The 55754-nt window shown below is 64.9% G+C and carries 54 protein-coding genes and 1 pseudogene (2 of these 55 only partly in view); 29 read left to right on the top strand and 26 right to left on the bottom strand.

What is annotated here, in order from left to right; translation table 11 throughout:
* Positions 1-53, bottom strand: partial view of an NADP-dependent malic enzyme gene (locus FJW10_RS11650; RefSeq protein ID WP_140900195.1) — the 5' portion only. The gene continues 2227 nt to the left of window position 1, outside the view; only the first 53 of its 2280 coding nucleotides appear in the window; it begins with the start codon at positions 51-53; the stop codon falls past the left edge of the window.
* Between the two features lie 101 nt (positions 54-154).
* Positions 155-1336 carry a glycosyltransferase gene (locus tag FJW10_RS11645; RefSeq protein ID WP_140900194.1) on the bottom strand — a complete coding sequence of 394 codons (1182 nt, stop codon included), beginning with the start codon at positions 1334-1336 and terminating at the stop codon, positions 155-157.
* A gap of 149 nt (positions 1337-1485) precedes the next feature.
* On the opposite strand from FJW10_RS11645, the gene mutS reads away from it, so the two are divergent.
* The 3 genes from mutS to FJW10_RS11630 all read left to right on the top strand — a co-directional run bounded on the left by mutS (position 1486) and on the right by FJW10_RS11630 (position 5470).
* Entirely contained in the window at positions 1486-4224 is a 2739-nt protein-coding gene (gene mutS / locus FJW10_RS11640) for a DNA mismatch repair protein MutS (RefSeq protein ID WP_140900193.1), read from the top strand.
* A gap of 90 nt (positions 4225-4314) precedes the next feature.
* Entirely contained in the window at positions 4315-4779 is a 465-nt protein-coding gene (locus FJW10_RS11635) for a nuclear transport factor 2 family protein (protein WP_140900192.1), read from the top strand.
* Between the two features lie 121 nt (positions 4780-4900).
* The gene (locus FJW10_RS11630; RefSeq protein ID WP_140900191.1) at positions 4901-5470 is read left to right on the top strand and encodes a TetR/AcrR family transcriptional regulator; all 570 of its coding nucleotides are present in this window, start codon (positions 4901-4903) and stop codon (positions 5468-5470) included.
* Positions 5471-5475: 5 nt separating this feature from the next.
* Here the strand turns inward: FJW10_RS11630 and FJW10_RS11625 are convergent, their stop codons facing one another.
* The 4 genes from FJW10_RS11625 to FJW10_RS11610 all read right to left on the bottom strand — a co-directional run bounded on the left by FJW10_RS11625 (position 5476) and on the right by FJW10_RS11610 (position 10219).
* On the bottom strand, positions 5476-6219 hold the full coding sequence (locus FJW10_RS11625) for an MBL fold metallo-hydrolase (RefSeq protein WP_246674216.1): 744 nt from the start codon (positions 6217-6219) through the stop codon (positions 5476-5478).
* Between the two features lie 104 nt (positions 6220-6323).
* Positions 6324-7184: an aldo/keto reductase gene (locus FJW10_RS11620; RefSeq protein ID WP_140900189.1), complete on the bottom strand. Its 861-nt coding sequence runs from the start codon at positions 7182-7184 to the stop codon at positions 6324-6326.
* A 105-nt stretch (positions 7185-7289) separates the two neighbouring features.
* Positions 7290-7679 (bottom strand): DUF305 domain-containing protein, encoded by a 390-nt coding sequence (locus tag FJW10_RS11615; RefSeq protein WP_140900188.1) that lies wholly within the window; start codon positions 7677-7679, stop codon positions 7290-7292.
* A 41-nt stretch (positions 7680-7720) separates the two neighbouring features.
* Positions 7721-10219, bottom strand: a complete 2499-nt coding sequence (locus FJW10_RS11610) for a heavy metal translocating P-type ATPase (RefSeq protein ID WP_140900187.1) — start codon at positions 10217-10219, stop codon at positions 7721-7723.
* Between the two features lie 186 nt (positions 10220-10405).
* Between FJW10_RS11610 and FJW10_RS11605 the strand changes: the two genes are divergently transcribed.
* Positions 10406-13207 carry a [protein-PII] uridylyltransferase gene (locus FJW10_RS11605; protein WP_140900186.1) on the top strand — a complete coding sequence of 934 codons (2802 nt, stop codon included), beginning with the start codon at positions 10406-10408 and terminating at the stop codon, positions 13205-13207.
* Between the two features lie 40 nt (positions 13208-13247).
* The gene (gene murJ, locus FJW10_RS11600) at positions 13248-14855 is read left to right on the top strand and encodes a murein biosynthesis integral membrane protein MurJ (RefSeq protein WP_140900185.1); all 1608 of its coding nucleotides are present in this window, start codon (positions 13248-13250) and stop codon (positions 14853-14855) included.
* On the opposite strand, the gene FJW10_RS11595 is transcribed toward murJ, so the two are convergent.
* Both FJW10_RS11595 and FJW10_RS11590 read right to left on the bottom strand, forming a co-directional pair.
* On the bottom strand, positions 14830-15234 hold the full coding sequence (locus FJW10_RS11595) for a type II toxin-antitoxin system VapC family toxin (protein ID WP_140853930.1): 405 nt from the start codon (positions 15232-15234) through the stop codon (positions 14830-14832). The genes murJ and FJW10_RS11595 overlap by 26 nt on opposite strands.
* Positions 15234-15479, bottom strand: a complete 246-nt coding sequence (locus FJW10_RS11590; protein WP_095766111.1) for a type II toxin-antitoxin system VapB family antitoxin — start codon at positions 15477-15479, stop codon at positions 15234-15236. Before FJW10_RS11590 ends, FJW10_RS11595 begins: the two co-directional genes overlap by 1 nt.
* Before the next feature lie 234 nt (positions 15480-15713).
* On the opposite strand from FJW10_RS11590, the gene trpS reads away from it, so the two are divergent.
* The 3 genes from trpS (at position 15714) to FJW10_RS11575 (ending at position 18128) form a co-directional block, all read left to right on the top strand.
* Positions 15714-16781, top strand: coding sequence for a tryptophan--tRNA ligase (gene trpS / locus FJW10_RS11585; protein WP_140832289.1), 1068 nt, complete (start codon positions 15714-15716; stop codon positions 16779-16781).
* 102 nt (positions 16782-16883) lie between these two features.
* Entirely contained in the window at positions 16884-17375 is a 492-nt protein-coding gene (locus FJW10_RS11580) for a universal stress protein (RefSeq protein WP_140647347.1), read from the top strand.
* A gap of 183 nt (positions 17376-17558) precedes the next feature.
* Positions 17559-18128 (top strand): NifU family protein, encoded by a 570-nt coding sequence (locus FJW10_RS11575; RefSeq protein ID WP_140647349.1) that lies wholly within the window; start codon positions 17559-17561, stop codon positions 18126-18128.
* Positions 18129-18286: 158 nt separating this feature from the next.
* Here the strand turns inward: FJW10_RS11575 and FJW10_RS11570 are convergent, their stop codons facing one another.
* Positions 18287-18904 (bottom strand): L,D-transpeptidase, encoded by a 618-nt coding sequence (locus FJW10_RS11570; protein ID WP_140682918.1) that lies wholly within the window; start codon positions 18902-18904, stop codon positions 18287-18289.
* Positions 18905-19130: 226 nt separating this feature from the next.
* Between FJW10_RS11570 and cueR the strand changes: the two genes are divergently transcribed.
* Complete coding sequence (cueR, locus tag FJW10_RS11565; protein ID WP_140647351.1) at positions 19131-19520, top strand: Cu(I)-responsive transcriptional regulator; 390 nt, start codon at positions 19131-19133, stop codon at positions 19518-19520.
* A 14-nt stretch (positions 19521-19534) separates the two neighbouring features.
* Here the strand turns inward: cueR and FJW10_RS11560 are convergent, their stop codons facing one another.
* Positions 19535-20005, bottom strand: a complete 471-nt coding sequence (locus tag FJW10_RS11560) for a nucleoside deaminase (protein ID WP_140900184.1) — start codon at positions 20003-20005, stop codon at positions 19535-19537.
* Between the two features lie 150 nt (positions 20006-20155).
* Here FJW10_RS11560 and FJW10_RS11555 point away from each other — a divergent pair, with 150 nt between their 5' ends.
* Both FJW10_RS11555 and FJW10_RS11550 read left to right on the top strand, forming a co-directional pair.
* Positions 20156-20371 (top strand): hypothetical protein, encoded by a 216-nt coding sequence (locus FJW10_RS11555; protein WP_140900183.1) that lies wholly within the window; start codon positions 20156-20158, stop codon positions 20369-20371.
* 64 nt (positions 20372-20435) lie between these two features.
* A complete protein-coding gene (locus FJW10_RS11550; RefSeq protein WP_181177496.1) occupies positions 20436-20936 on the top strand; it encodes an MmcB family DNA repair protein in 501 nt (166 codons plus the stop codon).
* Positions 20937-20988: 52 nt separating this feature from the next.
* Here the strand turns inward: FJW10_RS11550 and nhaA are convergent, their stop codons facing one another.
* The 5 genes from nhaA to FJW10_RS11525 form a co-directional block, all read right to left on the bottom strand.
* Positions 20989-22179 (bottom strand): Na+/H+ antiporter NhaA, encoded by a 1191-nt coding sequence (gene nhaA, locus FJW10_RS11545; protein ID WP_140900181.1) that lies wholly within the window; start codon positions 22177-22179, stop codon positions 20989-20991.
* Between the two features lie 282 nt (positions 22180-22461).
* Positions 22462-23025 carry an ActR/PrrA/RegA family redox response regulator transcription factor gene (locus tag FJW10_RS11540; RefSeq protein WP_140832274.1) on the bottom strand — a complete coding sequence of 188 codons (564 nt, stop codon included), beginning with the start codon at positions 23023-23025 and terminating at the stop codon, positions 22462-22464.
* Between the two features lie 293 nt (positions 23026-23318).
* Positions 23319-24644, bottom strand: a complete 1326-nt coding sequence (locus tag FJW10_RS11535; RefSeq protein ID WP_140900180.1) for an ActS/PrrB/RegB family redox-sensitive histidine kinase — start codon at positions 24642-24644, stop codon at positions 23319-23321.
* A gap of 253 nt (positions 24645-24897) precedes the next feature.
* A complete protein-coding gene (gene hrpB, locus FJW10_RS11530) occupies positions 24898-27360 on the bottom strand; it encodes an ATP-dependent helicase HrpB (protein WP_140900179.1) in 2463 nt (820 codons plus the stop codon).
* 56 nt (positions 27361-27416) lie between these two features.
* A complete protein-coding gene (locus tag FJW10_RS11525) occupies positions 27417-28307 on the bottom strand; it encodes a DMT family transporter (protein WP_140832268.1) in 891 nt (296 codons plus the stop codon).
* A gap of 21 nt (positions 28308-28328) precedes the next feature.
* On the opposite strand from FJW10_RS11525, the gene FJW10_RS11520 reads away from it, so the two are divergent.
* On the top strand, positions 28329-29009 hold the full coding sequence (locus tag FJW10_RS11520) for a PIG-L deacetylase family protein (protein WP_140900178.1): 681 nt from the start codon (positions 28329-28331) through the stop codon (positions 29007-29009).
* A gap of 16 nt (positions 29010-29025) precedes the next feature.
* Here FJW10_RS11520 and FJW10_RS11515 read toward each other — a convergent pair whose 3' ends face one another.
* The 3 genes from FJW10_RS11515 to FJW10_RS11505 all read right to left on the bottom strand — a co-directional run bounded on the left by FJW10_RS11515 (position 29026) and on the right by FJW10_RS11505 (position 30863).
* On the bottom strand, positions 29026-29838 hold the full coding sequence (locus tag FJW10_RS11515; RefSeq protein ID WP_140900177.1) for an IclR family transcriptional regulator: 813 nt from the start codon (positions 29836-29838) through the stop codon (positions 29026-29028).
* A gap of 106 nt (positions 29839-29944) precedes the next feature.
* Positions 29945-30283, bottom strand: a complete 339-nt coding sequence (locus FJW10_RS11510; protein WP_140900176.1) for a hypothetical protein — start codon at positions 30281-30283, stop codon at positions 29945-29947.
* An 82-nt stretch (positions 30284-30365) separates the two neighbouring features.
* The gene (locus FJW10_RS11505; RefSeq protein WP_181177495.1) at positions 30366-30863 is read right to left on the bottom strand and encodes a RidA family protein; all 498 of its coding nucleotides are present in this window, start codon (positions 30861-30863) and stop codon (positions 30366-30368) included.
* Positions 30864-31223: 360 nt separating this feature from the next.
* Between FJW10_RS11505 and FJW10_RS11500 the strand changes: the two genes are divergently transcribed.
* The 14 genes from FJW10_RS11500 (at position 31224) to FJW10_RS11435 (ending at position 44605) form a co-directional block, all read left to right on the top strand.
* Positions 31224-32555, top strand: coding sequence for an ABC transporter substrate-binding protein (locus tag FJW10_RS11500; RefSeq protein WP_140900175.1), 1332 nt, complete (start codon positions 31224-31226; stop codon positions 32553-32555).
* 108 nt (positions 32556-32663) lie between these two features.
* Entirely contained in the window at positions 32664-33611 is a 948-nt protein-coding gene (locus FJW10_RS11495) for a sugar ABC transporter permease (RefSeq protein WP_140832487.1), read from the top strand.
* Entirely contained in the window at positions 33608-34558 is a 951-nt protein-coding gene (locus FJW10_RS11490; RefSeq protein ID WP_041001244.1) for a carbohydrate ABC transporter permease, read from the top strand. The genes FJW10_RS11495 and FJW10_RS11490 overlap by 4 nt, the downstream gene beginning before the upstream one ends.
* A gap of 190 nt (positions 34559-34748) precedes the next feature.
* Entirely contained in the window at positions 34749-34952 is a 204-nt protein-coding gene (locus FJW10_RS11485; RefSeq protein ID WP_140900174.1) for a hypothetical protein, read from the top strand.
* Between the two features lie 2 nt (positions 34953-34954).
* Positions 34955-36061, top strand: coding sequence for an ABC transporter ATP-binding protein (locus FJW10_RS11480; RefSeq protein ID WP_140900173.1), 1107 nt, complete (start codon positions 34955-34957; stop codon positions 36059-36061).
* A complete protein-coding gene (locus tag FJW10_RS11475) occupies positions 36054-37067 on the top strand; it encodes an ABC transporter ATP-binding protein (RefSeq protein WP_140900172.1) in 1014 nt (337 codons plus the stop codon). Before FJW10_RS11480 ends, FJW10_RS11475 begins: the two co-directional genes overlap by 8 nt.
* A gap of 78 nt (positions 37068-37145) precedes the next feature.
* A complete protein-coding gene (locus tag FJW10_RS11470; RefSeq protein WP_140900171.1) occupies positions 37146-38789 on the top strand; it encodes a dihydroxyacetone kinase subunit DhaK in 1644 nt (547 codons plus the stop codon).
* Positions 38790-38856: 67 nt separating this feature from the next.
* Positions 38857-39456, top strand: a complete 600-nt coding sequence (dhaL, locus tag FJW10_RS11465) for a dihydroxyacetone kinase subunit DhaL (protein WP_140900239.1) — start codon at positions 38857-38859, stop codon at positions 39454-39456.
* On the top strand, positions 39456-39845 hold the full coding sequence (gene dhaM, locus FJW10_RS11460) for a dihydroxyacetone kinase phosphoryl donor subunit DhaM (RefSeq protein ID WP_140900170.1): 390 nt from the start codon (positions 39456-39458) through the stop codon (positions 39843-39845). The genes dhaL and dhaM overlap by 1 nt, the downstream gene beginning before the upstream one ends.
* A 19-nt stretch (positions 39846-39864) precedes the next feature.
* Positions 39865-40167, top strand: a complete 303-nt coding sequence (locus FJW10_RS11455) for an HPr family phosphocarrier protein (RefSeq protein WP_140832246.1) — start codon at positions 39865-39867, stop codon at positions 40165-40167.
* Positions 40168-40208: 41 nt separating this feature from the next.
* Positions 40209-41783, top strand: a complete 1575-nt coding sequence (ptsP, locus tag FJW10_RS11450) for a phosphoenolpyruvate--protein phosphotransferase (RefSeq protein ID WP_140900169.1) — start codon at positions 40209-40211, stop codon at positions 41781-41783.
* Positions 41784-41790: 7 nt separating this feature from the next.
* Complete coding sequence (locus tag FJW10_RS11445; protein WP_140900168.1) at positions 41791-42222, top strand: hypothetical protein; 432 nt, start codon at positions 41791-41793, stop codon at positions 42220-42222.
* A gap of 79 nt (positions 42223-42301) precedes the next feature.
* Positions 42302-43288 carry a dihydroxyacetone kinase subunit DhaK gene (gene dhaK, locus FJW10_RS11440; protein WP_140900167.1) on the top strand — a complete coding sequence of 329 codons (987 nt, stop codon included), beginning with the start codon at positions 42302-42304 and terminating at the stop codon, positions 43286-43288.
* A 267-nt stretch (positions 43289-43555) separates the two neighbouring features.
* Positions 43556-44605 (top strand): nucleotidyltransferase family protein, encoded by a 1050-nt coding sequence (locus tag FJW10_RS11435; protein ID WP_140900166.1) that lies wholly within the window; start codon positions 43556-43558, stop codon positions 44603-44605.
* Here the strand turns inward: FJW10_RS11435 and FJW10_RS11430 are convergent.
* From FJW10_RS11430 to FJW10_RS30760, 4 genes are all read right to left on the bottom strand, one after another.
* Positions 44602-45582: a serine kinase gene (locus FJW10_RS11430; protein WP_140900165.1), complete on the bottom strand. Its 981-nt coding sequence runs from the start codon at positions 45580-45582 to the stop codon at positions 44602-44604. The genes FJW10_RS11435 and FJW10_RS11430 overlap by 4 nt on opposite strands.
* Positions 45579-46010, bottom strand: a complete 432-nt coding sequence (locus tag FJW10_RS11425) for a lasso peptide biosynthesis B2 protein (RefSeq protein ID WP_140900164.1) — start codon at positions 46008-46010, stop codon at positions 45579-45581. Before FJW10_RS11425 ends, FJW10_RS11430 begins: the two co-directional genes overlap by 4 nt.
* Positions 46010-46297 carry a PqqD family protein gene (locus FJW10_RS11420; protein ID WP_140900163.1) on the bottom strand — a complete coding sequence of 96 codons (288 nt, stop codon included), beginning with the start codon at positions 46295-46297 and terminating at the stop codon, positions 46010-46012. The genes FJW10_RS11425 and FJW10_RS11420 overlap by 1 nt, the downstream gene beginning before the upstream one ends.
* Before the next feature lie 286 nt (positions 46298-46583).
* Positions 46584-46868, bottom strand: coding sequence for a DUF2259 domain-containing protein (locus FJW10_RS30760; protein WP_281405121.1), 285 nt, complete (start codon positions 46866-46868; stop codon positions 46584-46586).
* 285 nt (positions 46869-47153) lie between these two features.
* On the opposite strand from FJW10_RS30760, the gene FJW10_RS11410 reads away from it, so the two are divergent.
* The 3 genes from FJW10_RS11410 to FJW10_RS11400 all read left to right on the top strand — a co-directional run bounded on the left by FJW10_RS11410 (position 47154) and on the right by FJW10_RS11400 (position 51127).
* Complete coding sequence (locus FJW10_RS11410) at positions 47154-49061, top strand: propionyl-CoA synthetase (protein WP_140900161.1); 1908 nt, start codon at positions 47154-47156, stop codon at positions 49059-49061.
* A 122-nt stretch (positions 49062-49183) separates the two neighbouring features.
* The gene (locus tag FJW10_RS11405; RefSeq protein ID WP_140900160.1) at positions 49184-50263 is read left to right on the top strand and encodes an acyltransferase; all 1080 of its coding nucleotides are present in this window, start codon (positions 49184-49186) and stop codon (positions 50261-50263) included.
* A 150-nt stretch (positions 50264-50413) separates the two neighbouring features.
* A complete protein-coding gene (locus FJW10_RS11400; RefSeq protein ID WP_246674215.1) occupies positions 50414-51127 on the top strand; it encodes a metallophosphoesterase in 714 nt (237 codons plus the stop codon).
* Between the two features lie 12 nt (positions 51128-51139).
* Here FJW10_RS11400 and FJW10_RS11395 read toward each other — a convergent pair whose 3' ends face one another.
* The 4 genes and pseudogenes from FJW10_RS11395 to FJW10_RS11380 all read right to left on the bottom strand — a co-directional run.
* Positions 51140-53521, bottom strand: coding sequence for a polysaccharide biosynthesis tyrosine autokinase (locus FJW10_RS11395; protein ID WP_140832228.1), 2382 nt, complete (start codon positions 53519-53521; stop codon positions 51140-51142).
* Between the two features lie 167 nt (positions 53522-53688).
* Positions 53689-54585 (bottom strand): UTP--glucose-1-phosphate uridylyltransferase GalU, encoded by an 897-nt coding sequence (gene galU / locus FJW10_RS11390; RefSeq protein WP_140900158.1) that lies wholly within the window; start codon positions 54583-54585, stop codon positions 53689-53691.
* A gap of 42 nt (positions 54586-54627) precedes the next feature.
* Positions 54628-55600: pseudogene (locus tag FJW10_RS11385) on the bottom strand (glycosyltransferase family 2 protein).
* Positions 55590-55754, bottom strand: the final stretch of a protein-coding gene (locus tag FJW10_RS11380; RefSeq protein ID WP_140900157.1) for a glycosyltransferase. 774 nt of this gene lie beyond the right edge of the window; 165 of the gene's 939 nt are visible here — the last part of the coding sequence; its start codon lies beyond the right edge, outside the window — the gene reads right to left on this strand; its stop codon occupies positions 55590-55592. The pseudogene FJW10_RS11385 and the gene FJW10_RS11380 overlap by 11 nt, the downstream one beginning before the upstream one ends.

Raw genomic sequence — 55754 nt, 5'->3', positions numbered from 1 at the left:
AGCGCCTCCTCGGGACTGACGGAGGGGCCGCTGCTTTCGGTTTTCCTGGCCATGATGCTTTCGATTTCCTCGCCTTCGCGCACCCTTGAGGCAGGTGCGTGTTTATGTGTCTTGGGATTAAGGCTACACGGCAGCGCTGTAAACGGCCAAGCGGTCAGGCGCGGTCCGGTTCGCCGACGAGCGCGGCAATTTCCCGCACGGTGGCCCAGCGCATCAAGCCCTCGGTGCCTGAGAACGGCCACCTCTCCAGCGGGGGAGCGCTGCTGCCCTTGCGCCGCAGAAGCGCCGACAGGAACGCGGTGAGTTCCTGCCGCTGGGCGCGGACCTTTTCAAGCGTCCTGCCGCGGATTTCCTCGCGCGGTATGGCGCGATCCCGAAGCCCATCGACGGCGCGGCGAATGGCCGTCGGCTCCGGCTCGACGATCAGGCAATAGTCCGGATCGAAATAGACGTCGCGCCCGCCGAGGCTCGGCGTGCTGACGATCGGCAACCCGGCCATCAGATATTCCATGCTGGAATACATCGCCCCTTCCACGGCCGACAGGCACAGCCCGACGGCGGCCTGGTTGTAGACCCGGTTGACCTCGGCGGAGGTCAGCCGGCCGGGCAGACCGTCCACGATCGGGTTGGCGATGCGATGGCGCGGCGATTGCGCCTGGAGGCGGCGAATGAAGGCGCGGGCGGCGGGCGGCGTCAATTCGCCGATCGAATAGGTGACGTGGACCAGCCGATCGACCTCGAAGGCAAGATAGTGGCGTTTCATCGGCGAGATGCGGCCATTGTAGACGGCATCGAACTCGACCGCCACGTCCGGCAACGGCCGGAAGACATCTTCCGAAATCATCAGATTGTGATTGGAGAACATGGCTTTGCCGCCGACCGCGACGATGAGACGACGCTCTTCCTCGTTGTTGCAGAGGAAGATCACCTCATGAAGAGGAAAGCGCGCCGCATACCAGGCAAGGTCACGGCCCATCTGGGCGACGACGGCAGGTCTTTCCATCGTCCACATCGGCATCAGCAGGAAGGTGGCGCGACGCGCGGCAAGGCGCCGGCCGACGGCTGCCAGCGGATGCAGCGGACGAGGTCCGCCGACCGGGATATAGAGCACCAGCGGATCGCGGCTGAATATGTGCGCCGACATCTCGATGCCGCCGTCGAGATCGGACAAGGGACCGCGCGCCGGCAGAATATAGGGAAAGCGCTTGCGCGCCGAAACCCTGAGCTTGTTCGCGGTTCGATGGGCGCGCCGCGTCGCCAGCAGCCAGAGGCGCTCGGCGGTCGAGCCGACCGGGCCGACCATCTCGTCGAAAGTCTCCTGCTTGTCCTGATCCACGAGTCCCCGCCGCCCTTTCCCCAAGGGAACCATAGAGTGCCAGGCCGGCCCGGCGCAACCAGGCGCGTCACAGCAGGCGCCGCCAGTCTTCCCCTGCTTTTCGCGTCGCCGGCATTAAACCGGGCTGCCACTTCTGCTAGCGTTGCCGCATGAACATGCACATGCCCGCAGATACCGACGCCCAGGAGACGACGACGCCTGCGCCCGCCACGAGCGGCGTCACGCCGATGATGGAGCAATTCATCGAGATCAAGGCGGCGAACCCGGATTCGCTGCTGTTCTACCGCATGGGCGATTTCTACGAGCTGTTCTTCGACGACGCGGAGAAGGCGAGCCAGGCCCTGGGCATCGTTTTGACCAAGCGCGGCAAGCACCAGGGCCACGACATCCCGATGTGCGGCGTGCCGGTGCATGCGGCGGACGACTATCTGCAGAAGCTGATCGCGCAAGGTTTTCGCGTTGCCGTCTGCGAGCAGATCGAGGACCCCGCCGAAGCCAGGAAACGCGGCTCCAAATCGGTGGTGCGCCGCGACGTGGTGCGGCTGGTCACGCCAGGCACCATCACCGAGGACAAGCTGCTGGCACCCTCGGAATCGAGCTTCCTGATGGCGCTCGGCCGCGTCAAGGGGGGCAGCGCGGCCAGTCAGGCGAGTTTCGCGCTGGCCTGGATCGACATTTCGACCGGCGCCTTCCGCGTCGCCGAGACGAGCGCCGAGCGACTGCTTGCCGACATCTTCCGCGTCGACCCGCGCGAGCTGATCGTCGCCGAGCCGGTGTTCCATGATCCGGAACTCAGGCCGGTGTTCGACGTCATCGGCCGCGTCGCCAACCCGCAGCCGCCTTCGCTGTTCGATTCGGCTTCGGCCACAAGCCGCATCGCACGCTTCTTCGAGGTCGCGACCCCAGACAGTTTCGGCACGTTCTCGCGCGCCGAGCTGTCGGCGATCTCAGGCGCCATCGCCTATGTCGAAAAAACGCAGAAGGCCGAACGGCCGCCGCTGTCGCGACCGGAGCGCGAGGAGCAGGGCTCGACGCTGTTCATCGATCCGGCGACGCGCGCCAACCTGGAATTGCTGCGCACGTTGTCGGGCAGCCGCGACGGCTCGCTGTTCAAGGCGATCGACCGCACTGTGACCAGCGGCGGCGCGCGATTGCTGGCCGACCGGCTGATGGCGCCGCTGACCGATCCGGCGACGATCGCGGCGCGACTGGATTCGATCTCCTTCTTCCGCTCCGAGACGCGGCTTTGCCAGGGCCTGCGGGCGGGCCTGAAAGGCGTCGCCGACATGCCGCGAGCGCTGTCCCGCCTGGCGCTCAACCGCGGCGGCCCCCGCGATCTCGGCGCGCTGCGCGCCGGCTTCGAGGCGGCCGGCGCGATCGCCGAATTGTTCGCGGCGGCCGCCCTGCCCGCCGAGCTCGCCGCCGCGCTTGCCTCGATCCACGCCTTGCCCGAGGCGCTCGCTCGTCACCTCAGCGAAGCGCTCGACGAAGAGCTGCCGCTGATCAAGCGCGACGGCGGCTTCGTGCGGTCGGGCTACAATGCCGAGCTCGACGAGATGCGGGCATTGCGCGACGAATCGCGAAAAGTGATCGCCGGGCTGGAGCGCTCGCTGATCGAGGAGACCGGCATCCGCTCGCTGAAGATCCGGCACAACAATGTGCTCGGCTACTACATCGAGATCACCGCCAACCATCACGCGATCATGACCGGCAGCGACGCCGCCAAGGCGCGTTTCATCCATCGCCAGACCATGGCCAACGCCATGCGCTTCACCACAACCGAACTGGCGGAGCTGGAATCGAAGATCGCCAATGCCGCCGACAAGGCGCTGAGCATCGAGCTCGCCACCTTCGACCGGCTGACAGCGGAAGTGGTGGGTGAGGCCGAACGGATCCGTGCCCGCGCCGACGCGCTTGCGGCTCTGGATGTTTCATCGGCGCTGGCATTGCTTTCCGAAAGCGAGGGCTGGTGCCGGCCGCTGGTGGATTCGAGCCTCGCCTTCGACATTGCCGGCGGGCGCCACCCGGTGGTCGAACAGGCGCTGAGGCGCTCGGGGGACGGGCCGTTCGTCGCCAACGATTGCGACCTGTCGCCCGACGGCGGCGCCAAGGCCGGGGCGATCTGGCTGCTTACCGGCCCCAATATGGGCGGCAAATCGACGTTCCTCAGGCAAAATGCACTGATCGCCATCCTCGCCCAGACCGGCTCCTTCGTGCCGGCGCAAAGCGCCCATATCGGCGTGGTCGACCGGCTGTTCTCGCGCGTCGGCGCGTCGGACGATCTGGCGCGGGGACGTTCGACCTTCATGGTCGAGATGGTCGAGACGGCGGCGATCCTCAACCAGGCGGGCGAGCGGGCACTGGTTATCCTTGACGAGATCGGCCGCGGCACCGCGACTTTCGACGGACTGTCGATCGCCTGGGCGGCGGTGGAATATCTGCATGAGAAGAACCGCTGCCGGGCGATCTTCGCCACGCATTTTCACGAGATGACCGCGCTGGCCGGCAAATTGCCCCGACTTCACAACGTCACCATGCGGGTCAAGGAATGGGAAGGCGATGTCGTCTTCCTGCACGAGGTCGGCAAGGGGGCGGCCGACCGTTCCTACGGCGTCCAGGTGGCGCGGCTCGCCGGCCTGCCGGAAGCGGTCGTCGCCCGCGCCAAGGAAGTGCTGCACCAACTCGAAGAGGGCGAAGTCTCGGGCAAGACCAACCGTCTCGTCGACGACCTGCCGCTGTTTTCGGTGGCGGTGAAGCGCGAAGCGCCGAAGCCGGTGAAGAGCGATGCGCTGGGCGACGCGCTCGGCGCGATCAATCCCGACGAGATGACGCCGCGCGAGGCGCTGGAGGCGCTTTACCGGCTGAAGGGGCTGGCGACAAAGCGATAGCATCTGTCCTGCCCGTCACTCTGTTTATTGACTCATTGTACCGATCGGTACAATGTCGGTTATCGAGGATCGAAACCGACAGGAGATCTCATGAGCCGTCCGCCATTGCCGCCCTTCACGGCCGAGACAGCGGCGCAAAAGGCGCGCCTCGCCGAAGATGCCTGGAACAGCCGCGATCCTGAGCGGGTTTCGCTCGCCTATACCGAGGACAGCATCTGGCGGAACCGGGCCGAATTCGTCTCGGGCCGCGGCGAAATCGTCGGCTTCCTCAAGCGCAAATGGGCGCGAGAGCTGGACTATCGCCTCATCAAGGAGGTGTGGACCTGGAACGAGAACCGCATCGCGGTGCGCTTCGCCTATGAATGGCGCGACGACAGCGGCCATTGGTTCCGCTCCTACGGCAACGAGAACTGGGAATTCGACGAGGCAGGGCTGATGCGCCGGCGTGTGGCGAGCATCAACGATCTGCCGATCGCCGAAAGCGAGCGGAAGTATCATTGGCCGCTCGGCCGCCGGCCGGACGACCATCCCGGCCTTTCGGAACTCGGGCTCTAGAGCATGATGCCGAAAAGCGTGAAGCGGTTTTCGGGCGACATCATGCTTTATCTCTTTGATGTGGAGCCGGATGATTTCAGGTCGAATCGACCTGAAATCATCCGGCCCTAGGGGGGCGTGGATGCGGCGCATCGCGCCAGACCGCGATCGGCTGCTGGGGGTCGTTGCGGAAGTTTATCGCGAGCATGGTTATGAAGGCGCCAGCCTGTCCGCGATCGGCGAGGCGACGGGGCTCGGCAAAGGAAGCCTCTACCACTTCTTCCCCGGCGGCAAGGAGGAGATGGCGAGGGCTGTCATTGCCCATATCGACGGCTGGTTCGAGGACAACGTCTTCGCGCCGTTGCGCGACAGCACCGATCCGCTGGCAGGGATCGAACAGATGCTCGCAGAAACGGACAGCTATTTCCGCTCGGGACGCCGCGTTTGCCTGATCGGCGCCCTCGCGCTGGATGACTCGCGCGATCTCTTCGCTGGCCAGATCAGAAGCTATTTCGGCCGCTGGGTCACACATCTTGCCGGTGCGCTGGCGCGGTCGGGGCACCGGCCGGGCGAGGCCAGCGAGTTGGCCGAGGAAGCCGTCGCCGCCATTCAGGGCGCACTCACGCTGGCCCGCGCCGCCAATGACCTCGACGTATTTTCAAGGGCATTGCGGCGACTGCGGACGCGGCTCGGGGTACCGGCCAAGACCTAGCGTTCCTACAAAGGTTCGAAGCGGAAGGCTGTTCCGGATCGGGAAACCCGGCCGACGCCCGGTGAATCGAGATGCGCTCCCGCCACGCACCAGGCGTTGTCGGCGGCAAGGGCTAAAATGCGCAGCCGGGTTGCCCGCGCCTGTTCCTGGTCGGCGTCGAATTCCCATGCGACCTCCGGCCGATCGAACTGAAGCGACGGCACATGCACGAGGTCGCCCCAGGCCAACACTGTTTCGCCGCTGCTGGTGACGCGAAAGCAGGTATGACCGATTTCGTGGCCCGGCGCGGCGATCGCCTCGATATTCGCGCTCAGGTGTCGTCCCGGGTCCAGAGGCAGCGCTTGATCATGAAAGCGGCTCAATCTCGCTTCCGACCGGAACATGTCGAGTTCAGGCCGGGGGACAAGCAAGCGGGAGAGCAGCGGAAAACCGTCCCCACCCCCCGGAAGGATGAGCCCCTGGATATGGTCGAGATGGGTGTGGGTGAGGGCAACCGTGCGTATCCGATCGACGGCGATCTTCGCTTCGCTCGGCGCCTGCGGCAGCAAGCCCATCGTCGGGTGCCAGGCGTTCGAGGATCCCGTATCGATCAGCGTGACTTCGTGGCCGTCGTCGACGGCAAAGGCGTTGACCGACAATCTGAGCGCGCCGTCGAAGAGCGGTACCTGCGACGGGAGATCGTCGCCGAAAGGCTTGTCTCCCGGCTGGCGCAGTCGCCGGACCGGCATGTCGACATAACCGTCGCGCAACGAGGTAACGGTCAAGTCGCCGATTTTATAGGTCGTGTGATGAGGTCCGGCTGAAATTCGTTCCAACGCTTGCTCTCTTTCAACCGCGCATTCCGAAGTGGCGGCTAGATCATTTCCAGCCCACGCTTACGCGTCGGCGGCGGGAAGGCGCGATCGAGATCGGCGAAATCCTGCGGCGTCAGTTCGATGCTCAGCGCGGCGGCGTTCTGGCGCACGTGCTCCTGGCGGCCGGCCTTCGGGATGGCGATGACGCCGTCCTGCATCATCACCCAGGCAAGCGCGATCTGTGCGGCGGTGGCGTTGTGGCGGGCAGCGACGACTTCCAGCCGGGTATTGTGAGCCAGCGCGCCCTGCTCGACCGGCGAATAGGCCATCAGCGGTATGCCGCGCTCCGCGCACCAGGGGGCAAGATCGAATTCGGGGCCGCGCCGCGACAGGTTGTAGAGAACCTGGTTGGTCTGGACGTCGCCGCCATGGTCCAAGCCGACCAGTTCCTCCATCTCGTCGGTGTCGAAGTTGGAGACGCCCCAATGCCGGATCTTGCCGGCCGCCTTCAAAGCCTCGAAGGCCTCGACGGTTTCGGACAGCGGCACGCTGCCCGGCCAATGCAACAGATAGAGATCGATGCGGTCGGTGGCGAGCCGCTTCAGGCTGTTCTCGCAGGCGCGCTTCACGCCGGCGCGCGAGGCATTGGAGGGCAGCACCTTGGAGACCAGGAAGGTCGCGTCGCGGCGCCCGGCGATGGCCTCCGCCACCACTTCCTCGGCGCCGCCGCTGGCATACATCTCCGCCGTGTCGATGAGCGTGATGCCGAGGTCAAGCCCCAGCTTCAGCGCCGCCACCTCATCGGCGCGGCGCCGTCGATCCTCGCCCATCTTCCAGGTGCCTTGGCCGAGGACCGGAACGGCTTCGCCGGACGGCAGCTTCAGGGTTCTGATCAACGAGCGGTTGATTGACGGGGGCATGGCTTTCTCCGCGTGAAGGCGGATCGCAGCACAGCCGTGGCCGGAAATCCAGACCGAAGGCTCGTGGCCGCCCGGATTTCTGGTCCGCCCGGATTTCCGCAGCGGCTACTTCGCCGGATGCTTGGCGAGCCAGTCCTGCATCTGCTTGATCTCGGCCTCCTGCGCCGTGACGACGCCTTCGGCGAGCTTGCGGATTTCCGGGTCCTTGCCATTGGCGATCACCACCTTGGCCATGTCGATGGCGCCTTGATGATGCGGGATCATGCCGCGGACGAAATCGACATCGGCATTGCCGGTGTACTTGATCATCATGTCCTTGTGCATCTTCTTCATCGCCGCCTCGTAGCCGATGGTGGCCGGGCTCTGGGCACCCATCGCCATCTTGGACATGTCATGCTTCATCTCTTCCGACGAAGCCGGCACGCTTTCGAGGAAGACGGCAAGCAGCATTCCGGCGGCCATCAGCAGCAGCACGATTTTCTTGGCCAAGGTCATTCAGGTCTCCTTCTGTTGGATAGCGTATCTGGGGGTATTGCTCAGAGTTTCAATGTTCTCAGCCGCAAGGCATTGGCGATGACCGACACCGACGACAGGCTCATCGCCGCCGCCGCGAGCATCGGCGACAGCAGCGTGCCGGTGAGCGGATAAAGGACGCCGGCCGCGATCGGCACGCCAAGCACGTTGTAGAGGAAGGCGAAAAACAGGTTCTGGCGGATGTTGCCGATCGTCGCCTGAGCCAGCGTGCGGGCTCTGACGATACCATTGAGGTCGCCCTTGACCAGCGTGATGCCGGCGCTTTCGACCGCGACATCGGCGCCGGTGCCCATGGCGATACCGACATCGGCGCTGGCCAGCGCCGGCGCGTCGTTGACGCCGTCGCCGGCCATGGCTACGGCGGCACCCTTGGCACGCAATTCCTCGACCAGCGCGCCCTTCTCGTCCGGCAGCAGCCCGGCGCGGACCTCGTCGATGCCGAGCCTGCCGGCGATCGCTTTTGCCGTGCGCTCGTTGTCGCCAGTGGCCATGATGATGCGCAGGCCCTTGTGGTGCAGGGCCTTGATCGCCTCTGCTGTCGTTGCCTTTACGGGATCGGCGACAGCGACGATGCCGGCGAACCTACCGTCGACGGCGACGAACATCGCCGTCTTGCCTTCGGCCTGCATCGCCTCGGCATTGGCCGCCGACGTTTCGACGCCGAGATCCGCCATCATCGCCGCATTGCCGAGCGCGACCTTCCTGCCCGAAACCGTGCCCGAAACGCCCTTGCCGGTGATGGCTTCGAAATCGACCGCGTCGGCCAGCTTCAGACCGCGCACGGCGGCGCCCTCGACGATCGCCTCGGCCAGCGGATGCTCGGAGCCCTTTTCGAGCGCGGCGGCGAGGCCCAGCAGCTCGTTCTCATCGATGCCGTCGGCCGCGACGACATCGGTAAGCCGCGGCTTGCCCTCGGTCAGCGTGCCGGTCTTGTCGACGATCAGCGTATCGACCGAGGCAAACCGCTCCAACGCCGCCGCTTCCTTGATCAGCACGCCGGCATGCGCGCCGCGCCCGGTCGCGGTCATGATCGACATCGGTGTCGCAAGGCCGAGCGCGCAGGGACAGGCGATGATCAGCACCGACACCGCCGAGACGATGGCGAAGATCAAGCTCGGTTCGGGACCGAGGATCGCCCAAGCGATGAAGGCAAGGACCGCCACCAGCACGACGGCCGGGACGAAATAGAAGGACACGCGGTCGGCGAGACCCTGGATCGGCGCGCGCGAGCGCTGCGCCTTGGCGACCAGCTCGACAATGCGCGACAGCGTGGTCTCGGCGCCGACCTTCTCGGCGCGCATGACCAGCGAGCCGTTCTTGTTCAGCGTGCCGCCGGTGAGCGTGTCGCCTTCCGTCTTCTCGACCGGCAGCGGTTCGCCCGTGATCATCGATTCATCGATCGCCGACCGACCCTCGAGAACGATGCCGTCGACCGGGACGGCATCGCCGGGGCGGATGCGCAAGCGGTCGCCCGACTTGACGCTGTCGAGCGGCACGTCCTTCTCGGAGCCGTCGGCGCCGATCAGCCGCGCTGTCTTCGGCGCGAGGTCGAGCAGCGCGCGAATGGCCGAGCCGGTGCGCTCGCGGGCCCTGAGTTCCAGCACCTGCCCCAAAAACACCAGCGCGACGATCACGGCGGCGGCCTCGAAATAGACCGGCACGGCGCCGTCATGGCCGCGGAACTGATGCGGGAAGACATCCGGGAACAGCGTAGCGACCAGGCTGAAGAGATAGGCCGCGCCGACTCCCAGCGAAATCAGTGTCCACATATTGGGGCTGCGGTTCAGGATCGATTCCCAACCGCGATGGAAGAACGGAAACGCCGCCCACAGCACCACCGGGCTCGCCAGCGCCAGCTCGACCCAGGTCTTGGCGCGGCCGTCGACGAGGTTTTCGAAGCCCAGCATCGGCGCCATGGCGATGGTCAGGAGGGGCACGGAGAGCGCCGCGCTGACCCAGAACCGGCGGGTGAAGTCGACGAGCTCGGGATTCGGGCCTTCCTCGCCGGTCGGCACGCCCATCGGTTCCAGCGCCATGCCGCAGATCGGGCAGGAGCCGGGCTTGTCGCGGACGATCTCGGGATGCATCGGGCAGGTGTACTGCGTGCCCTTCGGCATCGGCTGGGGCTCGGGCCGGCCGGCGAGGTATTTTGCCGGCTCGGCTTCGAACTTGCCCTTGCAGCTGGCGGAGCAGAAATAGAAGCCCTGCCCTTCGTGGCGAACGAAGTGCTTCGCGCTCGCGCGGTCGACATTCATGCCGCAGACCGGGTCGGTGGCGGAAAGATATGCTTCCGGCTCGGCCTGGAATTTCGTGCGGCAGCGTTCGCCGCAGAAATGAAACGTCCGGCCGCCATGCTCGGCCGTCGGCTTGCCGGCCGCCGGGTCGACCGTCATGCCGCAGACAGGATCGCGAACCACCGCTTCGGCGCCGGGCGCGGCATCCTTCGCGGAGCAGCAGCCGCCGCCATGCGCATGATGGTGGTGATGGTCGGAATGGGTCATGGCCAGGCCTCTGAATCTCGAACTTGAGGCGGAGGTAGTGCTTCCAGTAACTGGAAGGTCAAGGGCCGGTTTGGATTTTTGCGGCTTTGGTCTTGCAGCCGCGTATCCTGGCTATTGCTCACCGCTGAAAACGCGGCGGCCGGCCCCATACACAGCGCCGCGAAAACAGGCTATAGACGCCGCCGAATGGCAAAGATCTCCCTCAAACTCGACGAAATCATCGATGGCGACGCCTTGCGCCGCGACTTGACCGCGCTGACGGCGGCGAGCGCCGGCGACGGTTCAGGACCGGCTGTTCGCACGGCCGTCCTCCAGCTGCTCAAGGCCAGGATGGCGGAAGGGCGAAAGATCGCCGAAGCCATGCTCAAGCAGGATGGCGGCGGCAATGCCTGCGCCGAGCGGCTCTCGCATCTGATGGATGAACTGATCCGAGCGCTCTATGATTTCGCCGCTACCCATGTCTACCGGGTCAAGAACCGGTCTGCGGCCGAGCGCATGGCGGTCGTTGCCGTCGGCGGCTACGGCCGCGGCACGCTGGCGCCGGGCTCCGACATAGACCTGCTTTTCCTGCTGCCCTACAAGCAGACCCCATGGGGCGAGCAGATCGTCGAATACATGCTCTACATGCTGTGGGACATGGGGCTGAAGGTCGGCCACGCCACCCGCAACATCGACGAGTGCCTCAGGCTCTCGCGCAGCGACATCACCATCCGCACCTCGATCCTCGAGGCGCGCTTTCTGTGGGGCGAACAGAAGCTTTATGAAGAGCTGCTCACCCGCTTCGACCACGAAGTGGTGCGCACCACCGGGCCGGAGTATGTGCAGGCCAAGCTTGCCGAGCGCGACGAGCGCCACGCCAAGGCCGGCGAAAGCCGCTACCTTGTCGAACCAAATGTCAAGGACGGCAAGGGCGGCCTGCGCGACCTGCAGACGCTGTTCTGGATCGGCAAATATTTCTATCGCGTGCGCACCGGCGAGGAGTTGGTCGAGAAGGGCGTCTTCACCGAGGCCGAATATCGCGAATTCCAGAAGGCCGAGGATTTCCTGTGGGCGGTGCGCTGCCACATGCATTTCCTCACCGGCAAGGCGGAGGAGCGGCTGCATTTCGACATCCAGCGCGAGATCGCCGAGCGTCTGGGCTATACGACGCATCCCGGCCTGTCGGCGGTCGAGCGCTTCATGAAACACTATTTCCTCGTCGCCAAGGATGTCGGTGACCTCACCCGCATCTTCTGCGCGGCGCTCGAGGAAGAGCAGGCCAAGCACGTGCCGGGCTTCAACCGCATCTTCCTCACCTTCTCGCGGCGCAAGCGCAAGCTTGCCGGCACCTCCGACTTCATCGTCGACAACCACCGCATCAACATCGCCGACGACAGCGTGTTCGAGCGCGATCCGGTCAACCTGCTCAGGCTGTTCTGGTTCGCAGACAAGCACGGACTGGAGTTCCACCCCGACGCGCTGAAGCTGCTCACCCGCTCGCTCGGGCTCGTCAACAAGTCGCTCCGGCGCGACGAGGAAGCCAACCGGCTGTTCCTCGACATACTGACGTCGGACCGCAATGCCGAGCTCAATCTCAGGCGCATGAACGAGGCCGGGCTGCTCGGCAGGCTGATCCCGGACTTCGGCAGGATCGTCGCCATGATGCAGTTCTCGATGTACCACCACTATACGGTGGACGAGCATCTGATCCGCTGCATCGGCGTGCTGGCCGAGATCGAGCGCGGCGACGGCGCGAAGGTGCATCCGCTGTCGCATACGCTGATGCCGGGACTGAAGAAGAGCCGCGAGGCGCTCTATGTCGCCGTGCTTTTGCACGACATCGCCAAGGGCCGGCCGGAGGACCATTCGGAAGCCGGGGCCAGGATCGCGCGGCGCATCTGTCCGCATATGGGATTGTCGGCGGCCGACACCGAGACCGTCGCCTGGCTGGTCGAGAACCATCTCGTGATGTCGATGACGGCGCAGACGCGCGACCTCAACGACCGCAAGACGATCGAGGATTTCGCCTCCATCGTGCAGTCGGTCGAGCGGCTGAAGCTGCTCTTGATCCTCACCGTCTGCGACATCAGGGGCGTCGGGCCGGGCGTGTGGAATGGCTGGAAAGGCCAGCTGCTGCGCACACTCTATTTCGAGACGGAGCTGCTTTTGACCGGCGGCTTTTCCGAGGTGTCGCGCGCCGAGCGCACGACGGCGGCGCGCGAGCGGCTGGCCGAGGCGCTGGCGGCATGGCCGGCGAAGGAGCGCAAACGCTACGTCGCCCTGCACTATGAGAACTATCTGCTCACCGTCGATCTGCCCGACCAGTTGCGACACGCCGAGTTCGTCCGCGAGGCGGATGCGGCAGGCAAGAAGCTCGCCACCATGGTCAAGACGCATGAGTTCGAAGCGGTGACCGAGATCACCGTGCTGGCCCCGGACCATCCGCGCCTGCTTTCGATCATCGCCGGGGCATGTGCCGCGGCCGGCGGCAACATCGTCGACGCGCAGATCTTCACCACCTCGGACGGGCGGGCGCTGGACTCGATCCTGATCTCGAGGGAATTCGACCTCGACGAGGACGAGCGCCGGCGCGCCGAGCGGGTCGGCCGGCTGATCGAGGACGTGCTGTCCGGCAAGAGCTGGCTGCCCGACATGATCGAGAAGCGCACCAAGCCGAAGCGCGGCGCCAAGGCTTTCAGGATTCCGCCCCGCGCCGAGATCCGAAACACGCTGTCGAACCGCTTTTCGGTGGTCGAGGTCGAGGGGCTGGACCGGCCGGGCCTGCTGTCCGAGATCACCGGGACGCTGTCGGACCTGTCGCTCGACATCGCCTCGGCGCATATCACCACCTTCGGCGAGAAGGTCATCGACACGTTTTACGTCACCGACCTGACCGGACTGAAGATCGACAGCCCGACGCGCACCGCCACCATCCACAAGCGGCTGATCGATACGCTCGAAGGCAATTCGTCCGAACGCAACGGCAAGGCCAAGGCAGCGGCCGAGTGACCATCCATTTGACGCAATTTTTCTGGCAGTCGTCCCCAGCATGAGCCTAGTCAAGAAATTCGCCACCGTCGCTTCCGGCACGCTGATGAGCCGCGCGCTGGGTTTCGGCCGTGAGATGCTGATGGCGGCGGCACTCGGCACCGGGCCGGTCGCCGACGCCTTCAACGCCGCCTTCCAGTTCCCCAACACCTTCCGCCGGCTGTTTGCCGAGGGCGCCTTCAACGCCGCTTTCGTGCCGCTGTTCGCCAAGGAGATCGAGCAGCATGGCACCGAAGGCGCCAAGCGCTTTTCGGAGGAAGTGTTCGGTGTGCTGTTTTCGGCGCTTTTGGCACTGACAATCGCGATGGAACTGGCGATGCCGCTGATCGTGCGCTATCTGGTGGCGCCGGGCTTTGCCGACATTCCAGGCAAGTTCGAGACGACCGTCCGGCTTGCGACGATCATGTTCCCGTACCTGATCTGCATGTCGCTCGGCGCCATGATGGCCGGCATGCTGAACTCGCTGCGCCGCTATTTCGCGGCGGCGATCGCGCCCGCCTTCCTCAACATCATCCTGATCGGCGTGCTCGCCTATGCCTGGTATCACGGGCTGGACGCGCATGATGTCGGTTTCGGCTTGTCCTGGGGCGTGCTGGCGGCAGGCATCGTGCAGCTTGCCATCGTCTGGATAGCGGTGCGCAATGCCGGCATCTCGATCGGCTTCCGCTGGCCGAAGATGACGCCCAACGTCAAGAGGTTGCTGATCCTGGCGCTGCCGGCGGCGATCACCGGCGGCATCACCCAGATCAACCAGCTGATCGGCACGGCGATCGCCTCGGCGCAGAACAGCGCGGTGTCGTCGCTCGCCTATGCCGATCGCATCTACCAGCTCCCGCTCGGCGTCGTCGGCGTGGCCGTCGCCATCGTGCTGTTGCCGGAACTGTCGCGGGCGCTGAAATCGGGCAATCTGATCGAGGCCGCCAATCTGCAGAACCGCTCGGTCGAGTTCACCTTGTTCATGACCTTGCCGGCGGCAGCCGCGCTCTGGGTGATGTCGGAACCGATCGTGCGGCTGGTCTATGAGCGCGGCGCCTTCGCCGCCAACCACTCGACGCCGATCGTCGCCTCGATCCTGGCGATCTTCGGCCTCGGCCTGCCCGCCTTCGTTTTGATCAAGGCGTTCACGCCCGGCTATTTCGCACGCGAGGACACCCGGACACCGATGATTTTTGCCGCCATCTCGGTCGGCGTGAACGTCGCCACTGCATTGACCCTGTTCCCGTCGATGGGCGCACCGGGCATCGCGGTGGCCTCGGCCGTTGCCGGCTGGGTCAACGCGCTGATGCTGCTTGGCATGCTGATCAAACGCGGCCATTGGGGCCGCGACGTGCCGCTCTTGAGACGCATTCCCCGGCTGGTGCTCTCCGCCGTAATCATGGCCGTGGCGCTTTACTTCGCGGAGCGCCACTTTGCCACACAGATTGGGCCTGGCTCGCCGCTCGTGGTGAAGGCGACGACGGTGCTTGGCCTGGTCGCCGGGGGCGCCGCGCTCTACTTCATCGCCGCCTTCGGCACCGGCGGCGCCGATTTCGGCATGGTCCGGCGCAATGTGAAACGTCGTTCACCCAAGGCGCCACCACCCGTCAGGGAACGGTCTCCAGATCCGTGAGCCGGAATTCATTGGCCGTGGAAAGCATCGGAACAGCGTAGTATCGCGCGCAAGCGTAGTGGAAGCAGTCCGCCATGTTTAGGCGGACAGCATTGTTGCGAAACCGCGAAGCGGCCTCGATGGATAGAGATGTTGCCTCGGCCGCAGGCGGAAGCTCGCGCAAGGCAATGGCCCGCTCTTCTAGAAAGCGAGCTACAATCTCCGCGCTTCTTGCGACCGGAATCGCCAGCTTTTCTGGTCGCGCGAGCGCCATCGCGGCCTCCCAAACGGCTATCGCCGACGTGAACGGTGCCGATGCCTCCATGACGGCCTGCGCGCATCGCTCGGCTTCCGTCTCGTTGCTCAGGATCGCGACGATGGCTGCTGCGTCGACAAACATCAGTCGTCGCCGGAAAGTTCATCATAAACGGACTGCGGCAACGGTTTGCGCGCTTGTTCGCTAAGCTTGATTCCAAACTCGGCTCGCAGTCGCGCCGCCGTTTCCAGTGGCGTCTCGCGATTGCGCCGCCGCTCCAGGGCCTCGCGCATGGCAATCACGATTGCCTCGGTGATGCCTACCCCTTCAGCTTTGGCGAAAGCGCGCGTCAGCCTGTCGGCTTCCTTGTTGTTGATGTTGATAGTCATCGCTACATTCCTTTATGTAGTTAGAAAGATGTAGCTTATGCGTGGCAAAGTCAACGTACCGATGAGCCATGCCAGCTCGGTCCGCGCCTCTTGATCGCGCGCCCGGCTTCGTCCATAAGCGCGCCGTCGCAAGACTTTCGCCGCGCGCGGTTTCCAGCCGTGTGATTGGCTCCAAAACGTCTGCAACTTTTTGGAATCATGTTTATACGGCCCTCCACAAGCCATGAGGAATTCATGTCCGCCTTCAAGCCACTCGTCTTTTCGGGCGTCCAGCCGACCGGTAACCTGCATCTCGGCAACTATCTCGGCGCCATCAAGAAATTCGTCGCTCTCCAGGAACAGTCCGACTGCATCTACTGCGTCGTCGACCTGCATTCGCTGACGGCGCAGCTGGTGCATCAGGACCTCGGCGACCAGACGCGCTCGATCACCGCGGCGTTCCTGGCCTCCGGCATCGACCCGAAGAAGCACATCGTCTTCAACCAGTCGCGGGTCATGCAGCACGCCGAGCTTGCCTGGATCTTCAACTGCGTGGCGCGCATCGGCTGGATGTACCGGATGACGCAGTTCAAGGACAAGGCCGGGAAGGACCGCGAGAACGCCTCGCTCGGCCTGCTCGCCTATCCGAGCCTGATGGCGGCCGACATCCTGCTCTACCGCGCCACCCATGTGCCGGTGGGCGAGGACCAGAAGCAGCATCTGGAGCTCACCCGCGACATCGCGCAGAAATTCAACAACGACTTTTCCGAGAAGATCGCGGCACTCGGCATCGGCGTCGAGATGAGGATAGGCGAAGAGACGGTGAACGGTTACTTCCCGATCACCGAGCCGGTGATCGGTGGTCCGGCGGCACGCATCATGAGCCTGCGCGACGGCTCGAAGAAGATGTCGAAGTCGGATCCGTCGGATCTCTCGCGCATCAATTTGACCGACGACGCCGACACCATCTCGAAGAAGATCCGCAAGGCCAAGACCGACCCGGAGGCCTTGCCGAGCGAGATCGACGGGCTGGAAAGCCGGCCCGAGGCCGAAAACCTCGTCGGCATCTATGCCGGTCTCGCCGAGATCTCGAAGGAAGACGTGCTGAGGGAATATGGCGGTCAGCAATTCTCCGTGTTCAAGCCGGCTCTGGCCGACCTTGCCGTGGAGAAGCTGGCGCCGATCGCTTCCGAGATGCGCCGCATCGAGGGCGACCGCGCCTATGTCGACGCCGTGCTCAAGGACGGCGGCGACCGGGCGCGGGCGATCGCCGAGGGCACGATGAAGACGGTGCGTGACATTATCGGCCTGTTGCAGGACTGACCGACGATTGGTCCCATAGGACCATTGCCGCGCCGACCGACGGCTTGCCGCCGGTCGGCCGCGGTGGCAGATTGCGGCCGAAACCATACCGAGCAGATAGACATGGTCTCCAAACGCCTCAGCCGCGAAGCCGGCCATCGCAGGAAATTCCTGACGATCATCGACGACACGCCGGAATGCGAGCGCGCAGTCGCCTATGCCTCGAAGCGGGCGCAAAGCACCAGCGGCGTGCTGGTGCTGCTCTATGTCATCGTGCCGGACGATTTTCAGCATTGGCTGGGGGTCGAGAAGATCATGCGCGAGGAAGCGAATGCGACGGCGCGCGCGGCGCTCGACGGCTATGCGAACAAGGTGCGCCAGAAGCTCGGCATCGAACCGGAGTTGGTCGTGCGCGAGGGCAAGCCCACGGAAGAAATCCACAAGCTGATCGAGGAAGACCAGGACATCGCCATACTGGTGCTGGCAGCCGGCGCCGGCAAGGAAGGCCCTGGACCACTGGTCAGCGCGGTTGCCGGCCGGGGAGCGGCCTTCCCCATTCCAGTCACGGTGGTGCCGCAGAATCTGTCCGACGAGGAGATCGACAGCTTAGCTTAAGCCACCTCAATCCCCGGCCTCCGCCGACCTGATCACTGCCACCACTTCAAAAGCCGTGACGGGCCCGAAAAAGCATTCCGCCAGCCAGCTGTTCGGGCGACGCGTTTCGCTTGAATGTCCAGCCGATAGAGCCTATTTAGAATTATTCCAAACTATCGGCCCGGGAAGGGCCTGGAGATACCCATGTTCATCCAGACCGAATCGACGCCGAACCCGGCGACGCTGAAATTCCTGCCGGGCAAGGAAGTGGTGGGCGAAGGCACAGCCGATTTCCGCAACGCCGAAGCCGCGGCGGAGGCCTCGCCGCTGGCCGGCCGTCTGTTCGAGATCCCGGGCGTCACCGGCGTCTTCTTCGGCTATGATTTCATCACCGTGACCAAGGACGGTCCGGACTGGCAGCATCTGAAGCCGGCGATCCTCGGCGCCATCATGGAGCATTTCATGTCCGGTGCGCCGGTCATGGCCACGACCGCTCCGGCGAGCCAAGCCGGCGAGACCGGCGAGTTCTACGACAAGGCCGACGAAGAGCTGGTGCTGACCATCAAGGAACTGCTCGACACGCGCGTGCGGCCGGCCGTTGCCCAGGACGGCGGCGACATCACCTTCCGCGGCTTCGAGAATGGCACCGTGTTCCTGCACATGAAGGGCGCCTGCGCCGGCTGCCCGTCGTCGACGGCGACGCTGAAGCACGGCATCCAGAACCTGCTTCGCCACTTCGTGCCGGAAGTCCAGCAGGTCGAGCAGGTCGCCTGAGAATCCACTTCGCCCGCCGCGTAGTGCGGCGAGGCGAATTCCGATCCAAGACACAAAAACAAAAAACCGGGCCCCAACAGCCCGGTTTTCTGTTCTTGGACGTCTTGTTGTTGCCTAGACGGTCCGCTTGCGAAAGCTTTTGGCCTCGGCCTTCGTGATCACATCACGATGACCTTGGCGCCGACCGACGTGCGGTCGTAGAGGTCGATAATGTCCTGATTCATCAGCCGGATGCAGCCCGACGACATCGCCTTGCCGATCGAGAACCATTCCGGGCTGCCATGCAGGCGGTAGCCCATGTCGCCGCCCTTGTTGAAGAGATACATGGCGCGCGCGCCGAGCGGGTTCTTCAGGCCCGGCTCCATGCCGCCGGCGAATTTGGCGAGCTCGGGCTGGCGCTTGATCATCTGCGAGGGCGGCGTCCAGGTCGGCCATTCGCGCTTCAGCGCGATATGGGCCGTGCCGTGCCATTCAAAACCCTCGCGGCCGACGCCGATGCCGTAGCGCATCGCCATGCCGTCGCCCTCGATGAAATAGAGGAACTTGTTCTGTGTATCGACGATGATGGTGCCCGGCTTCTCCGGCGAGTCGTACCGCACTTCCTGGCGGTGGTACCTGGCGGGGACCTTCTCGATCGGGATGCGCGGCAGCTGATAGCCGGCATCGCTCATCGCGCCATAGTTGTTGGTGAACATTTGCCCACCGATGGTGCTGCACCCGCTGATCGCGGTCGACAGCGCAAGGGCGGCGAGGATTGCAAATGACTTCAAGCGCATGAATAGGTCCGACGCCCCGTCTCAATAGCAGCGGCACGAGTCGGCCGCTTTCTTGCCATCATTCATGCTGGCATTTCTTTTGCTTGCCAAGCGCGCACTGCCTATATGCAAGACCTTCCCTACCGGTAAGTGCTGAACTGCGGCATTTCCGCAACAGGCCTCACCGGATTGTGAAGCAAAATCAATGAGGCAGCTCGGAGAGCCGCCTCAATTCGAGGAGAGCGCCATGAATGTCGGTGATGCCGCCGAGCGTTCCGGCCTGCCGGCCAAGACCATCCGCTACTATGAGGAGATCGGCCTGATCCGTCCGGCGCGGGCCGAGAACGGCTATCGCGATTACTCCGGCGACGATATCCACCGGCTCGCCTTCCTGCGCCGTGCGCGCAATCTCGGCTTCTCAATCGACGATTGCAGGCAGCTCATGGCGCTCTATCAGGACCGCGGCCGCGCCAGCCATGACGTGCGCGAAATCGCCGCCGCCCATGTCAGGGCGATCGAGGAGAAGCTGCGCGAATTGCAGTCGATGCGCGGGACGCTGCAGAAGCTAATCCACGCCTGCCACGGCGATGAGCGGCCGGACTGCCCGATCCTGGATGACATGGCGGGAGCGGCCTGAGGGGCAGAGTTCCGTCAGCGCTTCCAGAAATCGCGGTGCGGGGCGAGCAGCTCGTCCGCGATTTCGGGAAAGGGGCCCAACACCTCGATCTTCTTCTGGCCGGAAGCGAGGACGGTGCGCGAGGCGAGGTTCATCGTCGGATTCTCCGCGTGATCCCCGGTGAGCCCGAGGAGGCTGGTTTCCTCGACCCCATAGACCAGGCGCCCGATATTCGCCCAGTACATCGTGCCGGCGCACATCGCGCACGGTTCGAAGGTCGAGACCAGCGTGCATTGCCACAGGAACTCCGGCTCATAGGCCGCCGCGGCCCGGCGGGCGAGCTCTGTCTCGGCATGGCGCACCGTGTCGAGATTGCCCTGCCGCATCAAAACGCGATCGTCCGGCCCGACAAGCACGCAACCGAACGGATGATGCCCATGCGCCGCCGCCTCGCGCGCGGCGGCGTCAGCGGACCGGAGGTGGGCGAGCATCTGATCGCGGGTCATGGGGAATTCCTCCACGGTGAGATTGCTGCCAGGGGATTTGATTAGCAAGAACTAAACTTTTCTTGAGCCTCCCACCTGGCTTTGAACTCCGACCATTTCCGGTTTGGTGCTATTTTGACAACCGCACAATGAGATTGCTGGGGCATGGGCATGCAAGAAGACATCGAACGGGTCGAGCAGCATATCCGCGAGATTGAACAGCGGATCGAGCGCCAGCGCGCGGTCATCACCCAGGCCGAGGAAACCGGCTTGCCGACCGACGGCCCGCGCAACTTCCTGTGGTTCCTGAAAGAGACACTGAGCCTGAGCCGCGACCACCTGGCCAGGCTCCTGGCGGATGAGTTTCGAGCGAGGGATTCGCAATAAGGGCGCAGCGAAGCCCATAGAAAACGGGTTCAAACCGTGAACAAAATCTGGCATGGTGGTTGCCATGCCCATTGTTTCCCCGATTCCCCTCAACCCTTTGATCGACGGCCGCCAGTCGGAGCGCGCCATGCTGGTGCGGCGCGGCGTGCAGCGGCTGCTGACCGAAATGGGCGCGCATGTGCTGCCGGAGCTTTCCCTGGCGACAGGCCGCCGCGCCGATCTCGTCGCGCTGACCAGGCAGGGCGACATCTGGATCATCGAGATCAAATCCTCGATCGAGGATTTCCGGGTCGACCGCAAATGGCCTGACTACCGTCTGCATTCCGACCGCTTCTTCTTCGCCACCCATCCCGGCGTTCCCCAGGACATCTTTCCCGAGGAGTGCGGCTTCATCCTCTCCGACGGCTATGGCGCGGAGATCCTGCGCGAGGCGCCCGAGCACCGCATGGCGGCTGCGACGCGCAAGGCGCTGATGCTGCGGATCGCCCGCGCGGGCGCCGCGCGGCTGCTGGCGGCCGAGCTCGCCGGCGTCGCGGTGCCGGCGCTGGATGGCGAGAGCGAGTAGCGCCTGTTGCTCGTCGTACAAGGTGGGAGAGGAAATAGGCGTTGCAGCTGACCTATTCCACGTCCTCGTCCACCCCACTCGCCGCCGGCGCCATGAGCAGGATGGCGGCGCCCAGCAGCGCCGCGATCAGCGACCCCGCAAGGATGCCGACCTTCACCGCGTCCTGGAGCGCCGGGTCGCTGGCGAAGGCGAGCAGGCCGATGAACAGGCTCATGGTGAAGCCGATGCCGCAAAGCAACGAAATGCCCAGCATATGCAGCCAGCCGGCATTGACCGGCAGGTCGGCGAGGCCGAAGCGGATGGCAAGGGCCGAGGAGCCGAAGACGCCGACCAGCTTGCCCAACACCAGGCCGGCGGCGACGCCCAGCGTCAGCGGCTCGACAAGGGCTGCAAAGCTCAGGCCGCCGAGCGAGACGCCGGCATTGGCGAAGCCGAAGATCGGGATGACGAGGAAGGGGACGAGCTTGTGCAGGCCGTGTTCCAGCCGGTGCAGCGGCGAATGTTCGAGATCGTGGCTGATGCCGGGAGAACGCTCCAGCGGGATGGTGAGCGCCAGCGCCACGCCGGCTAGCGTGGCGTGCACGCCCGACTTCAGCACCAGCACCCACAGCAGCGCGCCGAGCAGCAGATACGGCCAGAGCTTCATGGCGCGCATGCGGTTGAGCACGACCAGCAAGGCGATGACGACGAAGGCGGCCGCGAGGTAGGCGAGCGACAGGCCGCTGGTGTAGAACAGCGCGATGATGATGACGGCGCCGAGGTCGTCGATGATGGCGAGAGCAGTGAGGAAGACTTTCAGCGAGGCCGGCACGCGGCTGCCGAGCAGCGACAGCACGCCAAGCGCGAAGGCGATGTCGGTGGCGGTGGGGATCGCCCAGCCGGAGAGTGCCGCGTGATTGTCGCGGTTGATCAAGACATAGACCAGCGCCGGCACCAGCATGCCGCCGGCGGCGGCGACGCCCGGCAGCACGCGGCGCGGCCAGGTCGAGAGCTGTCCGTCCAGCATCTCGCGCTTGATCTCCAGCCCGACCAGCAGGAAGAACACCGCCATCAGCCCGTCATTGATCCAGTGCGAGACGCTGAGCGGCCCGAGATAGGCGTGCAGGACAGCGAAGTAAGTGCCGGCCAAAGGCGAGTTGGCGACGATCAGTGCAAGGGCTGCAGACACCATCAGGATGATGCCGCCAGCGGCCTCGCCGTCGAGGAATTCACGCAGGATCGATTTCGGCCGTTCGTCTTGCATGGTGCCTCGCTAACCTAGCCTGTTGCCGGGAATCTGTGGTCCAATGATGCGCAACGTCAGCGGCGATGCAAGGCTTACGGGCGACACCGCAGCCGATGCTTCGAAAATTGGCCGAAACGTCCGCCTCTTCGTCATCCACGGGCGAAGCAAGGAGCGAAGCGGACGCGGAGACCCGAGGATCCATTCCGTTACATCGGAGCGGTGCCCACGGCGCAGAATTCTGCTCCGGGCACGGATCCTCGGGTCTCCGCGTCCGCTTCGCCCGTGGATGACGACGCTTGCCTAGCGCGGCGCCCGCTTCGCGAGGATCCGCTGCAAGGTGCGCCGATGCATGTTCAGCCGGCGCGCCGTCTCGGACACGTTGCGGTCGCACATTTCGTAGACGCGCTGGATGTGCTCCCAGCGCACGCGGTCGGCCGACATCGGGTTTTCCGGCGGTGCCGCGCGCTCGCCTGAGGTCCGGGTAAGCGCGGCGAAGACGTCGTCGGCGTCGGCGGGCTTGGAGAGGTAGTCGATAGCGCCGAGCTTCACCGCGGTCACCGCGGTGGCGATGTTGCCGTAGCCGGTCAAGATGATGGCGCGGGCGTCGTCGCGCCTCTCGCGAATGGCGGCAACGACATCGAGGCCATTGCCATCGCCGAGCCGCATATCGACCACCGCATAGGCCGGCGGATGGGCGCGCGCCTTGGCGACCGCCTCCTCCACGCTCTCCGCCGTCTCGACCACGAAGCCCCGGGTCTCCATGGCCCGGGCGAGCCGGGTGAGGAACGGCTTGTCGTCCTCGACGATGAGCAGCGAGGTGTCCTCGCCCTCGACCATTGCGCCAGTCGTTTCGTCTCCGCTCATCTTATCGGCATCCCACTGACTTGAACCACCTCGCCCCCGAAACGAATTCTAGCGAATGCGCCTTAAGTCCTTGTTTCCGGGCACGTCGTTTCCCAAAAAAGCTGCACAGTTCTGGACGATATGCCTCACTTTTACGCAGATACAGTCCCGCAACGGCAATGTCCAATTTTTACAGCCGGCAACAGAGCTGCCAATTGGTAAATGCAGGGCTTTTTCACCGTTTCGCAATTCCGGACGGAAAACTACGGCGAAGTCGCCGAGCCCAACCGCTGCGCACTTTTCCTGGAGTTGCTTCAGGCGTTGTCGAACGTGGTGGCCGACGCATGGTCCTGGTTGAGGAAGACGCCGCGCGGCCATGCGATCTGCACCACCGCGCCTTCGCCAAGCCCGCTCGAATTGCGGAAATCGATGGTGGCGCCCGATCGTTCCAGCAAGGTCTTGGCGATGAACAACCCTAGCCCCAGGCCGCCGCCGGCCTCGGTGCCCTGGCGCGTCGACATATAGGGCTCGCCGATGCGGTCGATGATCTCGGCCGGAAAGCCCGGCCCGTCATCGGTGATCGAGAAGATGACCTCGTCATTGTCCCAGCTCCAGCTGACGGTGACCGACTTGCGGGCGAAATCGACGGCATTCTCGACCAGGTTGCCGAGCCCGTAGATGACGCCGGGGCTGCGCTGGCCAACGGGCTCGGGGCCGATACGCTCGCCGGGCCGCAGCCGGATCGAAATGCCGAAATCGCGATGCGGCGCCGTCACCTCCTCGACCAGCGAGGTGAGAGGCATGCGCGACATATGCGCTTCGCCTTCCGAGGAAAGGCTGGTCAGCCGCTTCAGGATCTCGCGGCAACGCTCGCTTTGCGAGCGCAGGAGCTTCACGTCCTCGCCGTATTTCGGGTCCTTGCCGAGCGCCTTTTCCATCTCCTTGGCGACGACGGTGATGGTCGCCAAGGGCGTGCCGAGCTCATGCGCAGCCGCCGCCGCCAGCCCGTCCAGCGCCGACAGATGCTGCTCGCGCTGCAGCACCAGTTCGGTGGCGGCCAGCGCGTTGGCGAGCAGGCGCGCCTCCGCCGCGACACGGAAGGCATAGATGGCGGTGAAGGCGATCGAGGCGAACACCGCCATCCACATGCCGGCAACATAGATGAACGGCATCGGCAGCGGCGCGTCCTCGTACCAGGGCAGCGGCAGGTGGAAGAACACCAGCAGAGTGGCGGCTATCATGACCAGCGCGCCCAGCACCGCGGTCATGCGCAGCGGCAGCGAAGCGGCCGAGATGACGACCGGCACGGAAAGCAGCACGCAAAACGGATTGGTCAGGCCGCCGGTCATGTAGAGCAGGCCGGTGAGCTGGATGCCGTCGAAGGTGAGAATCGCGAAGGCCGAAAGCGGGGTCAGGCGGTGCGCCGCCGGATAGCGGAAGGTCAGCCACAGATTCATCCAGGCCGAGCACGCAATCAGCGCGAAGCACATCGACACCGGCAGCGGGAATTTCAGGCCATAGGCGACGACCAGCACGGTCAGGCTCTGGCCGACGATGGCCAGCCAGCGCAGGCGGATCAGCGTGTTGAGCCGCAACCGCTGGCTTTGCTGGGAATCGGGCGCTCGCAGGATGTTGATCATCGACTTACGATTATAACCGCGGAAGGGTAAGCGCCAGTAGCGCTGTAAAGGCGACTTGAGCGATTGGCAGCCGGTGTTTCGGTTCACCATCATGAGCGCTTGGTGTTTGGCCGGGGCCTTCGCGACTTAATCATCCACGGGCGGAGCGACGCGAAGCGGAGCGCAGACCCGAGGATGACGAAGTGATGGGCGTTTGCGCCAATCGCCAACGTATACCGCTCGCCAGCGAGGCCCACCAAGCTTCTGTGCAATCCTACGTTCCGCGCGGCTTGGCACGGCTGGTGGCGGCGGCCAGTAGCGGGTTTTCCGGCCAGACATGCTTGGGATACCGGCCGCGCATGTCGGCGCGCACATCCGCCCAGGAGCCGCGCCAGAAGCCGGGGAGGTCGCGCGTCGTCTGGATGGGGCGATGCGCCGGCGAGAGAAGCTCCAGCGTCAGCGGCACGGTGCCGTTGGCGATCGCGGGATGACGGTCGAGGCCGAACAGCTCCTGCACGCGGACCGCAAGCACCGGCCATTCGCCGTCGTAGCGGATCGGCACGTGACTACCCGACGGCGCGTCGAAGTGGGTCGGCGCCAGCGCGTCGACCTTGCGCTGCAGGTCGTGCGGGACCAAGGCCATAAGTGCCGACGACAAAGTCGCCGGCTTGATGGCCGCGAAAGAGGCGTCGCCGGAGAGAAAGGGCAGGAGCCAATCGTCGAGCCCCTCGACCAGCGCTTCATCCGAAACGTCGGGCCAGGGCGCGCCGAGGCCGCGATGCAGCCAGCCGAGCCGCTGCCGCAACGTCTCGGCATCCTTGCCCCAATCGAGCAGAGCCAGACCGTGCTCCCGTAAAGCGTCGAGGATAGCCTGATCGGCATCGGCGCCCGACGGCGCCGGCAGCATACGCTCGGACAAGGTGATGGCGCCGAGCCGCGCGGTCTCGCGCACCCGCACGGCGCGGCGCTCGCGGTCGAAACTCGTCTCGCGCCTCGTCTCGATGCGATCGGCAAGAGCGGCGCGGATGTCGGCTTCGCCGACCGGCGCGGCGGCGGTGATGCGGGCGTTCTGCGCCTTGCCCTGCAGGTCGGCGACCACCAGCCAGGTTTCATTGGCGAGCGGATCGGCGGCATCGACCATGGCGCCCGAACCATTGGCAAGCACGAAGCGGCCGCGCTCGCCGCGCGCCCTTGCCACTCGATCCGGCCAGGCATGGATCAGGAGCGAGCCGGCAGAGGCCGCCTCGCCGGCCTGCCCGCCGCCGGCTTGTCTGGCCAAACGCTCGGCGAGCTGCCTGGCGGCGTTGGCGCGCGGCGATTTCTCGCCGCGAAAGCGGATCAGGCGGCGTTCGAGATCGGCGCTGTCGCCGCCCAATCCGCGCTCGGTCAGCAATACGGCAAGTGTCGCCGCTTCCTGCGCATGACCGCCTCTCACCGCTTCGGCCACCATATGCGCCAACCGCACCGGCAATGCCAGCTTGCGCATGGCGGCGCCCGCCTTCGTCAGCCGGCCGGCATCGTCGATGGCATGCAGCGCTTTCAGCAGCACCCTCGCCTCGCTGAGCGCCGGGGCCGGCGGCGGATCGAGGAAGGAGAGGCTCGACGGATCGGCGACACCGAAGGCGGCGCAGTCAAGCAACAGTCCGGACAGATCGGCCTCGAGGATTTCCGGCGGCGTGAAGGCGGGAAGCGACGCGGTCTGCTCGGCGCGCCACAGGCGCACCGCCATGCCGGCTTGAGTGCGGCCGGCGCGGCCGGCGCGCTGATCGGCCGAGGCCTTGCTGACGCGCACCGTCTCGAGCCTGGTCAGGCCGCTCGCCGGCTCGTAGCGCGGCAGCCGCGACAGGCCGGAATCGATGACGACGCGCACGCCGTCGATGGTGATCGAAGTCTCGGCGATCGAGGTCGCCAGCACCACCTTGCGGCGACTCGGCGGCGCAGGCTTGATTGCCTGATCCTGCGCCCGGTTGTCGAGCTGGCCGTAGAGCGGAACGATGTCGGTGTCGGCGGCGACATTGCCCTGAAGCCGCTCGGCCGTGCGCTCGATCTCGCGCTGTCCGGGCAGGAAGGCGAGCACGCTGCCCTGCTCGCCGGCCAGGGCCGCGCGCACGGCCTTGGCCATGGCGTCCTCGACCGCCACGCCTGCCGGCCGTTCGTCGTAGCGGATCTCGACCGGATAAGCGCGGCCCTCGCTTTCGATCACCGGTGCCTGCGCCAGAAGCCTCGACACGCGGGCGCCGTCGAGCGTCGCCGACATGACCAGCAGACGCAGATCCGGCCGCAGCGCGGCCTGCACGTCGAGCGCCAGCGCCAGGCCGAAATCGCCGTCGAGCGAGCGCTCATGGAATTCGTCGAAGATCACCGCCGAAACGCCGGGCAGTTCCGGGTCGTCGAGAATCATGCGCGAGAGCACGCCTTCGGTGACGACCAGGATTTTTGTCCGCGCCGACGTGCGGTTCTCCATGCGCATGGCATAGCCGACCGTGCCGCCGGGTTCCTCGCCGAGCAGCTCAGCCATGCGGCGGGCGGCCGCGCGAGCGGCCAGCCGGCGCGGCTCGAGCAGCACGATCCGGCCCTGCCCCAGCCAGGACGCGTCGAGCAGCGCCAGCGGCACCAGCGTCGTCTTGCCGGCGCCGGGCGGCGCCACCAGCACGGCGCTGCTGCGCTGCGAGAGCGCTTCGCCGAGCGCCGGCAGCACGGCAGTCACCGGAAGCTCCGGCAGGGGTTTCGTCGTCATCTGGCCCGCATATCAGCGGTCGCGGTCGCCATGCAACTTGCCAGACCGGTGCGCGGTCAAAGCCTGGTGCGCGAAAACGGGTTCCAGCGCACGGTGCCGAGCCTCACCTCCTCGCGCACCATCGTCAGAAGGCCGGAAGCGCCGACCACCGCCAGGCCGACCAATGACAGCCAGTCGGGATATTCCTGGAAGAACAGCGCGCCGAGGATGACCGCCCAGACGATCTGCGAGTAATGGGTCGGCGCGATGCGGTTCGCGGGCGCGTATTTGACCGCAAGCAATTGCAGCAGTTGTCCGCCGGCGGTGAAGACACCGGCCAGCATCAGCCAGACCAATTGCCCGAGATTGGGGAGCGAGAACGACGTCGCGGCCGCGCCGACGCCGTTGAAGACCAGGCCATAGCCGACCAGCGCGCCGAGAATGGTCGTGCGCTTTTCCTGTTGGGCGAGCGAGCGCATCAGGATGACGCTGGTGGCGGCGAGGAAGGCGTTGGCGAAGGCGGCGAGATGGCCGAGATGCAATTCGCGAAAGCCCGGCCGCACCACCAGCATGACGCCGACGAAGCCGGCGACGACGGCCAGCCACCGCCAGGGACCGACCTTTTCCTTCAGGATGACCGTCGACAGGATGGTGACCAGCAGCGGCGCCAGGAAGATCAGCGCGTAGACTTCCGCCAGCGGAATGGTGGTGAAGGAATAAACGCTGAGCACACCGGACGCGATGCCCGCCAAGGCGCGCGCCTGCACCGCCCATGGCCTTTTGGTGCGCCAGAAGTTGCGCCAGCGTTCGTCCCTGGGCTTGGTGAAGAACAGAAAGCAGCCGGCAAACAAGGTCGAGAAGAAGCCGATCTCGAAGACGGTGAACTGCCCGCCCAAGCTCTTGATGACCCCGTCGCTGAACGAATAGCTTGCATAGGCGATCAGGGCGAGCAGGATTCCGTTCGGCATACCATTTCCGGGAGAGACGACGTGAAGATATTGGCGCTGGGGGCACATCCCGACGACATCGAGATATTCATGTTCGGTACGCTGGCCGCCTATGCGGCGCAAGGCGCAGAACTGGCTTTTGCGATAGCCACCGATGGGGCCAAGGGCGGCACGGGCAACCCGAAGGCGCTTGCCCGCTTGCGGCGCGAGGAAGCGGCCAAGGCGGCGGACCTGCTCGGCGTCGAGCCGCGTTTCCTCGACTTTCCCGACGGCGCGCTCGTCGCCGATGCGGCATTGATTTCGGTGCTCAAGGCGCTGATCGGCGAGGTGAAACCCGACCTCGCGATCACCCATGCGCCCTACGACTACCATGGCGACCATCGCGCCCTGTCCGACGGTGTGCGCGTAGCCGCATCCTTCGCCGTCCCGGTGCTGCATGCCGACACGCTCGGCGGCACCGGTTTTTCGCCGACGCATTATGTCGAGATTTCGCATCATTGGGACATCAAGGCGAAAGCGATCCGCGCGCACCAGTCGCAAGGTCCGGAGCACTACGTACACAGGGCACGCCTCCAGAACGAATTTCGCGCCGGACAATGCAACGGCGCCGCCGGCGCGCTGGCCGAGGCCTTCCGCTTCGAGCCGACTTTCCCCTTTGCCGACATACGCGCGCTCTTACCGCCGGCGCCGCCGATCCGGCCGGTGACGGCTAACACCGAATAGGTCGAGGTGCCTGATATCAGGCAAACAGCAGCGATTCGATTTTGCGGGCCGCGGCCGCGACCTTCGCGATGTCTTCGCGGCGCTGGTCGACCGGTTGCGCGAGATGGGCACTCACAAACGATATTCCGATGGAAGCCCGCGGATAACCGTTTGCGTCAAGCACGGGACAGCCGATGCAGGACACCTGGTCGTTGCCCTCGCCACGATCGAAGGAAACCCCTGTGCGACGGATGTCTTGCGCCTCGCGCTCGAGCGCCGCGAGCCCGGTGATCGTGCGTGCGGTGTGGGCGACAAAGTTGATCTGGGCACCAATGGCTATCCGTTCGGCTTCCGGCAGGAAGGCGTAGATGGCCTTGCCGACGGCGCTTGAATAAAGCGGCTCCAGGTCGCCAACGGCCTGCTTGACCGCGACCGGCGCGTTCGAGGCCACGACCTCGACGAGAATGGCGTGCGTTCCGTTCAATGTTCCCAGATGAGTCATCTGCCCGCTGGCACGCGCCAGATCGATCAGGCATGGACGCGAGAATTCGATCATCTTCTCGACGGCTGCCGGCAGTCTCGGCAAGGCCAGCAGTTTCGGGCCGATCGAGTAGGCCTTCATCGCCTCGTGTCTCGATATGTAGCCTTCCGCTTCGAGCGTTCGCAGGAAGCGCAGCGCGGCGCTGCGGTCCAATCCGAACCGCTCGGCCACGTCGCGCAACCGTACGAGACGCCCGGCCCGGACGACAAATTCGAGGATGGCCAGCCCGCGCGCCAGCGTCGAAAGCGTTCCAGTCGCGGATTTGGGCTCTCGGGCCAGATCGCCCTCTGCTTGTTCGCGGGTGGGCATTCAACTATCCGGCATGCTGCAGGGCTCCTGGCGGTCGAGCATCTTTGCGGTCAGTAAGCGGCAACCGCCATGCCAGTCAATCTGGCATGACTATGCGTGGCGCCGCTCACAAGGCCAGCGGCGCGTTCTTTCCCGCCTTCATCTCCACGGTCACGAAAACGAGAGTCTCGTCACCGACATTTTCCAGGTCGTGCAACATGTGCTCGCCTGGCGCGAAGCTGAAATGCCTGGTGTCGCCGGCGCAGTAGGTCGTCTCACGTACGGCGCCGCCCTCATAGTGGCTGCGCGCCCTGCCTTTGGAGAGAACAGTCCAGAAATAATCCAGGACATGACGGTGAAACGGCAGGCGCTCCCCCGGAGCGATGCTGATGTGCCAGACGCGAAACGTCTCTGTTTCGGAAACCAGCACTGTTCCGACCTTGCCGCTCCAGATGTTGGCCTGCATATCCTCGATCCGAGCAGGCGACCAAAGGGCGTAAGGACCGTCTTCGACGATGAATTGTTCCGTAGCGGTCATCTTGTCCCCATCAATTTTCAACTTCGGCGAACAGCACAATGAGAACCGGCGCGTTGAGCGGCATTTCCGGATTGGTGTAGATCATCCGGCTGTGGCGTCCTTTGCTGCCGAACACCGTGTTGATCAGGTCCGACGCGCCGTTGAGGGCGGCCGGATGATCCTGGAAGCCCGGCGCGACCTGCATGGTCCCCTCGATCCTGACGATACGGCTGATACGATCCAGCGACCCGACGGCGGCTTTCAGCTGCGCGATGGCATTCATCGCGGCGATGCGGCACGCCAGATAGGCATCGGCGGACGAAACTTCGCCGCCGACGCGGCCGACGAAGGCCAGCTTTCCGTCCTGCCAGGAGAATTGTCCCGACGTCATCAGCAACGAGCCGGTGATCACCCAAGGCTCGTAAGATCCAAGCGGCGCCGGAGGCGGCGGCAGGACGATGCCTTCCCGCCGCAGCCGCTCTTCCGCAGTGGCCGTGTCGGATCCCGATACGAATGAAGTGCCTGACAAATGAAGTCCTCCCTGTGCTGTTGCAAGACGGTCCAACAGGGTTCGCCTGCGCAAATCGTTCACCTGAGGGCACCGTAGACCGTTCGTCTAAATAATGCAATATCTGTTGACATATCTGCAACAAACTGCAATTCCTGCATCTCGCTGACGCCCGCGAGTTTCACGTGTAGGCCGACACAGAAAGTCATGCTGCGGCGCAGCAACGAATTCGCTTGCGTTGTTTAGTAAAAATGGCATCACTAAACAAATTACTAAACACCGGCAGCGCATCGCGCGCCATGTTTGGGCCCTCGGAGGAGCGAGGGTTGAGGGGCTCTTGAAACCGTCATCCGGACGCGTTTCGCAAATGGGAGGTAAGGCATGAAATCGACCTTGAAACTGGCGTTGGGACTGGCCTCGGCGATCTTTGCGTCGACAGCCGTCTCGAACGTCGCGCATGCGGAAGACCTGACGCTGTGCTGGGCGGCCTGGGATCCGGCAAATGCGCTCGTGGAACTGTCCAAGGACTTCACCAAGGAAACCGGCATCGGCATGAAGTTTGAGTTCGTGCCGTGGACCAATTACGCCGACCGCTTCCTCAACGAGCTCAACTCGCACGGCAAACTCTGCGACCTGATCATCGGCGACAGCCAGTGGATCGGCGGCGCCGCCGAGAACGGCCATTACGTCAAGCTGAACGACTTCTTCGACAAGGAGAAGATCAGCATGGACGACTTCGTGCCGGCGACCGTGGTCGGCTATTCCGAATGGCCGAAGAACACGCCGAACTACTGGGCGCTGCCGGCCATGGGCGACGTCGTCGGCTGGACCTATCGCAAGGACTGGTTCTCCAAGCCCGAGCTGCAGAAGCAATTCAAGGAGAAATATGGCTGGGACCTCGCCCCGCCGACCACTTTCGACCAGCTGAAGCAGATCGCCGAATTCTTCCAGAAGCGGCAGATCGACGGCAAGACCGTCTATGGCGCCTCCATCTACACCGAGCGCGGCTCGGAAGGCATCACCATGGGCGCCATGGACGTGCTCTACAGCTATGGCTTCCAGTATGAGAACCCGAAAAAGCCCTATGAGATGGAAGGCTACGTCAACTCCGAAAAATCGGTGAAGGGCCTGGAATTCTACAAGGCGCTCTATGATTGCTGCACGCCGCCCGGCGCTTCCAACAGCTACATGGGCGAAGGCGTCGACGCCTTCAAATCCGGACAGGTGGCGATGCATATGAACTTCGCCTTCACCTGGCCCGGCCTGCAGAAGGACGAGAATGTCGGCGGCGACAAGATCGGCTATTTCGTCAATCCGAAGGGTCCCGACGGCGACCAGTTCGCGCAACTCGGCGGCCAGGGTATTTCGGTGGTTTCCTATTCCGACAAGCAGGAATCGGCGCTGAAATACATCAAGTGGTTCGCCAACAAGGACGTGCAGGCCAAGTGGTGGTCGCTCGGCGGCTATTCCTGCCTGAACTCGGTGGTCAAGGACCCGAAATTCCCGTCCAGCCAGCCCTATGCGCAGGCCTTCCTCGACTCGATGGCCATCGTGAAGGATTTCTGGGCGGAACCCAGCTACGCGCCGTTGCTGCAGGCCTCGCAGAAGCGCTTCCATGACTATGTCGTGGCCGGCCAGGGCTCGGCCAAGGACGCTCTCGACGGCCTCGTCAAGGACTGGACGCAGGTGTTCCAGGACGACGGCAAGATGTAACCGCTCCTCCCGAGCAACATCGACGCGTCCCGTGCCGCCCTTGGCACGGGACGCAGTTCAGATAAATTCCATAGCCGAGACTTACCCGTGACCGAAGCAGGACTTACCATGCTCAATCGGACTGCGGACAATGTTGCCCGGGCGACACCGGAGCCGTTGGCCAAGAAGATCCGGGGCATCAGCGACAAGGGCCTCGCCTGGCTATTCATCTCGCCGACGATCCTTTTGCTGTTGGCCATCAACATCTTCCCGCTGTTCTGGGCGATCTATCTCTCCTTCACCAATTATCGCGCCAACCGCCCCAACGAGGTGGTGAAGAACCTCGGGCTCGCAAACTACCAGCGCATCCTTGGCGACAAGGACATCTGGATCGCCATGCAGACGACTGCGCATTTCGTGTTCTGGACGATCCTCTTGCAGACCGTCATCGGCTTCACGCTGGCCTGGCTGATCGACCGCAAGTTCCGCGGCCACGCCTTTTGGACCACCATCATCCTGGTGCCGATGATGCTGTCACCGGCGGTGGTCGGCAATTTCTGGCGCTTCCTCTACGAGCCCCAGATCGGGTTGTTTTCCTATGTCGTCTCCTTCGTCACCGGTATTCCGCCGACGAATGTCCAGATGCTGTCCAATGTCGAATTGGCGCCATGGGCAATCATCATCGTCGACACCTGGATGTGGACGCCTTACGTCATGCTGATCTGCCTCGCCGGGCTGCGCTCGATCCCCGAATACATCTATGAAGCGGCCGAGGTCGACCGCGCCTCCAACTGGCGCCAGTTCTGGTCGATCACCCTGCCGATGGCGCTGCCCTTCATCATGCTCGCGGTCCTGTTCCGCGGCATCGAGAATTTCAAGATGTTCGACATGGTCAACCTGCTGACCGGCGGCGGACCCGGCTCGACCACCGAGGTCGCCTCGATCACGCTGAAGCGGCAGGCCTTCGAGAGCTGGCGCACCGGCTATTCCTCGGCCTTCGCCATCATCCTGTTCGTCGCGGTGTTCGGCCTCGCCAACATCTACGTCAAGGCGCTCAACAAGGTGAAGCAGAGATGAGCCTGACCACCGCCCATTCCGTCGTAGCACCCTCTTCGAACGCGAAGCTGATCGCCGGCACGATCATCATAGCGTATGCGCTGATCTCGATCGTGCCGCTGTTGTGGATCTTCGCCACCAGCTTCAAGACGCCGCCAGATTCGATCGCCTACCCGCCGAAGATCGTCTTCCAGCCGAGCATCGAGGGCTATTGCAACCTGTTCACGACCCGCACCCGGCAGACGCCGGAGTATATCAACTCGCTCGGACCGGCGACCGGCTTCTGCGACGAGACCGTGCGCAAGCGCAACATGGTGATCGCCGGGCCATCGAACTTCCTGCCGCGCTTCGTCAACTCGCTGATCATCGCCTTCGGCTCGACCTTTTGCGCGGTGTTCTTGGGCACGCTCTCGGCCTATGGCTTCTCACGCTTCAAGGTGCCTTTGGCCGACGACCTTCTATTCTTCATCCTGTCGACGCGCTTCATGCCGCCGATCGCCGTGGCGATCCCGATCTACCTGATGTATCGCGAGCTCGGTCTCTCCGACACAGCGCTCGGCATGATCCTGCTCTACACCGCGGTCAACGTCTCTTTGGCTGTGTGGCTGCTCAAGGGCTTCATCGACGAGATCCCGCGCGAGTATGAAGAGGCCGCGATGATCGACGGCTACACCAGGCTGCAGGCCTTCTGGCGCACCGTGCTGCCGCAGGCGACCACCGGCATCGCCGCGACCGCCATTTTCTGCCTGATCTTTGCCTGGAACGAATATGCATTCGCAGCGCTCTTGACCTCCGGCACGGCGCAGACGGCGCCGCCCTTCATCCCGACCATCATCGGCGAGGGCGGCCAGGACTGGCCGGCGGTGGCGGCGGGCACGACCATCTTCCTGGTGCCGATCCTCGTTTTCACCATCCTGCTCCGCAAGCAGCTCTTGCGCGGCATCACCTTCGGCGCGGTGCGCAAATGATGAATAGTCGGCAAATGTGGAACCTGCGCTGGGGCGGCGCCCCTTCTCCCCGTTCACGGGGAGAAGATGCCGGCAGGCAGATGAGGGGCAGCGCCGACATCTGCCTTAATCAGAGGCGTTGGCGCCGCCCCTCATCCGACCCTTCGGGCCACCTTCTCCCCGTGAACGGGGAGAAGGACGGGAGTTATGCATGACGCGCCCCGTCCTCTCCAAGCGCTCCTCCTGGCCCCGCTGGGCAAGGCGCGGCCTGATGGAAAACATCGCGACCGCGGTCATCGCGATCGGCTTCCTGATGCTGTTCCAGCCCTTCGCGCTGTCGCTCTACACCTATTCCTTCATCACCATGCTTGCCGGCACGGTCATGTTCATCATCGTCTCGAAATTCCCGGAATAACGATGGCCGAGATCCGTGTTCAGAACCTGAGGAAAGCCTTCGGCGCATTCGTCGCCGTGCAGGATTCCAATTTCGTCGTCGAGGACGGCGAGTTCTTCGTCATGCTCGGGCCGTCCGGCTGCGGCAAGACCACGACGCTGCGCATGATCGCCGGCCTCGAGCTGCCGACCGGCGGCAAGATCCTGCTCGGCGGCGAGGACGTCACCATGCGCCGGGCGCGCGAGCGCGACATCGCCTTCGTCTTCCAGCTCTTCGCGCTCTACCCGCATATGAACGTGCGCCGGAATATCGGCTTTCCGTTGCTGGCGCAGGGCATGCCGTCGGCCGAGATCCGCAGTCGCGTCGAGGAGACCGCCAAGCTGCTGCGTATCGACCATCTGCTGGACAAATCGGTCTCCGGGCTGGCCGGCGGCGACCGCCAGCGCGTCGCGCTCGGTCGCGCCATCGTGCGGCGGCCGAAATGCTTCCTGATGGACGAGCCGCTCGGCACGCTCGATACCGAGTTCCGCGACCTGATGGTGCATGAGCTGCGCGAGCTGCACAACCGCATCCACGCCACAACCGTCTATGTCACGCACGACCAGATGGAAGCCATGTCCATGGCCGACAAGATAGCGGTGATGAACCATGGCGTCATCGAGCAGTTCGGCACGCCGCGCGAGATTTACGACCGGCCGGCGACGATGTTCGTCGCCGATTTCATCGGCTCGCCGCCGATGAATTTCCTGAAGTTCGGCGGCGGGCTCGCCAAGGGCGCGAAAGAGATCGTCGTGCAGGGCGCCAAGGTGGCGGTGCCGGAAGTGCGCGAGGACATCGCGCCCGCCGACATGGCGCTCGGCATCCGGCCCGAGCACATCCGCTTCGACGACGCCTCGAAGCTGCGCGGCGCGATCTACGGCACCGAATATCTCGGCACCACGCAGATCGTCGCGGTCGAGACGGCCGACGGCATCATCAAGGCCCGCGTGCCGGCGGGCATCCATCTCAGTCCCGGCGAACAGGTCGGGCTGGCCCTGAGCAGCGCCAGGCTGTCGCTGTTCGAGAAGGGCTCGGGCCGCGCGGTGCGGACCGCCATGTACGACCAGGCTGCGGGGGCGCGTCATGGCTGATGTCCATATCCGCGGCGTGACCAAGAATTTCGGCGACACGGTCGCCATCGACAATCTCGACCTGCAGATCAAGGACGGCGAATTCGTCGTGCTGCTCGGTCCGACCGGCGCCGGCAAGACGACGACGCTGAGGCTGATCGCCGGGCTGGAACGGCCGGAGAGCGGCACGATCCACATTGCCGGCCAGGACGCCACGACGCTGTCGCCGGCCGAGCGCGACACGGCCTTCGTCTTCCAGCAATATTCGCTCTACCCGCATCTGTCGGTCTTCGACAATCTGGCCTTTCCGCTGCGTTCGCCGGCAAGGCGGTTTCCCGAGGAGGCGGTGCGCCGCCGCGTCGAGGAAGTGGCCAGGATGGTGCGCATCCACCACAAGCTGGACAACCGCTCGACCAAGCTCTCCGGCGGCGAGATGCAGCGCGTCGCCATCGGCCGCGCGCTGGTGCGCAAGCCCGCGATCTACCTGATGGACGAGCCGCTGTCGTCGCTCGACGCCAAGCTGCGCGCCGATCTCAGGCTCGAGCTGAAGCGCATCCAGTCCGAGCTCGGCGCCACCATGCTCTATGTCACGCACGACCAGATCGAGGCGATGACCATGGCCGACCGCATCGGCATCCTCGCCAACGGCGTGCTGGTGCAGATCGGCACGCCGCGCGCCATCTATTCGGAGCCGGCTAACCTTCACGTCGCGGCCCGGCTCGGCCAGCCGGCGATCAACCTGTTGCCGGCCGGATTGCTGCCTGACGGCGGCGCGCCCGCCGGCACGACGACGATCGGCGCCCGCACCGAGCATCTGTCAATCGAGAAGGCGATGAACGGCCATGCCGACGGCGTCGTCGACTGGATCGAGCATCTCGGCGACCAGAACCACCTGCATGTTACGGTGGGGACGAAGAAGCTGGTGACGCTGACCGATCCGGACACGCCGCTCGGGAAAGGCGACAAGGTGACGATCCGCTATCGCTCACCGCTTTACTTTGGTTCGGACGGACAAAGACTGATGTAGGTGGGCCGATGCAGCCGTCGCCGTGGCATCCGCCGCATAAGTGATTGACGACCGCAGGATACGGACTGGACGAAATCCATGAAGCACTTTTTCAATCGCAGGGACTCGATCGTCACCGAAGCGCTGGACGGCTTCCTGGCCACAGCCGGGTCCGGCACGCTGGCGCGGCTGGACGGCTATCCGGACATCAAGGTCGTGCTACGCGCCGACTGGGACAAGACCAAGGTTGCCGTCGTTTCAGGCGGCGGCGCCGGCCATGAGCCGTCGCATGCCGGCTTCGTCGGCGCCGGCATGCTGACGGCGGCAGTCTCCGGCGAGATCTTCGCCTCGCCGAGCGTCGAGGCCGTTCTGCAGGCGATCCGCGCGACGACCGGCCCGGCCGGCTGCCTGCTGATCGTCAAGAATTATACCGGCGACCGCCTCAATTTCGGGCTGGCCGCCGAAAGGGCGCGCGCCGAAGGCTTTTCGGTCGAAATGGTGATCGTCGGCGACGACATAGCGCTGCCCGACATCGTGCAGCCGCGCGGCGTCGCCGGCACGCTGTTCGTGCACAAGATCGCCGGGCATCTGTCCGAGACCGGTCACGAGTTGGCCTCGGTTGCGGCAGCGGCGCGAGCGGCGGCGACGGATATCGTCTCGCTCGGCATCTCGCTTTCCTCCTGCTCGATACCGGGGCAGCCGCATGAAGACCGCTTCGGCGCCGATGACGGCGAGCTTGGCCTCGGCATCCATGGGGAACCGGGCGTCGAGCGCATCGCCTTGCAAAGCGCCGGCAAGCTGGTCGCCGTCATGGCCGAGCGGCTCTCCGCGCGGCTCGACCCGGCCGCCCACTATGCCTTGCTGATCAACAATCTCGGCTCGGTGCCGCCGCTCGAAATGGCGCTGATCGCCAATGCGGTGCTGGCTTCGCCGCTGGCCAAAGCGGTGACGCTGACGATCGGCCCCGGACATTTGATGACCGCGCTCAACATGAATGGCTTTTCGCTGTCGCTGATCAAGCTGGATGCGGAGCGCGATGCAGCCTTGCTGGCGCCCGTCGGCCCGCATGCATGGCTGCCGGCGAAGCCCGTCCGGCCGCCGGTTGTCGTGGCAATCGCCAAGCCTGCCGCCGGCTTAACCGCAAAGGTCGCCAGCCGCGATGCAGCGACCGAGCGGCTGATCAGCGCGGTCTGCGAAAAGCTGATCTCGCTCGAAGAGACGCTCAACGGCCTCGATGCCAGGACCGGAGACGGCGACACCGGCTCGACGGTGGCGACGGGCGCGCGCAGCGTGCTCGACCGCATCGGCACGCTGCCGCTGGCCGACCGGGCCGCAACCTTCGCCATGATCGGCGATGAGCTGGGCACCTCGATGGGCGGTTCCAGCGGCGTGCTGTTGTCGATCTTCTTCACCGCCGCGTCGCAATCGCTCGGTGCCGGCGCACCGCTCGGCAAGGCGCTGCTGGCAGGGCTTGAACGGATGACTTTCTACGGCGGCGCCGGGGTCGGCGACCGCACCATGGTCGATGCGCTGGAGCCGGCCCTCAAGGCGCTGGATGCCAGCGGGCCGGAAGCGGCGGCGGCGGCGGCGCGGCATGGCGCGGAGGCTACCGCGGCGATGCAGAAGGCCAAGGCCGGGCGTTCGGCCTATATAGGCCGGCAACTCGACGGTGTTGTCGATCCTGGCGCTTTTGCCGTCGCCGAAGTGTTTGCGACGGCGGCCGCTCTGTTCGCTCCGGCATGAAAGGCAGACGATGTCCGGTCATGCCGTGCCGAGAAGTGAGACTGCAGGAAGCGAGATGACGGACGGCATGGCGGGCTTTGATCTTGCCAGGCTGATCGCCGCGGCAGCCGACACGATCGCGGCGCATGCCGATGAACTGACCGCGCTCGACCAGGCGATCGGCGACGGCGATCACGGGCTCAACATGAAGCGCGGCTTCGAGGCGGTGCGCGCCGAGGCGGCCGGCTTCGCGGCAAAGCCGCTGCCTGAGGCGCTGAAGGCGATCGGCACCAAGCTGGTGATGACGGTCGGCGGCGCTTCCGGGCCGCTGTTCGGCACGCTGTTCATGGCGCTCGGCAAGGATGTTCCGGCGGCGCCGGACCGCGATGCGCTGACGTCGGCACTCGGCAAGGCGATCGAGGCGGTGGCCGCGCGCGGCAAATCGCAAGCCGGCCAAAAGACCATGCTCGACGTGCTGCAGCCGGTGCATGAAGCGCTGGCGCAAGGCAAGACGGCGAGAGACATCTCCGATATTGCCGATGAAGCGGCGGATGCCACAGTGCCGATGAAGGCCCTGCGCGGACGCGCCTCCTTCCTGGGCGACCGTTCGATCGGTCACATGGATCCCGGCGCGCGCTCGACCGCGCTGCTGGTGCGAGCGATCGCAGAAACCATCGAGGGCCGCTGATGAGCAATGTCGGCATCGTCATCGTATCACATTCGCCGCTGGTCGCCGAAGGCACGGCCGACATGGTTCGCCAGATGGTGGGCGAGGAAGTGCCGCTTGCATGGTGCGGCGGAAACGGCCATGGCGGGCTGGGCACCAGCGTCGAGGCGATCATGGGCGCCATCGACAAGGCCTGGTCGGAAGCGGGCGTCGCCATACTGGTCGATCTCGGCGGCGCCGAGACCAACTCGGAGATGGCGGTCGAGATGATCGGCGAGCCGCGCTCGCACAGAATAATCGTCTGCAACGCGCCGATCGTCGAAGGCGCGGTGATGGCGGCGACCGAATCCTCCGGCGGCGCCTCGCTAAAGGAAGTGGTGGCGACGGCGCATGAACTGTCGCCGTCGTGAACGAACGGGAACCGACTGAATGTCCGCATCCGCCGAAGCAACGGTTCTGATCACCCACGCTGTGGGCCTGCACGCGCGCCCTTCGGTGAAGTTCACCAAGCTCGCGAAGTCGTTCGCGGCCGAGGTGGAAGTGGCGGTGGCTGCAAACGGCCCCTGGTTCGACGCCAAGAGCATCGTCAAGGTGATGGCAGCCAAGGCGCCGAAAGGGACCATGCTGCACATCCGCGCCAAGGGTGACGGCGCGGCCCAGGCGGTGAAAGCGCTGGTCGATCTGGTGCAGCGTGACTTCGACGAGGACGCGGGTCATGCCAGGTCCGCTTGAGACGTATCTGCATGTCGATGTGCTCGTAAGGAACGCGAGCCATGCGGATTGACGGCATCCCCGCCTCCCCCGGTTACGCCAAAGGCCCGCTGTTCGATCTCGACCAGCCTCCGGCCGGCTACGAAGCCAAGGCGGGCGCGGCGGAAGAGAAGGCTGCGCTGGAAGGGGCGATCGGCAGGGCCGTCGGCCGGCTGGCGGCGCTGATCGAAACCGCCGATGGCGACGCCGCCGGCATCCTCGAATTCCACATCGCCATGCTGGAGGACGACGCCCTGAGCGGTCCGGCCTTCGCGGCGATCGGTTCCGGGCAGGCGGCGGACGCCGCCTGGCACGCTGCGCTGGACGACGAGGTCGCCGGCTACGAAGCGTCGGACCAGGACTATTTCCGCGCCCGCGCGGCGGACCTGCGCGACATTCGCGATCAGGTGCTGCGCGCGCTGAGCGAGGACAGCGAGGCCGCGACGCCCCCGGGCGCGATCCTCTACGGCGAGGACATCGCGCCGACGCGTTTTCTCGAAACCGATTGGAGCAAAGGTGGCGGCATTGCGCTCAAGCGTGGCAGCACCGCCAGCCATGTTGCCATGCTGGCGCGCTCGCGCGGCGTGCCGATGGTCGTCGGTCTCGACATCCCGGCTGGACCGCTCACCGGCGCGGCGCTGCTCGATGCCGAGCGCGGCGGGATCGTTTTCTCGCCGTCGCCCGCCGAGATCGAAGCCTTTCGGCAATCCGCCTCCGCCTTCGCCGACCGGCAGGGCGCGGCGCGGACATTCCTGACGGAGCCGGCGGTGACCAAGGCCGGCACCACCGTGCGCGTCCAGGTCAACATCGCCTACCCGTCCGACGTCGACGGCATCGATATCGCAAGCTGCGACGGCGTCGGCCTGATGCGGACCGAATTCCTGTTCGGAAAGACATTGCCTGACGAGGAGACGCAATACCGTGCCTACCGCAAGGTGCTGGACTGGGCCGGCGACAAGCCGGTGACCATCCGCACCGTCGATGCCGGCGGCGACAAGCCGATACCGGGTTTCACGGTCGAGGAAACCAATCCGTTTCTCGGCTTGCGCGGCATAAGGCTGTCGCTGGCGCGGCGCGATATCTTCCGCGTACAGATACGGGCATTGCTGCGCGCCGCCATCCACGGCAATCTGAAGGTGATGTTCCCGATGATCGCCACGCCTGACGAGCACAGCCAAGCCGCCGCGCTGTTCGCGGAGGAACAGGCCGCGCTTGCCGCGCAGGGCGTCGCGCACCGGCTTCCGCCGCTCGGTATCATGGTCGAGGTGCCGTCGGTGGCGCTGGTGCCGGAAGCCTTCGCCGATGTCGCCTTCTTCTCGATCGGCTCCAACGACCTGACGCAATATGTGATGGCGGCCGCGCGGGACAACGCAGCCGTGGCGCATCTCAACACCGTCCGTCACCCGGCGGTGCTGCGACTGATTGCTTCGATCGCGGCCTTCGGGCAGGAGAAGGGCATTCCGGTCAGCCTCTGCGGCGACGCGGGTGGCGATCCGGCAGCCATCCCGGCGCTGCTCGAGGCCGGCCTGCGCGACCTGTCGGTCGCCCCCGCGCAACTCGCCATGGCCAAGGCGGCCATCGCGGACGTGCCGGTGTAGGCGCGGCATGGGCAGGACCGAGAAGATACCGGAAACAGGCTCGGAAGAGGCGATCCGCGCTTACAAGCTGATTCTGTCGCAGGTCATCGACCAGCGCCCTTCGGGAATGCGCCAGCGCCTGGCCGATGCGCTCGGCAAGCACCGCAGCTTCGTCACGCAGATTTCCAGCCCGGCCTATTCGATCCCGATCCCGTCAAAGCATCTGCCGTCCATCTTTTCCGTCTGTCATTTCAGCCAGGCCGAGCGCGACCAGTTCATGGCCGCCTATCACCAGGCGCATCCCGGCAAGGCGCCCGCGGCCTCCGGTCCGCGCAAGACACGCCATGTCTCGCTCATCGTGCCGGATTTCGGCGACGACAGGCAAAACGCCGCGCTCGACCGGGCGATCAACGAATTCATCCAGAAAATAACCAGCATCGCCGGCAAGGGCAGCGGCTGAGCAAAAGCAATTCCAGGAAAAGTGTGTAGCGGTTTTCCGTTCGGAATTGCGTAAACTAAAGACCGTCGGGAGGACTGCCATGAAGAAATTCATCAATTCGGTGGACACGGTCCTGACCGAGAGCCTCGATGGCTTTGCGGCGGCTCATGCCGACATCCTCGTGCTTGGCGAGGAGCACAAGTTCGTCCGCCGCAGGGAATTGAAGCCAGGCAAGGTGGCGTTGATCTCGGGCGGCGGCTCCGGCCACGAGCCGCTGCATGGCGGCTTTGTCGGCCATGGCATGCTCGACGCCGCCTGTCCCGGCCAGGTCTTCACCTCACCGACGCCCGACCAGATGCTCGCGGCCGTTGAGGCCGTCGACACCGGCGCCGGCTGCCTGTTCATCGTCAAGAACTACGAAGGCGACGTGATGAATTTCGACATGGCCGCCGAGATGGCGGACGGCGTGCTGCAGGTGGTGACCAATGACGACGTCGCGGTCGAGAACTCGTCCTACACGACCGGGCGGCGCGGGGTGGGCGGCACGCTGGTGGTGGAAAAGATCGTCGGCGCGGCGGCCGAGCAAGGCATGCCGCTGCCCGCGCTCAAGGCGCTGGGCGACCGCGTCAACGCCGCGACGCGCTCGATGGGCGTGGCGCTGACCAGCGGCACGGTGCCCGCTGCCGGCAAGCCGACCTTCGAGATCGGCGACGGCGAGATGGAATTCGGCGTCGGCATCCACGGTGAGCCAGGCCGGCGGCGCGACGCCTTGAAGAGCGCCGATGCCATCGCCGAAGAGGTCTGCGCCGCGATTGCCGGCGACCTCGGCGATCGCGCCAAGGGGCCGGCGCTGCTGTTCGTCAACGGCTTTGGCGGCACGCCGTCGATGGAGCTGTATCTGATGTACAACTGCGCCCGCAGGATGTTCGAGAAGCTGGGCGTGGTTGTAGTCCGCTCGCTCGTCGGGTCCTACGTGACCTCGCTCGACATGGCGGGATGCTCCATCACGGTGACCATGCTGGACGAGGAGATGACGGCGCTGTGGGACGCGCCGGTACACACGGCGGCGCTGCGCTGGGGGATGTAGCCGGCTTCAGCCAAACCGAAACCGCGAACGCCTCAAAGCGTCTTTGACGCCACGGCCACCACGCTGGACAGTTTTCCAGCCTTGCGCAGCAACGGCGCCTCATATTTCTTTTTCGTCATGTCCAAAACCTTCCGGATCGAACCCAGAGAATGGACGATCCGCGCGGAAAGTCGAACTCACAGGCCCGCTCTGCCGCCGCGCACTGGTTTCCAGCGAGCTTTTCTGTAAGCATGGGTTGTTCCTGTCGTTCGAACGCCGTCCGGGCTGATGCTGCCATCTCTTGCGCCTGCCGATGAAAAACGGCTGCTGACCTTCGCCGACCCCGAGGCACCGGCTGCCATTGGCAGCGATCTTGCGGCCGCGACCTTGCTGGCGCTGCTCGCCAATGCGGAGTTCCACGGCGTGCTGCCGATCATGCTGCGCAAACTGAGGGAAACCGGCGACGCTCAACTGCCGCAGGACACAGCCTTGCAGCGGAAATTGTCGGAGTTGCGCGATGAAGCGACGATGGCGACCGGCCAGTCGATGTTGTTGCAGTACCATGGCGACCGCATCATGAAGGCATTGGCGGCGAAAGGCGTGCCGGCCCGGATCGTCAAGGGACCGGTTTTCGCACGCAAGCTTTATCGCCACGTTGCGGACCGTCCCTTCACCGACATCGACATCCTCGTCGACCCCGCCAGCATCGGGGAAGCCAACAAGACCATCGGCGAATGCGGTTTCGAGCTCGGCAGCGACGAGGCCGAGTCGTATGAATTGCAGGAGTTCAAATGGCTGGAGAAAGAGAACTCCAGCCTGCTGATCGAGTTGCACGGCGATCTGGTGCACGACACCGGTATGCGCCGGCGCCTGTCGCTCGGGTTTCGGGAGTTGCAGGCGATCGACAATGGCGAAACCGACACGCCAGCCGCGCTGCTCACCATCGCCATCGTCCATGCCGCCGGCGGCCACAAATTCCACCGGCTGCAGCTCTGCGTCGACGTGCTGCAGGGCATGCGGGCGCTGAAATCGCCTCAAGAGGAAGCGCGGCTGCTCGACGCCGCCCGCATGACCGGCATCGAGCTTGAGCTGGCCACGGTCCTCAACGTCACCGGACGCCTGTTCGGCGCGCCGCGCGCGATCGAGCTTGCCAACCGCATCAAGCCGGACCTCTCGATACGGCTGGCGAAGTGGCTCATCACCGGCAACATGCTGCTTCGGGTCAATTCCCGCGAAAAGCTGCGCTCGCGGCTCAGCCGCGACGCCTTCCGCTGGGTGCAGAGGCTGGCACGACCGCGACCGTATCCAGCCCAAGCGCGGGAAGCTACTTCCGGCTAGATATCTACCTTGGCGCGGATCAGCGCCGCCGCATCCGCCGGCCTTGCGCCGACTTCCAGCGTGAAGGTCGGCACCGCTTTGACGAGGGCCGCGATCATCGCCATGCGCCTTTTCTGCAGCGACATCAGGCCGGTCATGCCGGTCCTTACATTGTCGGTGGCCAAAGCCACCATGGCGTCGGCCCTGGCCATCGGCAGCAGCCGGGTCTCGGTGTCTGCCGAACGCGCAAGATGCAGGAGCGCGGCGACGGGTCTGGCGCGCACATCCTCGACGCGGATGATTTCGCCGAGGCGGTCCAGCGAAACGGATTGCTCGCCCTCGGCGTCCCAGTTTTCGCCCAGGCAAGGCGCCACGAAGGGCAGCATCGCCGCCGTGTTGCGGTGGACCTTCACCCTGCGCGGCATGCCCCAGGCCGCAATCCCCTGCCCGGTTGCGTTGAGGATCATTACGTCGTCCGAGCAGAGGCCGAAATCCCGCGACGCAAGCGCGAGCGATGTGGTCGACTTGCCTGTGCCGCTTGGCGCATGGATGAGAACCAGGCCGTCCTTTCCAGGCAAGGTGAGGCCCGCGGTGTGCAGCATATGCTGGCCGTCCGCGTCGAGCGCCGCGTCCAGCACCATCATCAGCAGGGTCCACTTGATCTTGCTGTCGGGATGAAGACGGATTTCGGCATGGCCCTCGCCGTCGTGGATCGACACGGTCTGGTGGCCCGGGAAGACGAGATGGAAGACGCTTCCGGCGTCGATCATGCGGCAATGGCCGTCCAGCGGCACTTCGCCGTCGAAAGCCAGCTTTCCTTCGGGGTTCTCCCGCAACTCAAGCGTTTCGACGATGTCGACGCGAAAGCCGGGCCGGACAGGCTCGTCCACACGCAGGGCACCGAGCATCAGGTCGAAGCTCGGCCACAGATCGGCACGCGGGGCGGTGATGCCCAGGATTTGACCGTTGAGGTCGTAGCGGAAAGTCTGGTCGCTCAAGCGACCGGCGCCTTCATCCTGGCCGGATGACGATAGATTTCCACCATGCCGGGCTGGCTGTCGCTGACCACCGGCTTGCCGTCGAGGCAGACCCAGCAATGCGCCGACAGGCGAGGCTCGCGCATCGAACTGGCATCGACGCCGAAACGCAGTTCCGGGTCGAGGCCGGCCATGCGCAGGAAACGAAAGCCGAGCAGGCCTTCCCGAAGGCACCTGCGGTCGCGCATCAACCAGGGGCGCCGCACCGTTCGCTTGACGCGATGGACGATGTAGGTCCAGGGCAAATCACGATAGGGCGCCGGCGACTGCAGCGGCGCCAGTCTCAACACGCCTTCGAAATCGCGCTGCCCGACCAGCACCGGCATCAGCCGGGCGCTGAGCCACAAATGGACGCGGAACAGGACGCGCAGAGCAGGTCCGTCAGCCATCACGCGCCCGGGTCGGCGAGGATGCCTTCGGCCACCAACTCGGCGGCCAATTCGGCCATGTCCTGGTCGAGCGTTGCCTTGTCGACCTCGAACTCGTCCGACAGCAGGTCGACGATCTGGTCGAGGTTGCGCGCACCGTTCACCTTGTCGAGGAAAGCCTCGGTCGTGTCGTTGCAGGTGTAAAGCTGGCCGCTGCACGCCAAGAGCACGACGGCGCCATCGCCGACATGCTGCACGGACGCATCGTCCGCCATGCGCAGCACCGTTTCAGAGCCGATTTCCGCCATCCGCCCGCTCCCTTCGCTGAAGAGCAATTAGCGCGGCACAGCAAGGCTGTCCATCGCCGTGGGGTGGCGAAGCGGACGATAGCTTGGCAGGCTTTTGCCCGTCGCGGGGCGAACATTAGCGAGGTCTTGCCTTCCTGCCCTTGGGTAAGTTATGAGTCCGCCGGGCTTTGGGGAGTGATATATGCGTTACAATTGGGAACGGGCTCCGACGGCGTTCGAGCGCCATCGGAAGGCGCTTGCGGCGGCCATCCTGATCGCCGGCGGCGTCGGGCTGATGCTGGCGGCGCTACCGCTCTAAGCCGGCTGACATCGCGGACCAGGCATAAACGGCGCTCTCGCGAGAGAGCGGAAGAATCGTTTGGCCCTTGTCTGTGCGACCAGATCGAGGCGATCGGGGCAGTTGGCCCGTCGCCGCCATGAGGTGGCGGCCGCGGCCTTCGAAACCCGGGCTGAAGCGCTGGACCAGCACGGCAATCGCCACCGGCTTGCCCTTGGGCGCGAACTCATAGACCTCCGACAGGCTGTAGGATGTCGGGCAGTTGCGCGAACCAGGCACGGCCTTGTGCAGCACCTTGATCGCCCTGCCGTCCTGACCCCGTCCGGCGAGAAGCCGATGATGCGCCGCGCGGCCGCATCGCCCGCGTGTGTCGCCGCGCCGGCAAACACGACGCACAGGCCGAGCCCCACGGCAGGCAAAATGCTTGATCTTCCTCTCCTTCGGCCGAAACCCGACGGTGCCGCATATTGGCCGGCAAGGCGAGAGCGGAGTGGACCAAAATGCAGGAAGACATGGCCGGCGGAACCGGCTTAGGCTATTTGCCGGTTGATGAAAGCTATTCCCTGGGAGGAAGACCACATGGCCTCACGCTACCGCGAAGTCTATGAGGGCTGGAAAAGCGACCCCATAGGATTCTGGGCCGAAGCGGCGAAGGCGATCGACTGGTACACACCGGCCGAAAAGGTCTTCGATCCGGCGGAAGGCGTCTATGGCCGCTGGTTCATCGGCGCCACCTGCAACACCTGCCATAACGCCATCGACCGCCATGTCGCTGGCGGACGCGCCGACCAGCTGGCGCTGATCCATGACAGCGCCATCACCGGCACGATCCGGAAATTCACCTATGCCGAATTGAAGCGCGAGGTCGTCGCGCTGGCCTCGGTGCTGAGGCATCGCGGCATCGGCAAGGGCGACCGCGTCATCATCTACATGCCGATGGTGGCGGAAGCTGCGATCGCCATGCTCGCCTGCGCGAGGCTGGGCGCCGTGCATTCGGTGGTGTTCGGCGGCTTCGCCTCGCATGAGCTCGCCACCCGTATCGACGACGCCAAGCCGAAGCTGATCATCACCGCCTCCTGCGGCCTCGAGCCGGGACGCGTGGTCGCCTACAAGCCGCTGCTCGACAAGGCGATCGAGATGTCGAAGCACAAGCCCGACGCCTGCCTCATCCTGCAGCGCGAGCAGTTGCGCTGCGAGATGAAGGACAATTACGACTTCGACTATGCGGATGCGGTTGCCCGCGAGCGGGCGGCGGGCGCCAATGTCGACTGCGTGCCGGTGCTGGCCACCGACCCGCTCTACATCATCTACACCTCCGGCACGACCGGCCAGCCGAAAGGCATCGTGCGCGACAATGGCGGCCACATGGTCGCGCTGAAATGGACCATGGACAACGAGTTCGGCGTGAAGCCCGGCGAAGTGTTCTGGGCTGCCTCCGACGTCGGCTGGGTGGTCGGTCATTCCTATATCGTCTACGGGCCGCTTCTGCATGGCTGCGCCAGCGTGCTGTTCGAGGGCAAGCCGATCGGCACGCCGGACGCCGGCACCTATTGGCGGGTGATCGCTGAGCATGGCGTGGTGGCGCTGTTCACCGCGCCGACCGCCTTCCGCGCCATCAAAGGGCAGGATCCCAAGGGCGAGTTCGTGCCGAAATACGATTTGTCGAAGTTCCGCACGCTGTTTCTTGCCGGCGAGCGCGCCGACCCCGAAACCATCAAATGGGCCGAGCAGAAGCTCGACCGTCCGGTGATCGACCATTGGTGGCAGACCGAGACCGGCTCGCCGATGACGATCAACCCGGCGGGGCTCGGGCTGTTGCCGGTGAAATACGGCTCGCCCGGCGTGCCGATGCCGGGCTACGACATCCGTATCCTCGACGATGCCGGCCACGAAATACCGCGCGGCACGCTCGGCAATGTCGTGGTCAAGCTGCCATTGCCCGCCGGCTGCCTGCCGACGCTTTGGAACGCCGACGCCCGCTTCCGGCAGGCCTATCTCGAAGAGTTCCCCGGCTACTACAAGACGGCCGACGCCGGCATGATGGACGAGGACGGCTATCTCTATGTCATGGCCCGCACCGACGATATCATCAACGTCGCCGGCCACCGGCTCTCGACGGGCGCCATGGAAGAGGTGCTGGCGGCCCATCCCGATGTCGCCGAATGCGCGGTCATCGGCGTTGCCGATGCCATGAAGGGCCAGGTGCCGCTTGGCTTCGTCGTGCTCAATGCCGGCGTGTCGCGCGATACCGGCGCGATCGAGAGCGAGGTGGTGGGGCTGGTGCGCGAGCGGATCGGCCCGGTTGCCGCCTTCAAGACAGTGGTGACGATCAAGCGGCTGCCCAAGACCCGCTCCGGCAAGATCCTGCGCGGCACGATGCAGAAGATCGCCGATAAGGAGGAATGGACAATGCCGGCGACCATCGACGATCCCGCCATTCTCGACGAGATCACGGTGGCGCTGAAGGGCCGCGGCATCGGGGTGTAGTCGCCAAGCAGACGGCCGCGTTAAGGAAGAATTCACGAATTTGTCCCGCACCGCAATCGCTTGTTGTGCAGCGCAGCAATAGACTTTAAAGTTTGCGTGGGGGGCCATACCGAAGGCACGGCATGGCTCAGCACAAGACGACATTCGGCGGTGTCGACATCCTGCGTTTCCTGGCTGCCGTCATGGTGATGTTCTATCACTATGGCTTCTGGGTCTGGGCCTTCCCCGACGGCGTTTCGGCGCGCGCCACCGGCGGCATCCCGCCGCATCCCGAAATGGCCTTCGCCGGTTCCGGCTGGGTCGGCGTGCAGGTGTTCTTCGTCATCAGCGGCTTCGTCATCGCCTTCAGCGCCGAGAATTCCACGCCGCTGAAATTCTTCGAGGCGCGCATCCGGCGGCTGATGCCGGCGGTCTGGATCTGCGCGCCGATCTCCGCCATCGTCCTGCTCGCTGTCGGCCTCTCCTGGCCGACGGACGCCGTGATCCGCCTCGTCCGCACCGGGCTGTTCGTGCCCTTCGAACCCTGGGTGGACAGCGTCTACTGGACGCTCGGCATCGAGATTGCGTTCTATGCCATCGTCTGGGTGCTGCTGCGGCTCGGCCGCTTCGACCTGATGGAGATAGTGGCCATCGTCATCGGCCTCGCCAGCACATTGTTCTGGTGCGCCTATTTCGCCTTCGGCTGGACCGATCTCGCCGAGACGCGCTGGCTGCAGCTGACCCTGGTGCATCACGGCGCGTTCTTCGCCGTCGGCGTGCTTCTGTGGCTGATGCGCTTCAAGGCGATAACCCTGCAGCGGCTTGCCTTCGCGGCCCTGTTCCTGTTCGGGGGCGCATTGCAGATCGCGAGCTCGGTCGACGTGCACAGCGTCAAGGTGGAAGCCGCGATGCCTTACACGGCGCCGATCGTCGTCTTCCTCGCGGCGGTGGCGCTGATGGCGTGGTCGCTGCGCCTCGACCTGTCCTGGCGCGGCTGGCGGCGGATCGGACTGATGACCTATCCGCTCTATCTCATCCACGATGTCGTCGGCGCGGCGATGCTCGGCGCCCTGATGCGCGCCGGCGTGCCCTATCTGGCCGCTATTCCCGTTGTCGCCGCTGCCATGATCGTGGTGAGCTGGCTGATCGCGGCCGAGGCCGAGCCGCGGATCCGGCTGCTCTTGGACTACACGCTGTTCCGCTATCGGTTGAAGGCCGCCTGACGACGCGACTGCCGATCGCGCGCCGGTGTGGAATTGTTTGCATTCGGCATGATATCGAGGCGCAGATCAGTGCAAATAGCCGAGCCTCAATCCGTGAATCTTTTCCAGCGATCGAGACGCCCTCGACCCGCGCCACGCGAGCGCCTCGTCATGGACATGCGCGACACGGTCGTCTACGCGATCGGCGACGTGCATGGCTGCCTCGACGAGTTGCGCGCGCTGGAGCAAAAGATCCAGATCGATGCGCAGCGCTTCCGCGGCCGCAAGATCATCATCATGCTGGGCGACTATATCGACCGCGGGCCACATTCGCGGCGCGTGATCGACCATCTGATGGCGCCGCCGCCGAAGGGCTTCCAGCGCATCTGCCTCGTGGGAAATCATGAAGTCGCGCTGCTCCTCTATCTGGACGGTCATCTCTCGCGTGAGACCTGGCTCGGCTATGGCGGGCGCGAGACCTTGTTCTCCTACGGTGTCGACCCGGACCGCCTGGCAAGTCTCTACGGTTCCAGCGAACGGACGGACGCGCATATACGCGAGGCCATTCCCGCCGGCCATGTCGATTTCCTGCGCACGCTGCCCATAATGGTCTGCTCCGACGAATTCGTCTTCGTGCATGCCGGTATCCGGCCCGGCATCGCGCTCGAGGCGCAAGACGAGGGCGACCTCCTCAACATCCGCGAGGAGTTCTTCGAGGCGGCGCACCGCCTCGACCGCTGGGTGGTGCACGGACACACGGTCGTGGAGATTCCGACGCTCGACGGTCGCCGGCTCGACATCGACACCGGCGCCTTCCAAACCGGGCGGCTGACCGCGCTCAGGATCGTCGGCAAATACGGCCGGCTGCTGTCTTCAAGAGATTGAAGACGGCGCGCGTCACGCAGCCTGTTTGGCGCGCGATTCCGACTTGTCCAGATAATAGGTCGAATAGCGGTCGAAGAACCTTTCCGAGCCACCGAGCGAGCCGTATTTGGCCAGCTTCTTCAAATCGACCTTGTTGAGCACCGCGCCGATCACCTTGTTGGCCATATAGGGCTCGGATTCCAGCATCGAGCGCACCATGTTGCGCGGCGTGCGGCCCCATTCGGTGACCAGCACGAAGCCGTCGACCAGCGGCGCGAAAGCCTTGGCGTCGACGACGGGGCCGAGCGGCGGCAGGTCGACGATGATGTATTCGAACGTCTCCTTGGCGTTGTCGATGAAGCGCCGCATGCCGGCCGAGCCAAGAAGCTCGCTGGTGTGCGAGAACTGGCCGCGCAGCACGGCGGGAATGATCGCGAGCTTGGTCTGGCGGTCGACCTTGCCGACCGACTGCCAGGTCTGGCCGTTGACCACCGCTTCCATCAGGCCCTGCTCGGCCTCCATGCCGAGGCTGCGGCTCAAGCCAGGATTGCGCAAGTCGCCGTCGATGAGCAGGGTCTTGGCGCCGTTGGCGGCGAGCAGGCCGGCAAGGTTTGCGGCGACCGTCGACTTGCCTTCGCCGGGCAGCACCGAAATGACGCCGATCACCCGGCTGCCGCGGTCTTCCATCACCACGTCGAAGGCGATCTTGGCGTTGCGCAGCGTCTCGGCGAACATCGAGGCCGGGGCGTCGATGCTGACGCGCATGCGCGCCCGCCTCTCAGCCGCGGAGAGACTGGCCACCTTGCCGTCGGCCGGCAGATCGTCGGCTTTGCTATCCTTGGCCTTGCCGCCGCCGATCGTCGGCAGATAACCGAGGAATTTCAGGCCGACGCGGTCGCGAATGTCCTCGCCCGTCCTGAAGAAACGCTCGTTGAACTCGTTGAGGCCGCCGAAGCCGGCGCCAAGCATCAGGCCGAGCACCAGCGACAGCGCCAGCACGCGCAAGGTGCGCGGGCTGGAAGCCGCGAGCGGCATCGACGCGTCGGAAATGATGCGGACCTTGCCGACCGGGAAGGACTGCTGCTGCGAGGCTTCCTCATAGCGGCTGAGGAAGGTCTGGTAGAGCGTGGTCAGCGCCTGCGCCTGCTGGTCGAGCTCCTTCAGCTTCACCTGCGACTGGTTGTCGATCGAGCTCTTGCCGGCGGCGGTGGAAATCTTGTCGCGCAAAGCCGTCTCGCGCGCCTGCGCCACCTCGAAATCGTTGCGGTAGCTTTCGGTGAGCTGCTTCAGCTGGCCGAAGATCTGTGCCGAGACATCGGCCTTTTCCTTGGCCAGCGCGACCGCCTGGGGGTGATCCTTGCCGAAATTCGTCTCGACGTCCTGCAGGCGCTTGGCAATGGCCAGATAGCGGGTCTTGAGCGCGATGATGACCGAGCTGCTCGGCTGGTCGGCGCCAATGGCCGAATCGTTGAAGGCGGCTTCAGAACCGCTGTCGACGATCGCCTTGTATTGGTGATAGCGGGCGCTGGCCCTGGCGGTATCGGCCTGGGCGACGATGAGCTGGGCGTTGAGGTCGGCGAGCTGCTTGTCGCTCAGCAACTGGCCGTCGCTGTTGGCGGACAACCCATGTTCGGCCCTGAATTTCTCAACGGCCATCGCTGCCTGCTGCGAGCTCTCCCGCAGCTCGGTAAGCCTGCCCTGCAGCCACAAGGCGGCGCGTTCGGTGGCGTCGAAGCTGGCATTGAGCTGGTCGGCCAGATAGGCATCGGCATAAGCCTTGGTGATGGCCGTGGCCAAGGCAGGATCAGGCGCCTGGTAGCCGATGGAAATGACGTAGCTGCGGCCGTTGCGCTGCGCCAGCACCTCGCTTTGCAGCTTCAGCACGGCGTAGTCGTGCGTCGCCGTCTTGATCATGGCCTGGCGCGTCGCCTCGTCGACATTCTCCATGCCGGGGATCTGGTCGGCCGAGCTGCTGCGGAAATAGCCGACCACGCCGCGCAGGAAGCCGATGCCCTTGGCCAAGGCCGATTGCGGGGGGTTCATGAAGGCCGGGTTCTGGTCGAGCTTCAGCTTGTCGACCACCACCGATGCAAGGCGCGCGGACGTCAGGATCTCGATCTGGCTGAGCAGCGAGGCGTCGGTCTGCATGGTTTGCGACGCCGCCGAGATGTCGTCGACGACCTTGTTCAGGCCCTCGTCGATCAGGACGCTCGCCACGGACATATATTGCTTGGGCGTGGTCTGCAGATAGATCACGCCCAGGAACAGGCCGATGACGGCGCAGACCGCCACCACCTTGGCCTGTCGGGCGGCCATGCCAAGCAGACGCTCGACGTCGATAAAATCTTCACCCTTCTCCGGATCGGTACTGGGCAACGGCATCCTCTTGTCGAGAGGGAAGCTGGCATAGTTCATATTCGGTCCAATTCCAGGTTGCAGGCGCTATCGGCCTTGGTAGATCGGCGTCGTGACCAGAAAAGACCGCGCAACGTCGTTGCCAGGATGCGCCGGGCCGGAGGGCCCGGGCGCTTGAGTGGCTGTCGCGCCATCGCGGGTTCGCATATGCACCCGAAAGATGGGCATTATGCGGCTACTTCCCGGCGCTCATGCGACCGGACGAACTGCTGCAGCATCTCGAACACCGGGCCCTTCATGTCGTCGCGCGCCAGGGCGAAGGCGATGGTGGCTTCGATGAACCCCTCCTTGGAGCCGCAGTCGAACATGCGGCCATCGAAAGGCTGGGCGTAGAAAGGCTGGCTCTGAGCCAGGCGCACCATGGCGTCGGTGAGCTGGATTTCGTTGCCGGCGCCGCGCTGCTGGTTGCCGAGCAGCGCGAAGATCTCCGGCTGCAGAACGTAGCGGCCGTTGATGTAGAAATTCGACGGCGCGTTGGCGGGCGCGGGCTTCTCAACCATCGCCGTGACCTTGAAGCCGGAGCCGAGCTCCTCGCCGCGGCCGACAATGCCGTATTTGCTGGTTTCGGCCGGGTCGCAGCGTTCGACGGCGATCACATTCCCGCCGGTCCGCTGATAAAGATCGACCGTCTCGGCAAGGCAACCGCGCGCGCCGAAGGACACCATGTCCGGGAGCAGCAGCGCGAAGGGCTCGTTGCCGATCACGTCGCGCGCGCACCAGACGGCGTGGCCGAGACCTTGCGGCGATTGCTGGCGGATGAAGGAGGTGGCGCCGGCCTCCGGCAGCAGGCTCTCCAGCGACTGGAGCTGCGCCTTCTTGCCGGTCTGCTCCAGCGTGCCGATCAGTTCAGGGTGCAGGTCGAAATAGTCCTCGATGACCGCCTTGTTGCGGCCGGTGACGAAGACGATGTGCTCGATGCCGGCCTCGAACGCCTCGTCGACGGCATATTGCACGACGGGCTTGTCGACGACAGGCAGCATCTCCTTCGGCATCGACTTGGTCGCCGGCAGGAACCGTGTTCCGAGCCCCGCCACCGGGATGACTGCCTTCCTGACTTTCTGCATCTGATATTCCTTCTGACAGAAAAGATTCCTACTTATCGCTGGCTATGAAAATGCCGGCGTGCTTCGTCTCCCCGCCCCGACGGCGAACCTGCGCCGCAACCCTTCTGAGCCGGACGGCGATAGGCATACCCATATGCCCGATCGCCGCCGGATCCCTGAGCACCGTACCGATCGCCTTGAGCGGCGAACGCGCCTTGATGTGCCGAACCAGGGACAGGAACGACGACGCCTTACGCAGGCTGCGGCCACGCTTGACGAAGGCCGCCTTTGCGCTGCTGTCCATGGGATATGCAGCCGCGAAGGCGGCGTCGGCGCGCGTCATCGCCTCGACGTGATGCAATTCGAGCACGCGCGAGATCGAGCCGGTGCGGATGTGGTAGACATAGCCGACGGTCGGCTCAACCACGCAGCGGCCGCCGCTGGCCAGCGCGCTCGCCAGCAGGATGTAGTCCTCGCCGATGCGCAGCTTCTCGTCGTAACGCAGACTGTTGTCGTCGAGGAAGCGGCGCTGGAAGATCGGCTTCAGATAACCGAGATTGAAACGCGATTCGAAGACCAGATTGCCGGCGATGTAGTCGGCCAGCGAGATTTCGCGCAGGCCTTCGAGATAGCCGGCCGGGAACATGACGTCGTCGGGCGTGCCGTCCTCGCGCACGACCTGCACATTGTCGACCGCAATTTGCGCATCCGCCGCTTCGGCCCGCGAGATCATCGTGGCCAAGCGGTCGGGAAGGACCGCGTCATCGGAATCGAGCACCGCCACCCAGCGGCCGCGCGCCAAGTCGAGGCCGACATTGCGGGCGCCGCCAGGACCACGATTGGCGGGCAGCGTCACCACCTTGACGATATCTTGCGGATAAGCGCGCGCCACATCCAGCGTGCCGTCGCGCGACTGGTCGTCGACGACGATGACCTCGACGGTCACGCCGAGTTGCCCGATCGCGCCGGCGATGGCGCGGTCGAGAGTGGCCTCCGCATTGTAGGCGGCGATGACGAAGCTGACGTCAGGCTGCACGCTTGTTCCCTTGTTCTGGCGAAGTGAGGCCGTACTGGCGGATTTCGCGGATGCCGACCAAACCGCTGATGACGCCAACGTGCATAATGCCGCGCAGCACGCTGCGGTTCCGTCGAACCGGGCTGATCGCGGTCAAAATGGCCATGCCGAAGCA

Origin of the sequence: Mesorhizobium sp. B4-1-1 (assembly GCF_006439375.1) — a bacterium.
GTDB lineage: Bacteria > Pseudomonadota > Alphaproteobacteria > Rhizobiales > Rhizobiaceae > Mesorhizobium.
Note: the sequence above shows the minus strand (reverse complement) of the source record. Positions and strands in the feature narration are given on the sequence as shown.

Excerpts from the sequence above, each read along its gene's own strand:
- FJW10_RS11495 (WP_140832487.1), top strand. The coding sequence starts at position 32,664 with ATGCTCAATCGGACTGCGGACAATGTTGCCCGGGCGACACCGGAGCCG.
- FJW10_RS11485 (WP_140900174.1), top strand. The coding sequence starts at position 34,749 with ATGACGCGCCCCGTCCTCTCCAAGCGCTCCTCCTGGCCCCGCTGGGCA.
- dhaK (WP_140900167.1), top strand. The coding sequence starts at position 42,302 with ATGAAGAAATTCATCAATTCGGTGGACACGGTCCTGACCGAGAGCCTC.
- mutS (WP_140900193.1), top strand. The coding sequence starts at position 1,486 with ATGAACATGCACATGCCCGCAGATACCGACGCCCAGGAGACGACGACG.
- FJW10_RS11425 (WP_140900164.1), bottom strand. The coding sequence starts at position 46,010 with ATGGCTGACGGACCTGCTCTGCGCGTCCTGTTCCGCGTCCATTTGTGG.
- FJW10_RS11405 (WP_140900160.1), top strand. The coding sequence starts at position 49,184 with ATGGCTCAGCACAAGACGACATTCGGCGGTGTCGACATCCTGCGTTTC.
- FJW10_RS11395 (WP_140832228.1), bottom strand. The coding sequence starts at position 53,521 with ATGAACTATGCCAGCTTCCCTCTCGACAAGAGGATGCCGTTGCCCAGT.
- FJW10_RS11590 (WP_095766111.1), bottom strand. The coding sequence starts at position 15,479 with ATGACTATCAACATCAACAACAAGGAAGCCGACAGGCTGACGCGCGCT.
- FJW10_RS11555 (WP_140900183.1), top strand. The coding sequence starts at position 20,156 with ATGCAAGAAGACATCGAACGGGTCGAGCAGCATATCCGCGAGATTGAA.
- FJW10_RS11570 (WP_140682918.1), bottom strand. The coding sequence starts at position 18,904 with ATGCGCTTGAAGTCATTTGCAATCCTCGCCGCCCTTGCGCTGTCGACC.
- galU (WP_140900158.1), bottom strand. The coding sequence starts at position 54,585 with ATGCAGAAAGTCAGGAAGGCAGTCATCCCGGTGGCGGGGCTCGGAACA.
- FJW10_RS11420 (WP_140900163.1), bottom strand. The coding sequence starts at position 46,297 with ATGGCGGAAATCGGCTCTGAAACGGTGCTGCGCATGGCGGACGATGCG.
- FJW10_RS11580 (WP_140647347.1), top strand. The coding sequence starts at position 16,884 with ATGGTCTCCAAACGCCTCAGCCGCGAAGCCGGCCATCGCAGGAAATTC.
- FJW10_RS11455 (WP_140832246.1), top strand. The coding sequence starts at position 39,865 with ATGTCCGCATCCGCCGAAGCAACGGTTCTGATCACCCACGCTGTGGGC.
- FJW10_RS11615 (WP_140900188.1), bottom strand. The coding sequence starts at position 7,679 with ATGACCTTGGCCAAGAAAATCGTGCTGCTGCTGATGGCCGCCGGAATG.
- FJW10_RS11575 (WP_140647349.1), top strand. The coding sequence starts at position 17,559 with ATGTTCATCCAGACCGAATCGACGCCGAACCCGGCGACGCTGAAATTC.
- FJW10_RS11480 (WP_140900173.1), top strand. The coding sequence starts at position 34,955 with ATGGCCGAGATCCGTGTTCAGAACCTGAGGAAAGCCTTCGGCGCATTC.
- nhaA (WP_140900181.1), bottom strand. The coding sequence starts at position 22,179 with ATGCAAGACGAACGGCCGAAATCGATCCTGCGTGAATTCCTCGACGGC.
- FJW10_RS11540 (WP_140832274.1), bottom strand. The coding sequence starts at position 23,025 with ATGAGCGGAGACGAAACGACTGGCGCAATGGTCGAGGGCGAGGACACC.
- FJW10_RS11550 (WP_181177496.1), top strand. The coding sequence starts at position 20,436 with ATGCCCATTGTTTCCCCGATTCCCCTCAACCCTTTGATCGACGGCCGC.
- FJW10_RS11515 (WP_140900177.1), bottom strand. The coding sequence starts at position 29,838 with ATGCCCACCCGCGAACAAGCAGAGGGCGATCTGGCCCGAGAGCCCAAA.
- FJW10_RS11560 (WP_140900184.1), bottom strand. The coding sequence starts at position 20,005 with ATGACCCGCGATCAGATGCTCGCCCACCTCCGGTCCGCTGACGCCGCC.
- FJW10_RS11635 (WP_140900192.1), top strand. The coding sequence starts at position 4,315 with ATGAGCCGTCCGCCATTGCCGCCCTTCACGGCCGAGACAGCGGCGCAA.
- FJW10_RS11490 (WP_041001244.1), top strand. The coding sequence starts at position 33,608 with ATGAGCCTGACCACCGCCCATTCCGTCGTAGCACCCTCTTCGAACGCG.
- dhaM (WP_140900170.1), top strand. The coding sequence starts at position 39,456 with ATGAGCAATGTCGGCATCGTCATCGTATCACATTCGCCGCTGGTCGCC.
- trpS (WP_140832289.1), top strand. The coding sequence starts at position 15,714 with ATGTCCGCCTTCAAGCCACTCGTCTTTTCGGGCGTCCAGCCGACCGGT.
- FJW10_RS11630 (WP_140900191.1), top strand. The coding sequence starts at position 4,901 with ATGCGGCGCATCGCGCCAGACCGCGATCGGCTGCTGGGGGTCGTTGCG.
- ptsP (WP_140900169.1), top strand. The coding sequence starts at position 40,209 with ATGCGGATTGACGGCATCCCCGCCTCCCCCGGTTACGCCAAAGGCCCG.
- FJW10_RS11445 (WP_140900168.1), top strand. The coding sequence starts at position 41,791 with ATGGGCAGGACCGAGAAGATACCGGAAACAGGCTCGGAAGAGGCGATC.
- FJW10_RS11525 (WP_140832268.1), bottom strand. The coding sequence starts at position 28,307 with ATGCCGAACGGAATCCTGCTCGCCCTGATCGCCTATGCAAGCTATTCG.
- FJW10_RS11535 (WP_140900180.1), bottom strand. The coding sequence starts at position 24,644 with ATGATCAACATCCTGCGAGCGCCCGATTCCCAGCAAAGCCAGCGGTTG.
- FJW10_RS11500 (WP_140900175.1), top strand. The coding sequence starts at position 31,224 with ATGAAATCGACCTTGAAACTGGCGTTGGGACTGGCCTCGGCGATCTTT.
- FJW10_RS11410 (WP_140900161.1), top strand. The coding sequence starts at position 47,154 with ATGGCCTCACGCTACCGCGAAGTCTATGAGGGCTGGAAAAGCGACCCC.
- FJW10_RS11475 (WP_140900172.1), top strand. The coding sequence starts at position 36,054 with ATGGCTGATGTCCATATCCGCGGCGTGACCAAGAATTTCGGCGACACG.
- FJW10_RS11510 (WP_140900176.1), bottom strand. The coding sequence starts at position 30,283 with ATGCAGGCCAACATCTGGAGCGGCAAGGTCGGAACAGTGCTGGTTTCC.
- FJW10_RS11610 (WP_140900187.1), bottom strand. The coding sequence starts at position 10,219 with ATGACCCATTCCGACCATCACCACCATCATGCGCATGGCGGCGGCTGC.
- cueR (WP_140647351.1), top strand. The coding sequence starts at position 19,131 with ATGAATGTCGGTGATGCCGCCGAGCGTTCCGGCCTGCCGGCCAAGACC.
- FJW10_RS11400 (WP_246674215.1), top strand. The coding sequence starts at position 50,414 with ATGGACATGCGCGACACGGTCGTCTACGCGATCGGCGACGTGCATGGC.
- FJW10_RS11595 (WP_140853930.1), bottom strand. The coding sequence starts at position 15,234 with ATGTTTGTCGACGCAGCAGCCATCGTCGCGATCCTGAGCAACGAGACG.
- FJW10_RS11620 (WP_140900189.1), bottom strand. The coding sequence starts at position 7,184 with ATGCCCCCGTCAATCAACCGCTCGTTGATCAGAACCCTGAAGCTGCCG.
- murJ (WP_140900185.1), top strand. The coding sequence starts at position 13,248 with ATGAGCCTAGTCAAGAAATTCGCCACCGTCGCTTCCGGCACGCTGATG.
- FJW10_RS11605 (WP_140900186.1), top strand. The coding sequence starts at position 10,406 with ATGGCAAAGATCTCCCTCAAACTCGACGAAATCATCGATGGCGACGCC.
- FJW10_RS11435 (WP_140900166.1), top strand. The coding sequence starts at position 43,556 with ATGCTGCCATCTCTTGCGCCTGCCGATGAAAAACGGCTGCTGACCTTC.
- hrpB (WP_140900179.1), bottom strand. The coding sequence starts at position 27,360 with ATGACGACGAAACCCCTGCCGGAGCTTCCGGTGACTGCCGTGCTGCCG.
- FJW10_RS11470 (WP_140900171.1), top strand. The coding sequence starts at position 37,146 with ATGAAGCACTTTTTCAATCGCAGGGACTCGATCGTCACCGAAGCGCTG.
- dhaL (WP_140900239.1), top strand. The coding sequence starts at position 38,857 with ATGGCGGGCTTTGATCTTGCCAGGCTGATCGCCGCGGCAGCCGACACG.